At 72.8% G+C, this 57671-nt stretch carries 39 protein-coding genes and 1 pseudogene (1 of these 40 running past the window's edge); 11 read left to right on the top strand and 29 right to left on the bottom strand.

All coding sequences use genetic code 11. The annotated features are described in order from the left end of the window. Positions 1–334: 334 nt before the first annotated feature. The 5 genes from ACZ67M_RS37260 to ACZ67M_RS37280 form a co-directional block, all read right to left on the bottom strand. Positions 335–457: a hypothetical protein gene (locus tag ACZ67M_RS37260; protein ID WP_392103147.1), complete on the bottom strand. Its 123-nt coding sequence runs from the start codon at positions 455–457 to the stop codon at positions 335–337. A gap of 4 nt (positions 458–461) precedes the next feature. Beyond that, positions 462–887 (bottom strand): sigma factor-like helix-turn-helix DNA-binding protein, encoded by a 426-nt coding sequence (locus ACZ67M_RS37265; RefSeq protein WP_469854341.1) that lies wholly within the window; start codon positions 885–887, stop codon positions 462–464. 83 nt (positions 888–970) lie between these two features. Beyond that, on the bottom strand, positions 971–1111 hold the full coding sequence (locus tag ACZ67M_RS37270) for a hypothetical protein (RefSeq protein WP_469854306.1): 141 nt from the start codon (positions 1109–1111) through the stop codon (positions 971–973). Continuing rightward, positions 1108–1347 carry a hypothetical protein gene (locus tag ACZ67M_RS37275; RefSeq protein ID WP_469854307.1) on the bottom strand — a complete coding sequence of 80 codons (240 nt, stop codon included), beginning with the start codon at positions 1345–1347 and terminating at the stop codon, positions 1108–1110. The genes ACZ67M_RS37270 and ACZ67M_RS37275 overlap by 4 nt, the downstream gene beginning before the upstream one ends. Positions 1348–1469: 122 nt before the next feature. Further along, positions 1470–2321 (bottom strand): helix-turn-helix transcriptional regulator, encoded by an 852-nt coding sequence (locus tag ACZ67M_RS37280; protein ID WP_469854308.1) that lies wholly within the window; start codon positions 2319–2321, stop codon positions 1470–1472. 176 nt (positions 2322–2497) lie between these two features. On the opposite strand from ACZ67M_RS37280, the gene ACZ67M_RS37285 reads away from it, so the two are divergent. Next, positions 2498–3298: an NADPH-dependent F420 reductase gene (locus tag ACZ67M_RS37285; protein WP_469854309.1), complete on the top strand. Its 801-nt coding sequence runs from the start codon at positions 2498–2500 to the stop codon at positions 3296–3298. A 192-nt stretch (positions 3299–3490) separates the two neighbouring features. Here ACZ67M_RS37285 and ACZ67M_RS37290 read toward each other — a convergent pair whose 3' ends face one another. After that, on the bottom strand, positions 3491–4483 hold the full coding sequence (locus ACZ67M_RS37290) for an AraC family transcriptional regulator (protein WP_469854310.1): 993 nt from the start codon (positions 4481–4483) through the stop codon (positions 3491–3493). Between the two features lie 28 nt (positions 4484–4511). Here ACZ67M_RS37290 and ACZ67M_RS37295 point away from each other — a divergent pair, with 28 nt between their 5' ends. Together ACZ67M_RS37295 and ACZ67M_RS37300 are read left to right on the top strand one after the other, a co-directional pair. Beyond that, complete coding sequence (locus ACZ67M_RS37295; protein WP_469854311.1) at positions 4512–5426, top strand: alpha/beta fold hydrolase; 915 nt, start codon at positions 4512–4514, stop codon at positions 5424–5426. A gap of 184 nt (positions 5427–5610) precedes the next feature. Beyond that, positions 5611–6417 carry an SDR family NAD(P)-dependent oxidoreductase gene (locus ACZ67M_RS37300; RefSeq protein WP_469854312.1) on the top strand — a complete coding sequence of 269 codons (807 nt, stop codon included), beginning with the start codon at positions 5611–5613 and terminating at the stop codon, positions 6415–6417. 347 nt (positions 6418–6764) lie between these two features. Here the strand turns inward: ACZ67M_RS37300 and ACZ67M_RS37305 are convergent, their stop codons facing one another. Next, complete coding sequence (locus tag ACZ67M_RS37305) at positions 6765–8309, bottom strand: hypothetical protein (RefSeq protein ID WP_469854313.1); 1545 nt, start codon at positions 8307–8309, stop codon at positions 6765–6767. Positions 8310–8418: 109 nt separating this feature from the next. Beyond that, positions 8419–9393 carry an urea transporter gene (locus tag ACZ67M_RS37310; protein ID WP_469854314.1) on the bottom strand — a complete coding sequence of 325 codons (975 nt, stop codon included), beginning with the start codon at positions 9391–9393 and terminating at the stop codon, positions 8419–8421. Between the two features lie 291 nt (positions 9394–9684). Between ACZ67M_RS37310 and ACZ67M_RS37315 the strand changes: the two genes are divergently transcribed. After that, positions 9685–10155, top strand: a complete 471-nt coding sequence (locus ACZ67M_RS37315) for a hemerythrin domain-containing protein (protein WP_392016143.1) — start codon at positions 9685–9687, stop codon at positions 10153–10155. Then, a complete protein-coding gene (locus ACZ67M_RS37320; RefSeq protein ID WP_469854315.1) occupies positions 10152–10643 on the top strand; it encodes an NUDIX hydrolase in 492 nt (163 codons plus the stop codon). Before ACZ67M_RS37315 ends, ACZ67M_RS37320 begins: the two co-directional genes overlap by 4 nt. Positions 10644–10739: 96 nt before the next feature. Here the strand turns inward: ACZ67M_RS37320 and ACZ67M_RS37325 are convergent, their stop codons facing one another. From ACZ67M_RS37325 to ACZ67M_RS37335, 3 genes are all read right to left on the bottom strand, one after another. Further along, positions 10740–11354, bottom strand: a complete 615-nt coding sequence (locus ACZ67M_RS37325; RefSeq protein WP_392103161.1) for a TetR/AcrR family transcriptional regulator — start codon at positions 11352–11354, stop codon at positions 10740–10742. Beyond that, positions 11354–12202 carry an oxidoreductase gene (locus ACZ67M_RS37330; protein WP_378808284.1) on the bottom strand — a complete coding sequence of 283 codons (849 nt, stop codon included), beginning with the start codon at positions 12200–12202 and terminating at the stop codon, positions 11354–11356. Before ACZ67M_RS37330 ends, ACZ67M_RS37325 begins: the two co-directional genes overlap by 1 nt. Before the next feature lie 353 nt (positions 12203–12555). Then, a complete protein-coding gene (locus tag ACZ67M_RS37335) occupies positions 12556–13122 on the bottom strand; it encodes a TetR family transcriptional regulator (RefSeq protein ID WP_361362440.1) in 567 nt (188 codons plus the stop codon). 115 nt (positions 13123–13237) lie between these two features. Here ACZ67M_RS37335 and ACZ67M_RS37340 point away from each other — a divergent pair, with 115 nt between their 5' ends. Together ACZ67M_RS37340 and ACZ67M_RS37345 are read left to right on the top strand one after the other, a co-directional pair. Next, positions 13238–14170 carry an NADP-dependent oxidoreductase gene (locus ACZ67M_RS37340; protein ID WP_469854316.1) on the top strand — a complete coding sequence of 311 codons (933 nt, stop codon included), beginning with the start codon at positions 13238–13240 and terminating at the stop codon, positions 14168–14170. Positions 14171–14224: 54 nt separating this feature from the next. Next, positions 14225–15325 (top strand): saccharopine dehydrogenase NADP-binding domain-containing protein, encoded by a 1101-nt coding sequence (locus tag ACZ67M_RS37345; protein ID WP_469854317.1) that lies wholly within the window; start codon positions 14225–14227, stop codon positions 15323–15325. 152 nt (positions 15326–15477) lie between these two features. Here ACZ67M_RS37345 and ACZ67M_RS37350 read toward each other — a convergent pair whose 3' ends face one another. From ACZ67M_RS37350 to ACZ67M_RS37365, 4 genes are all read right to left on the bottom strand, one after another. Then, complete coding sequence (locus ACZ67M_RS37350) at positions 15478–16050, bottom strand: GNAT family N-acetyltransferase (RefSeq protein WP_469854318.1); 573 nt, start codon at positions 16048–16050, stop codon at positions 15478–15480. A gap of 830 nt (positions 16051–16880) precedes the next feature. After that, the gene (locus tag ACZ67M_RS37355) at positions 16881–17891 is read right to left on the bottom strand and encodes an aldo/keto reductase (RefSeq protein ID WP_469854319.1); all 1011 of its coding nucleotides are present in this window, start codon (positions 17889–17891) and stop codon (positions 16881–16883) included. 194 nt (positions 17892–18085) lie between these two features. Further along, positions 18086–18550, bottom strand: coding sequence for a phospholipase (locus ACZ67M_RS37360; RefSeq protein WP_385797482.1), 465 nt, complete (start codon positions 18548–18550; stop codon positions 18086–18088). Positions 18551–18780: 230 nt separating this feature from the next. Continuing rightward, on the bottom strand, positions 18781–19800 hold the full coding sequence (locus tag ACZ67M_RS37365; protein WP_469854320.1) for a YihY/virulence factor BrkB family protein: 1020 nt from the start codon (positions 19798–19800) through the stop codon (positions 18781–18783). Positions 19801–19942: 142 nt separating this feature from the next. On the opposite strand from ACZ67M_RS37365, the gene ACZ67M_RS37370 reads away from it, so the two are divergent. Continuing rightward, positions 19943–22582, top strand: coding sequence for a helicase associated domain-containing protein (locus ACZ67M_RS37370; protein ID WP_469854321.1), 2640 nt, complete (start codon positions 19943–19945; stop codon positions 22580–22582). Between the two features lie 11 nt (positions 22583–22593). On the opposite strand, the gene ACZ67M_RS37375 is transcribed toward ACZ67M_RS37370, so the two are convergent. Genes ACZ67M_RS37375 through tap form a run of 3 tightly spaced genes read right to left on the bottom strand, consistent with a single transcriptional unit; the run spans position 22594 to position 25612 of the window. Then, the gene (locus ACZ67M_RS37375) at positions 22594–22767 is read right to left on the bottom strand and encodes a hypothetical protein (RefSeq protein WP_467322875.1); all 174 of its coding nucleotides are present in this window, start codon (positions 22765–22767) and stop codon (positions 22594–22596) included. A gap of 22 nt (positions 22768–22789) precedes the next feature. Further along, a complete protein-coding gene (gene tpg / locus ACZ67M_RS37380; RefSeq protein WP_385797488.1) occupies positions 22790–23347 on the bottom strand; it encodes a telomere-protecting terminal protein Tpg in 558 nt (185 codons plus the stop codon). Positions 23348–23353: 6 nt separating this feature from the next. Continuing rightward, positions 23354–25612 (bottom strand): telomere-associated protein Tap, encoded by a 2259-nt coding sequence (gene tap / locus ACZ67M_RS37385; RefSeq protein ID WP_469854322.1) that lies wholly within the window; start codon positions 25610–25612, stop codon positions 23354–23356. A 282-nt stretch (positions 25613–25894) separates the two neighbouring features. Between tap and ACZ67M_RS37390 the strand changes: the two genes are divergently transcribed. Next, complete coding sequence (locus ACZ67M_RS37390) at positions 25895–28159, top strand: MMPL family transporter (protein WP_392103174.1); 2265 nt, start codon at positions 25895–25897, stop codon at positions 28157–28159. 223 nt (positions 28160–28382) lie between these two features. Beyond that, complete coding sequence (locus ACZ67M_RS37395) at positions 28383–29141, top strand: thioesterase II family protein (RefSeq protein ID WP_385797495.1); 759 nt, start codon at positions 28383–28385, stop codon at positions 29139–29141. Between the two features lie 73 nt (positions 29142–29214). Here the strand turns inward: ACZ67M_RS37395 and ACZ67M_RS37400 are convergent, their stop codons facing one another. The 8 genes and pseudogenes from ACZ67M_RS37400 to ACZ67M_RS37435 all read right to left on the bottom strand — a co-directional run bounded on the left by ACZ67M_RS37400 (position 29215) and on the right by ACZ67M_RS37435 (position 53161). Next, positions 29215–32439, bottom strand: a complete 3225-nt coding sequence (locus tag ACZ67M_RS37400) for an AMP-binding protein (protein WP_469854323.1) — start codon at positions 32437–32439, stop codon at positions 29215–29217. A gap of 150 nt (positions 32440–32589) precedes the next feature. Then, positions 32590–35700 carry a type I polyketide synthase gene (locus ACZ67M_RS37405; RefSeq protein WP_469854324.1) on the bottom strand — a complete coding sequence of 1037 codons (3111 nt, stop codon included), beginning with the start codon at positions 35698–35700 and terminating at the stop codon, positions 32590–32592. 5 nt (positions 35701–35705) lie between these two features. Further along, complete coding sequence (locus ACZ67M_RS37410) at positions 35706–42152, bottom strand: type I polyketide synthase (protein WP_469854342.1); 6447 nt, start codon at positions 42150–42152, stop codon at positions 35706–35708. 44 nt (positions 42153–42196) lie between these two features. Further along, positions 42197–47716: pseudogene (locus ACZ67M_RS37415) on the bottom strand (type I polyketide synthase); the annotation flags it as partial. A 67-nt stretch (positions 47717–47783) separates the two neighbouring features. Beyond that, the gene (locus tag ACZ67M_RS37420; protein ID WP_469854325.1) at positions 47784–50858 is read right to left on the bottom strand and encodes a type I polyketide synthase; all 3075 of its coding nucleotides are present in this window, start codon (positions 50856–50858) and stop codon (positions 47784–47786) included. A 55-nt stretch (positions 50859–50913) separates the two neighbouring features. Continuing rightward, positions 50914–51654, bottom strand: a complete 741-nt coding sequence (locus ACZ67M_RS37425) for a thioesterase II family protein (RefSeq protein ID WP_392239632.1) — start codon at positions 51652–51654, stop codon at positions 50914–50916. Beyond that, complete coding sequence (locus ACZ67M_RS37430) at positions 51651–52901, bottom strand: cytochrome P450 (RefSeq protein ID WP_361362332.1); 1251 nt, start codon at positions 52899–52901, stop codon at positions 51651–51653. The genes ACZ67M_RS37425 and ACZ67M_RS37430 overlap by 4 nt, the downstream gene beginning before the upstream one ends. Beyond that, the gene (locus ACZ67M_RS37435) at positions 52898–53161 is read right to left on the bottom strand and encodes a phosphopantetheine-binding protein (protein ID WP_361362335.1); all 264 of its coding nucleotides are present in this window, start codon (positions 53159–53161) and stop codon (positions 52898–52900) included. Before ACZ67M_RS37435 ends, ACZ67M_RS37430 begins: the two co-directional genes overlap by 4 nt. Before the next feature lie 352 nt (positions 53162–53513). On the opposite strand from ACZ67M_RS37435, the gene ACZ67M_RS37440 reads away from it, so the two are divergent. Further along, a complete protein-coding gene (locus ACZ67M_RS37440) occupies positions 53514–55046 on the top strand; it encodes an FAD-dependent monooxygenase (RefSeq protein WP_469854326.1) in 1533 nt (510 codons plus the stop codon). Positions 55047–55104: 58 nt separating this feature from the next. On the opposite strand, the gene ACZ67M_RS37445 is transcribed toward ACZ67M_RS37440, so the two are convergent. From ACZ67M_RS37445 to ACZ67M_RS37455, 3 genes are all read right to left on the bottom strand, one after another. Continuing rightward, entirely contained in the window at positions 55105–56331 is a 1227-nt protein-coding gene (locus ACZ67M_RS37445; protein ID WP_392103187.1) for a cytochrome P450, read from the bottom strand. 263 nt (positions 56332–56594) lie between these two features. Beyond that, positions 56595–57314, bottom strand: coding sequence for a thioesterase II family protein (locus ACZ67M_RS37450; protein WP_385797516.1), 720 nt, complete (start codon positions 57312–57314; stop codon positions 56595–56597). 50 nt (positions 57315–57364) lie between these two features. Then, a protein-coding gene (locus ACZ67M_RS37455) for a non-ribosomal peptide synthetase (RefSeq protein ID WP_469854327.1) crosses the window boundary here: on the bottom strand, positions 57365–57671 show its end. 3572 nt of this gene lie beyond the right edge of the window; 307 of the gene's 3879 nt are visible here — the last part of the coding sequence; its start codon lies off the right edge, out of view; it ends in the stop codon at positions 57365–57367.

The following is a 57671-nucleotide window of genomic DNA, read 5'->3' on the forward strand; positions in this document are numbered from 1 at the left end:
GCCCGGGGTGATCGAGGAAGAGGAGAGCAGGCGAGGTCGGACAGGACGTGGGGGCCAGCCTCATCAGGCGTCTGCGGAGGGCGGGGGCGGCCTGCTGGGTGCGGGTGACCGGGGGGGGCAGCGCCGCAACCGAGTGCCGGCCTTCCGTTGCTTCGCGCGGCGGTCGTTGTCCAGGGGGCGGTCGTCCGGGCCGGCCGGCTCTCCGGCTCACGGTCGAGGTCCCGCTCCTGGGTTGCCGTGGGGCTTAGCCGAGCGGTGGCGTGAGGTATGTGGTCGCGGACGAGGTGAGTATCAAGGTGGGCGTGGTGGTGTGGGAGCGGCTGGGCGGCGTGCGTCACGGCCTGTAGATGGCGGTGACGTCGCGGACGATTTCGCGGTGCAGGGCGTCGAGGTCGGCGTCAGTGACGGTGTCTGCGAGTGCGGCCTGGTCGAGGTAGTCGTCGATGCTGCGCGGCACGGTGTTACTCCTTCTCCTCGTCGTCACCAAGGTCTATGCCGAGTTTGATGGCGATGCGCTTGCGGGCCAAGCGGCGGTGGGTGCGGGCGGTGGCCGCGGTGATGCCCATGATGTCGGCGGCCTGTCTGCAGGGGTAGCCCAGGACGTACTGGAGGATGATGACGTCGAACTGGCGCTCCGGCAGGGTGGCGATGGCCGGGTAGAGGCCGAGGGGGGGGAGTCTATGGCCGCCAGCTGCGTGCGCATGTGTTCCAACGTGGCGCGCACGGCGTCGTGGATGGCGGTGGTGCGCGCAGTTCCTGCCGGGGTGGTGCTGCGTCCGTCGTCGGAGGGGCCGACGTTCATGCGCAGGCGCATCTCGACGCGCATCTTCAGCACGCGCCAGGCGTAGGCCTCGGGTCCGCCGTCCTGGAGCAGGACGACGGACCAGTTGAGGGCGAGGTGGCTGTACAGGCGGCGCACGACCTGCCGGGCGGCCCTCATGTCACCCAGCACGGTGGCGGCGTAGCGCAGCTAGGGGCGGGCGTACAGGCGGTAGAAGGCGTCCAGATCGGACGGCATCGCATAGTGGACGCCCCGCAAGGCGTTCAGTTCCCTGGACAGGGTGGGAAACGTGTAAGGGGTGTTGCTGTCCTCGGGGAGAGTCATCGTCATGCACCCTCGTCCCGGGCAGGCACCACAGCGAGACCCGCAGCGCCCGCAAGGCGGGCCGCGGGGCGGGCGGGGGCCGCGAGGCGGGCGAGGCGGGCCGGCTGCGTGCTGAGCAGCTCGGCAACGCCGACCCGGGCGCCCGCGCGCAGCACCCGGCGCAGTCCCACGACGATGTCCGGGAGGAACACGCGCACGGCGGTAGCGGCCGCCAGCAGCACAAACAGATCATTCACAGTCATCGGAACTCTGGTCCTCTCCTGCCAACACTCGTGACCACCCCACCACACAGAGGCATAGACCACCGCATTGAGTCACCACCCAGACACCAGACGCGACCACTGCAACCCCGTGGTGCCGAAGTTCAGTGTGCTGATGTGGCTACGCGGTCGCGGAGCAGGGCGAGCTTTTCGGTCGCGCCGGTGTCTGGTGCGGCCCAGTTCAAGACGATGTGCAGGTCGGCGCGTTCGATGGTCATGATGTCGCAGTCGAGGACGATCTCGCCGAGTTCGGGGTGGACAACTGTCTTGTGTGAACGCCCGATCGGCAGTGTTTCGTAGCGGGTCCAGAGGTCGGCGAAGCGCCGGTTGGTCTCTCGCAGGCCGTTGATCAGCTCGGTGACGGCGCGGTCGTCGGGGTACCGGTCGGCGGCCCGGCGCAGGTCGGACACCATCATGCGCTCGAAGGCGTCGGCATGTGCGGCACCGCGCTCGATGCGGGAAGCGCCAGGTGCGGGCAGGGCGGCGAAGTGCCCCCAGATCAGGTTGCTCGACCGGGCATCGGCGTCGGCCGGGCCGCCGAACAGTTCGGTCCAGAGCGGGTTGCTCTGCACGATGTCCCAGGAGGCGGTGAAGACGGCCAGCGGGGTGTCGCTCATCCGGTCGATCATGCGCTGCACGCCGGGCGGCACCTCGCGTGGCACCGTCCCGGACGGCGGGATGACCGCGCCTGCCAGGCGGTAGAGCAGTTCGCGCTCCACGGCGTTGAGCCGCAGTGTCTGCGCGAAGGCCGCGAGGACCTGGGGGGAGGGATTCCTCGCGCGGCCCTGTTCGAGCTGTACGAGGTAGTCGACGGAGATGCCGGCCAGGACCGCCAGCTCTTCACGGCGCAGTCCCGGAACCCGTCGGTTGCCCGCAATCGGCAGACCGACCGCGGCCGGGCCGATGCGCTCTCTCCACGCTCGCAGTGCCGGGCCGAGCTCGGTGTGGGTGGTCATGGATCCAGTATGAGTCCGCTGCTGAGGGGCTGGGTGGTACCGGCGCTACCAGGGACGACAGCGCCTGGTGCACCCCCGCGGCCAGGCCGAGTATCGGCGTGTCAGTCCAAGCGCGTCACAGGCCGGCGGAGCGTGCCGCCGGCTCGCGGCGCTTTTTGTCCAAGGAGATACCCAAGATGGCACCCACCATCGGGATCATCGGCTCCGGTCTGGTCGGCGGCTCCGTCGCCCGCCTGGCTGTCGACGCCGGCTACAGCGTCGTGCTCAGCAATTCACGGGGCCCGGAATCGATCGCGGCACTCGTTCAAGAGCTCGGTCCGCTGGCGCGCGCCGCAACGGTCGGTGAGGCGATCGACGCCGGCGACATCATTGCCCTTCCCGTCCCGCTCCCGAGTTTCGACGCCCTGCCCGCCGACAAGCTGGCCGGGAAGGTCGTCCTGGACCAGACGAACTACTACCCGGAGTTCTGGCGGAGCGCCGAGCTCGATGCCGGGAAGCTCACCTCGAGTGAACTCGTGCAGCGGCACCTCAAGGACTCCCTGGTCGTGAAGGGCCTGCACAATCTGGACTGGAACCACATGTACTCCAACGCCCGCCCGGAGGGCGACGCAGAGCGGACGACCCTGCCGATCGCGGGCGACGATCCTGCCGCCAAGGAGGCGGTGACGCGGTTCTTGGAAGCGGTCGGCTACGACGTCGTCGATGCCGGCTCGCTCGCGGAGAGCTGGCGCATCGAGCCCGAGACGCCCATCTACTTCTGGCCGTACGCCCCCGCCATCCCGGACGGCATCACCGGGGATGAGGAGAAGCGCTTCTACCTTGAGCACCCGGTCCCGCCCGTCTCGCCCGAAGCCGCCCGCACGATGATCGACAGCGCTCGGCGGCCGTCACCCGTCGGTGGCACGCTGGCTGGGATGCCTCCCGCCCATGTCGCCATCTTCATGGACCAGGCGAGTGCCGGCACGGTGAACAAGTAACATCCGGGCGCGCCGGGGGCCGTCCTGCGGTGCTCCTGCGCCGAATCCTCAGCCCCTGGCATGAACGCTGGGCGGCATGCGGTGGGGCCCTGCCCTCGGGCAGGGCCCCACCGCATGGGACACCTTCTCTCCCGCCGGCCGGACTGCGCCGCACCTCGACGTGACAGGGCCGGGGTATGGCCCGAGTGCCGGCTATCCGGCCCCTGCCTGTTGGCGTGCCTCGTCGCGGAAGTACCGGGGAGAAGATCCGACTACGCGCCGGAATGCCGTACTGAAGGCGCTCTCGGATTCGTAGCCCGTCGCCGCGGCCAGCTCGGAGATGGAGCGGGTGTCGCTGCGCAGCGCGTCCCGGGCCAGGCTCATCCGCCATTCGATGAGGTAGGTCAGCGGGGCTGTGCCGATCCTGGCCTTGAATGCCGCCGCGAACGCGGACCGTGACATGTGGCTGATCGCTGCGAGGTCGTCGAGCGTCCAGCGCCGGCCCACGTCCGCGTGCATCGCGCGCAGGGCCGCGCCGATGCCGTCCTCGACCAGGGCGCCGAGCCAGCCGACGGGCCGGTCGGTCTCATCGGCGTGGACGCGCAGCACGTGGACGAGGATGAGCTGTGCGAGGTGCTCCAGGACCAGGGTCCGTCCGACGCCGGCGGATTCCATCTCCGCGACCGTGAGGGCGGAGAGGTTCGACAGGAGGGCTCCGCGCGGGTCGGCGGCCCGGACGAGGACGATGGGCGGCAGCATCTCGAAGAGCACCGAGGCGTTCGCCTCCTCGAAGACGAAGTCGATGCAGCACACGTAGGTGTCCTCATCGGCCTCGGCGCCGATACGCACCTCGCCGTCGTGCTCGCTCTCGTGAAAAGCAGTGGCCTGGCCCGGCGCAGGATCGAGGGAGCCGGCCAGGGTGTAGGAGGGCGGGTTGTTCAGCAGGAAGAAGTCGCCCTTGTGCAGCAGCACCGGCTCGCAGCCGTCGAGGGACATCCAGCACTCGCCCTCGAGGACGACGCCCAGCTTCACGTGCGTGTACGGATCAAAGCGCACGGCCCAGGGAGAGGCCGCGTGCACCCGGGCGGGGACGACCGCCTGCGTACGCAGAAGCCGCAGCACATCGACGATCGGGTCGCCCGATCCGACAGACCCACCCCTCCTGGACGATGCGTAATGTTTCTTGGAATCCACGTTATTCATCATACGCATGTGCGCTCCTACGGTTGAGCCCATGAGCAACGCACAGCCGGTGCCCGCAACCGGCACCCACACCACAGACGCACTCCCCGCCAAGAACTACAAGAGGATCGACGCCCTCGGTCACCAGCTGCGGGTGTACGACGAGGGACCGGCCGGCGCGCCGACCCTGGTCATGTTTCACGGCGCCCCGCACAACTCGCTCGAATTCCGCTTCAACGTTCCGGCGCTCGTCCGGGCCGGATACCGCGTGGTCATCCCCGAGCACTTGGGCGCAGGCGGATCCGACCGCCCCGAAGACGTCGAGCTGTACTCGGGCCACCACGACTACGAGCGGGCCCTGGCGGTCGTCGACGCCCTGGGCATCGACACGTTCTACGTCGAGGGCGGCGACCGCGGAAGCCTCCCCCTGTGGATGCTCGCGGCCCTGAACCCGGAGCGGGTCCTCGGTCTCATCTCGGAGAACGTCAGCCACCTCAACGGCTTCTTCATCGATCCCGCCCTCGATCAGCGCAAGCGGTCCTGGTACATGTCCTACTTCCAGTTCGAGGCCGCGGAAGAGGCGCTGCGCGCAAACGACTGGGCTCTGGCCAGGGAGTTCTTCGACTGGCACCCGGACATGGAGCACATCATCGCCGACTGGGAACGGCCCAACGGCCTCAAAGCCAGCTGGCTCAACTGGTACCACGCGACGGTCAACCCCGACAGCGCCCCCAAGGCGGAGCCGCTGCCAGACGTGACGGTGCCCGTCCTGCAGCTCTACTCCATGAACGACCCCTACATCGGCCCGGAGCAACTGATCACCGGCCGCGAGTTCATCAAGGGCCCCTTCACCCTCAAGCGCATCGCAGGAGCAGGCCACTTCATCGCCCGCAACGCCCCCGACGTGTTCAACCGCGAGGTCATCGCGTGGCTCGGCGACCGCGAGAACGAGCGTCGCGGCAGCTGACTCCAGCCGAGATGTCCCGAGCCCGTGCGCCGGAACCGACTCCGGACGACCCGCCGACGCGGGACGCCGCCCGCCCGCGCATCGCTTGCCCGTCCGCGTCGCATCGCTTGCCTGTCCGTGCATCGCTTGCACGCAGGGCAGATCCCGCACAGTGAAGAAACGGCCGCCTGGACGGAATGACGGAATGAACCGGCCACATCCTCTTCTCAGTAAGGAATTACCCGTGTCACCAAAGCTCGCCGGAAAGACCGCCCTCGTCACCGGAGGCTCGCGCGGCATCGGCCGCTCGATCGCCGAGCGCCTCGCGGAGGAAGGCGCGCTCGTCGCGCTCACCTACAACACCGGCAAAGACGGCGCCGAAGAGACGGTCGCAACGATCCAGAAGACCGGCGGGAACGCTCTCGCGCTCCACGCGGACCTTGCCGACGCGGAGTCCATCCCTCACCTGTTCACGCGGCTCGACGCCGAATTCACGCAGCGCAAGGGAGCCCGGACTCTCGACCTGCTCGTCAACAACGCAGGGAACTCGGGCTGGGGCGGCCTCGCGGACACCACACCGGACAGCTGGGACACGATGTTCGCGGTCCACGCCCGCGCGCCCTTCTTCATCGTCCAGTCGGCACTGAGCCGCCTCGCGGACGGTGGACGGATCATCAACGTCTCCTCCGGCGCCGCCTCGCGACCGATGCAGGCGGTGCCCGTCTACTCCATGGCCAAGGCCGGCATCAACAACCTGACACACGCCCTCGCGATGGAGCTGGGACCCCGAGGCATCACGGTGAACGCCGTCGCTCCCGGCTGGGTGCGAACCGACATGAACGCGGCCGTCCGCGAGAACGCGGAGATGGCGGCGGCGATCGAGGCGGACACTGCCCTGGGACGCTTCGGTGAAGTCTCCGACATCGCTTCGGTCGTGGCCTTCCTGGCGTCCGACGAGGGCCGCTGGGTGACCGCCCAGGTCATCGAGGCGAGTGGCGGCTACAAGCTCTGACTCATGCAGAGACACGGCGGTGAACCGGCGGGCGGACCGACCCTCGCTGGACCCGGCCGAAGGTGACGCCCCACAGCCGGGTCAGCAGGCCAGACTCGCATTCGCCAGCCGGCCCGCCTGACCCGGCGTTCACGGAATCCGGTCAGGTGGCGGCTGTGCGGGCAGCGCCCTGATCGCAGGTCGGGCTGCGATCAGGGCGCCGCGCAGTTGCCGGTTCTCCGCGGCCAGTTGGAGGACGGCCCTGCCATCGGACACGGAGGGACCTCGCGGACGCCACGGGCTTCCGGGGCCGGGCCTCTCACCTCGGGGCGGACCGTCGGAAGCGAGGAGCCGATGGCGCCGCGTGACTACCGAGGACCGCCGCGGGTCACCGGGCTCGGCGCCTCGACCGTGTCCACCACGAGCCAGTACTCCGAGAGGTAGTGCACCTCGTCACCCGCGTAGCCGAGCACGTACTGGACGTTGCCCGCCTCGCCCGGCAGAACGTCCTCCAGTACGAACGTCCCGTCCTCGGCGACCGGCAGCGGCGGCAGGTCAGTGACCTCCGCACCGTTCAGCCGCTGCACCGTGATCCGCGGCGTCCCGGTGGCGGCCAGGCCGTCCAGGTCGAGTCGACCGGCCGCCCTGAACGGCGCACCGGCAACGGCCGGCCCGTGCGTCACGTCCACGATGCGCGAGATGGCCAGGGCCTCCCGCGTCTGGATCGTGTGCAGCCAGAACCTGGTGCCCTCGTGATCGGAGGTCACGACGAAAAGCTGCTCCCCGTCCCCGGAGAACTCCATGCCGCGCGGGACCACGCGGTGGCCGGCGGCCTCGTCCTCGAAACTGATGCGCAGCGGCTGCCGCTCGATCGACGCATCGGCGAACGCCAACGTCAGGTCGGCCTCCTCGCCCGACGCCGCGCCGCCCTGGGCGAACCACTTGCCGTCGGGGCTGAAGGCGACCGCCGTGGGCGCCACGCCCTGGGACAGCGGCGTGTACGGGTTGCCGAGGAAGCGGGCGTCCTGGCCGCTGAGCAGTACGGTGCCCCGGTCCCCGTCGGCCACCGCGAGGACGGAGCCGTCCGCGGAGAAGTCGGCGTCCCGGAAGTCCATGCCCGTGCCCGTACCGTCCTCGGCGAACCGGCGTTCGCCCAAGAACTCCAGCAGGTGGCCGTCCGCCCCGTCCGTCACCCGGTAGATGCCCAGGTCCGGGTCGTCGAACGGAGAGGGACGCTCAGGAGCGATCACCAGCAGGCCACCGGGTCCTCCCTCGAGATGGAGCGGGGCACCCGAGTAGAAGACCTCCCCCGCGCCGCCGCCGTCCACCTGCCCGGCGACACCGACACTGCCCAGCCCGTCCGCGCAGCCCCCGGGCGACACCGAAGGCCGACTGGTGAAGAACAGCCGACCACCGGTATGCACCACCTCCCGCCCACAGTCGTCGGCCGACGCCGCGATCGGGTCGAGCGGGTCCAGTGACCCCCGGTCGTGCCGGAAGGTCGCGATGTGGTCCGACTGCCCGGCGTAGACCTTCGAGCCGTCCGGTTCCACCGCGACGCCGGACAGCGGGGCCTCAAGGTGGGCGCTCGCGGTGGCCGGGCCAGTGCCTCCGTAGAGGATGCCAACCAGCTCCCCGTCCCGGGATCCGTCCGGGTAGACCCGGTCACCGGCCAGCCACACTCGCCGGCTTGCCTCGTCCACCGCCATCTGTGTGAACGACGCGGCCGGCAGCTCCATGCCCGGCCCCGAGGGCACCACGGCCGTCGCGACGCCGCCCGGGTCGGCGGCTCCCGGGGCCGCGAACGCGGTACCGGGGGCCGCCGTCAGCACCGTCCCGGCCAGCGCACCCGCGAGCAGTACTGCCGTCAGCCTGCTGCTTCTTCCTAACGTGTTGCCCAACGCTGATCCCACCCCTGATCCCACTCCTGATCCCACCCCTGATGTCGGCGCGCCATCGTTCACGCATGGCGCGTGTTCAGACACGAAACGTCGCCAATGATCCAAGACAAATCATCAATTGTCACCGCTGTCTCACAGATGACGCGCGACCCGGCCGCACCGTACGCGTGTCCGGCCCTGTCGCGGTCAGCCGCGGGAAGGCGTGTGAGGCGGCCAGGAAACCGAGCGCCGTCAGGACGAACGGCCACGTGAAGACATGCCCGCCGGATGGTGCGAGCAGCGCGTCGACGGCCGGGGTCAGAGCCGTCGCGGTGGCGGCGCCGAGGAGGGCGTACAGCAGCGTGACCGGTGTTGCCGGCAGGAACACCCCGCACAGCGCGAGCGCGACCAGTACCGCGTTGTACCCCATGGTGCCGTCCGCGATCCGCTCGGCCGGAGTCCCGAGCGCCCACGCCGTCACGATGCCCGTGAGGCTGCCCGCGCAGGCGACCAGCCCGGCCGCCCTGCTCGCCAGGAAGACGCCTGCGAGCAACAGGGCTCCTACGTGCCACAGTTCCAGGAAGAGGATCTGGGAGACGTTGTGGAGGAACGCCCGCACCACGTCGCCCGGGTGCAGGGCGCTGCGCCCCGAGGCCGCGCCGGGGAGCGCGGCGAGGCTGGTGCCGTTCGGCCAGACCCGCCGGAAGGCCGGTGCGGCGACGGTCACGGAAACCGCCACGAGGCAGTACGGCAGGGTCAGCGGCGGCAGGTTCCAGACACTCAGTACACGCACCGCCGCAGCCGTGCCGACGGTGACCACGAGGCAGCCCGCGGCGGCGAGCAGTACGGTCGCCGGGCGGCCCGGGTCGAGGAGGACGGCGAGGCAGAGGGCGAGCAGGGCGGAGTTGAAGCTCTCGGGGCCCGCCTCCTGCCGCTCGCGCGGCACACCGAGGCCGCGGGCGGCGCCGGCACCCAGGGCGGCGCCGCCGACCGCGTACGCGGCGTAGCGCCAGTCGGCCGTGCACAGGGCGACGACGAAGACGCCGCCCGTCCAGGGATTCGCCTGGAACACCACCTGCCCCAGAGCGCTCAGTTCGCGCGTGAGGAAGTCCGGCATGCGTGCCGGACGCCACCGCCACCGGACCCGTACCGACCGTCCCATGACCCGCCCCCGATATTTCCATGAAACGATATTTGATTTCCGCAATACGATATCCGATGTCGGGCGGCCGGTCATGAGAGAGAGCACGCGGCGGCCCTGACGGGCCCCTCGTGAAACCGGTGTTGACGAGGCGGCGGGTGCGCTACGGTATGACAAGCGTCGCGTGCCGGTGACAGACCGTGTCAGGCATGGAGGCGCCGTACCGAAGGAGACCGACGATGCCTTCGTCGCACCCTTCGTCCTCGCGTGACTGAGCGCGAGACGACCAGGCTGGTTGCCTGGAGCCAAGAACTCCGCCGGGTCCACCACCGGCTGCGCGACGCCATGGCCGTGACCCGCGCCGCTCTTGCCGACGGCACGCCCGGTGAGGCGGCCACCCGGGAACTGCTGCTGTACTGCCACGGCTTCTGCGCCGCTCTCGACGGCCACCACCGAGGCGAGGACCGCACCCTCTTCCCGGCCATCGCGGCCGCCCACCCCGAACTGCGCCCGGTACTGCGCGCGCTGGAGCAGGACCACTCGATGATCGCCCACCTGCTGGGCGGACTCCAGGCCGCGGTCGACCGCACCGCCCCGCCGGAAGAACTCGACCAGCACCTCGAAGGCATCGCCGCGATCATGGAGAGCCACTTCCGCTACGAGGAGCGGCAGTTGCTCACCGTGCTCGACACCCTGGAGCTGGCAGCCGTACCCGGTGAGGTACTGGGACCGATATGACCAATCCTTCGTCCAAGCCCCTCGCCGCCGATCAGCGCGGCAACCTGCTGGTTTCATTCACGTTCGGCGCCGAAGATGTCCCGCCTGGTGGGGCTCCCACGCCCATGGCTCTGACTGCCCTGTGGCACCGCGACGAGGTCGTTGTGGTCTACGACCGGTTCCGGGGGCAATGGGAACTACCCGGTGGCCTGCTCGACCCCGGGGAGAGCCCTCGCCAGGCGGCCGTTCGTGAACTTGCCGAGGAGAGCGGTCAGGTGTCCGGCGCTCCTTTGCAGTTCGTCGGCTATGCCGGATTCCTGTTGGGTGCTCCACAGCGCGCCGAATACGGCGCCCTGTTCACCGGCAGCGCCTTACGGCGCCGCGTTTTCGAGGCCGATCGCGAGATCGAGGCGATGCGCTGGTGGGATCTGAGCGCACCCCTGCCTGGTCGTGTATCCGGCATCGACGTCTACCTCGCCCGGCTCACTCTGCCCGCCGGTTCGCACTGAGCCTGCTGTGCTGCCAGGCGAGCCGAGGCCGCCCAGCACTCCCGCAATGCAAGCCCCGCCTCCGATGGCTGTACTGCGTGCCGCAGGCGAGCTGCCTCAGGTGATCAGGCCGGCGCTGATCAGCCAGATGTGTTCGCATGTCGCCGATGCCTCCTGAAGCTTCTCGCGGGATTCCTGTGAGGCGTGGTAGAAGGTCCGCTCGATCATCCAGCACAGGGCACGTGCCATCGCTGAGGCTTGGTCCGGTCGGGTGCCGGCCTGAATGCCGGCCCGCTCCAGGACAGCGGTGATGGCCGCGATGAACAGGTCAGCAGTGTGCTTCCACAACTCGCCGATCTCCGGCACGGTCAACGACAGGTCGATCGCGGTGCGCATGACCAGGCCGTGCTCGTTCCACAGCTCGACCGTGCGCTGCATGGCCGCCGCGATGGCCTGGCGTGGCTCGTCCGTCTGCGCGGTGGCCCGGGACCGTTCCCACAGGTGCTCCACGGTCCGGGCGACGAGTGCCGTGACCACTTCCTGCTTGGAGCCGAAGTAGAAGTACAGGGCACCACGTGTGATACCGGCGCCCTGGGCCACGTCGCCGACGGTCATGGCGTCGTATCCCTTGTGCGCCAGCAGGGCCTCGCAGGTGTCGAGGATGGCCCGCTCCCGGACATCCCCCTTGCGCTCGGTGGTGCGACGGCCGCGCGCGGAAGGCTGGCCGGGCATCAGAGCTGAGCGCCCTCGGCGAAGTCGGTCGTACGCGAGAGCGCCTCCCACGCGCGAAGGTCCTCGTCCACGGCCGTGCGCGCGGCGGTGACCAGTCGCAGCGCGTCCGAGCCCAGGACGAGGTGGGCCGGCGGCTGGTCGACCGAGGTGATGTGTACGACCGCTTCCCCGGCCTTGGCCGGATTGCCCAGCTGGTTCCCGCTGGCCTTCTGCCGCGCTTCACGGATGGGGGCGAACAACTCGTCGTAGTCGTCGATGGTCCGCGCGGCGCGGGTCATGGACCGTCCGGCCCAGTCGGTGCGGAAGGAGCCGGGTTCGATCGCCGTGACGTGGATTCCGAACTGCGCGACCTCCTTGCCCAGCGCCTCCAGGATGCCTTCAAGGGCGAACTTGCTGCCGCAGTAGGCGGACATGCCGGGCACGGCCATGAGGCCGCCCATGGAAGTGACGGCCATCAGGTGTCCGCGGCGGCGTGCGCGCATGTGGGGCAGCGCCGCTTGCAGCGTGGCCACGGCCCCGAACACGTTGACCTCGAACTGCCGCCGCACCTCGGCCAGCGGGGTTTCCTCGAAGGTTCCCTCCAGGCCGTAGCCGGCGTTGGCGACGACGACGTCCAGAGGACCGACGCTCCGCTCGACCTCCGCGACCACGCCGGAGACGGCATCACCGTCCGTCACGTCCAGGATGCGGCCGTGAGCATGGCCGGGCCCGAGTTCCTCGTAGGCCCGCAGGTCCTTCTCGGAGCGGACGGTGCCGACCACGGTGTGCCCGGCAGCGAGGGCGGCCTGCGCGAAAGCGCGCCCCAGGCCCGTGCTCACGCCGGTGATGAGCCAGTTCTGCTTCTGCACTGTTCCTCCAGCAAGGTCTTGCGAGGGGGCCGAACCGCGCCCTCCAGCAATAAGTCTACACAGCGTCGATTTTTATCGTTACTGCGTCGATTCTGTTGGGGGCTCATGGGATGGGATGGATCCTCAGCGTCGTCCACGTGCCACGCATCGCCCGGATCGGCGCCGTCAAGGTCCAGCGGTCGGGCTGTCGATCGACCGGGTTTGGCGACGGACAGGGTCCGGCCTTGCGCGAGGAGCCGGTCGAGACTGGCCCGGATCCATGCCGGGGCCACGTCGTTGTCGATCTCGACGGCCCCGGTGCCGGGGGCCGGAGTGAACCTTGATCTGGTCGAAGATCCTGCGGCCCCGCGGGGCTACTGGGCGGCGGCGAGGAGCCGAAGACGGGTCAGGGTGTCGCGTACGACGTCCCGCAGGTCGCGGTTCTCGGTGGCGTCACACCACTGGCTGAAGGCGACGCGGAACACTGCCGTGCCGGTCTCGGCGGCCAGGCCGGCCTCGGTTTCGTCGACACCTCGCCGGTGCAGGGCGTCGGTCAGTGCGGCTGTCAGGGCCGCCTGCTTGATCAGCTCGCGTTCACGAAGTTCGGTGTTGGCCGTGATCACCGCCTGGCGCGCCCTCGCGCGATCACGGTCGTCGCCCGCAAGCTCGGCTACCGCGTCGAGCACGGCCGCGACGACGTCCAGCGCCGATGCCGTGGGCGGCATCGTTTCCACGACGTCCTGCACCTGCTTGGCCAGGTCGGCCGAGCCGTCGAAAAGCACCTCGCGCTTGTCGGCGAAGTACCGGAAGAAGGTGCGGGCGGTGACGCCGGCGCGCTCAGCGATGTCGGCCACCATCGTCTGCTCGAAACCGCGCTCCATGAACAGTTCCAGCGCGGCTTCGCGAAGTCGCCCCCTGGCCCCGGGTTCCCACCGTCCCATGCCGCGAGTGTAGGTGAAGTCATCCGGTGACATGCCTCCGCCCACGGGATGTCACCTCGTGACATCAGAAGTGTTAGAGTGATGTCACGCGATGACATCACCTGAGGAGGCGGTCATGGAGCGGATCCAGTACCACCAGTACGGCGGTCCCGAAGTCATGCGACTGGAAGAGTTCGAGCCCGCCCGGCCCGGCGGTGGCCAGATCCTGGTCCGCGTGCGGGCCGCGGCAGCCAATCCGATGGACTGGGGGCTCCGCGGCGGCGCCTTGAAGATGGCGACCGGGCGGACCTTCCCCCGCGGGCTGGGCCATGACTTCGCAGGCGTCGTCGAGACGGTCGGACCGGGCGTCACCCGACTCGTCGTCGGTGACGAAGTGCTCGGCGGAGCATCGATCAAGGCGTCGGGGGCCTTCGGCGACATGGTCGTCGCCGACGAGAAGGCGGTCGTGAAGAAGCCTGCGAATCTCTCCTTCGAGGAGGCCGCCGCCCTTCCGACCGTCGGGCTCACCGCCTTCCAGGCCCTGACCAGGAAGGGCAAGCTACAGCCTGGGCAAACCGCGTTCATCAACGGCTGCCTCGGCGGAGTCGGCCGAGCCGCCGCTCAGATCGCCCTGGCGCACGGCGCCTCGGTGGGAGGCAGTTGCCGCGCCACCGCCGCGCAGGACGCCCGCGACCTCGGCATCGACCCGGTCGTCGATTTCGACTTCGACCCGGAGGCGCTCGGCGGGCGATTCGACATCGTCCTCGACACCGCCCACACGCTGTCCGGCAAGGAAGCGAAGCGGCTGCTCAAGCCAGGCGGGCGCATCGTCGGCCTCCACCCCACGCCGGCAACGTTCGTGAAGGCCGCTCTGCCGGGCCCCTTCCGCGTCCTGGTCGCCCAGGCCTCGCCAGAGGACCTCGAGGAGGTCGCGCGCGCCGCCGGACAGGGCCTCCTGCGGGTGCCGATCGCCCGCACGGTGCCGCTCGCACAGGCCATCAAAGCGCTCACCGAACTCGAGCGCGACGGCACGCCCAAAGGCGGCAAGCTCATCATCACGACCGCCTGACGGTCACCGCCGGCCGACCATCGGCTTCACCCCCCCCCCGCAGGAGTTCTTCGAATGAAGACACAGATCTGGATACTCGGCGGCACCGGGCGCAGCGGCCGCACCATCGCGGCGCACCTCGCTCAGCGCGGCCTGACGGCCGTCCTCGTCGGCCGGGACGCACGCCGCCTGCACGCCGCAGCGGAGCGGACCGACAGCGAGACGCTTCAGGTTCCCTCCCTGGCCACCGCCGCCTCGGAAATCCGGCGGCAGCGACCCGCCGTGGTCATCAACACGATCGGGCCGTTCACCACCGCGGCCCCTGAGGTCGTCCACGCCTGCCGTGCCGTCGGCAGCCATTACCTCGACCTGGCGAACGATGTCGCGGCGCTCTCCGCCGCGTTCGAGATGCACGACGCGGCCACCCGGGCGGGTCACACGCTGGTCACCGGCGCCGGGTTCGGCGTGACCGCCACCGAGAGTGTCGTGGTGAAGCTGTGCGAGGGCCGTCCCGCGCCGCTCCGGGTCCGGGTCGACATGGTGCCCTCGATGGCGATGGAGGAAGGCACTGCCGGTGAAGCTTTGATCGGCACCCTCTTGGGCGGCCTCGTAGGCCGTCGGATCACCGATGGCCATCTGGCGCCGGCCCGGATTCTCAGCGATGCGGTACGTCTCACCCTGCCGGACGGATCGCGGGTGACCACGGCCAGCATGCCGTTGGGCGAACTTCTCGCGGCTCACCGGGCGAGTGGCGCCCACCATGTCCTTTCGGCGTCCAGCGAGACACCGTCCTCGCCCGTGATCCGGGCGATGATGCCGGCCGTGAGCACGCTCATGCGGTGGGAGCGGCTGCGGCTGTTCACCACACGCCGCCTCGCACGGGTACGCGTCAAGGCGAAGGAACGGCCGCGTGAGCACTCCTGGGGGCACGCGGTCGTAACCTGGGCGGACGGCGAGACCCGGGAGGGCTGGCTGCGCCTGGGCGACGCACAGGCGTACACCGGAGCCGTGGCCGCGGAGATCACCCGTCGGCTACTGGCCGGTCAGGGCCGACCTGGCGCATACACCCCGGCTGCCCTCTTCGGCCCTGCCCTCGCCGAATCGTGCGGCGCCGAATACCTGCTGCCCCGGCCCGGCGGACGACGGCACGCGTCCGACTCCGACCCGACGCGCTGACCTGCCGATGGCGGCACGGGTCTCGCCGCAGGGGTCACCGTTGGCGCCCTGCGCGCCCAGGACGCGCTCGCTCCACCAGTCTCGCCGGACTGCCCAGCGTGGCTTGGTTCACCAGGTTCGACAGCGGTTGTAAAGGCGGGCAGGTCTCGGTCCTAGTGGCCGGCCGTGGGCGTGGCCGTCGGGTGATATTCGCGGCGGAGGAGGCCGAAGATCCAGGAGTCGGAGACGTCGCCGTTGACGACGCAGTCTTCGCGGAGGGTGCCTTCGCGGACGAAGCCGAGCTTCTCCAAGACCCGGGCGGACGCTACGTTGCGTGTGTCGGTCTCGGCTTGGACGCGGTTCAGGTCCAGGGTGTCGAACGCCCACCGCAGGACGGCGTGCGCGGTCTCCGTGGCGTAGCCGTGGCCCCACGCGCCGGCGTCGAAGACGTAGCCCAGGGACGCGCTGCGGAAGTCCGGGTTCCAGCTGGTCAGGCCGCACCAGCCGATGAACGCGCAGTCGGAGACGCGGTCGACGGCCACCCGCGCCCCCGTGCCTTCCTCCTCGATCGTCCGGCAGGTCGCGATGAAGCGCTGGGCGCGGGCCGGTTCCGTCCACGGCGGGGAGTCCCAGTAGCGCAGCACGTTGGCGCTGCTGTGCAGCGCGTACAGCGACGCCGCGTCCGCGTCGGTGAACGGCCGCAGTCGCAGGCGGGCGGTGTGCAGTTCGGGGGTGGGCAAGGGCATGCGGAGCATCCTGCCGCGTCACGCTCGCCCCCGGCCATCCGTTTATCCGGACGGTTGGGGGCGCGTACGTCCGCGGTGACCCCGGACGCGACGGATGGGCGGTGAGTCCGCAGTACCCTGCCGGCCGTCGCACTCAGCAGCGCCCTGTTTCACCGCCGGATCCGTCGTCGCCGCCGTCGCCGTCTGACGCGTTTCCCAGGACCGCGGCTGCCGTTACGGCCTCGCCACCGGCGCCTGCTTGAATGCTCCGGTGATCGAACTGGTGGTATTCGCGGCAGCGGCAGGACTGACGGTGTGGCTGCTCCGACGCAGGGTGAAGCAGCGGGCGCTCAGTGCCGCTCAGGGAAATGAGATCAGGATTCCCTGCCTGCTCCGACACCCTTCGCTTGAAGGACAATGGCTGCGGGGACGGCTGTTGGTAGGCCCCTCCGGAATGGGCTGGGAGCCACGAACCAAAGCCGGGGCGGCAGTGTCTCTCCCGGCGGGGCTGCGTCAGGTCAGCGTGCGGTCACCGTCATGGCGCGAGGCGGTGAAGATCAACGGTGGGTCCAGAATCGTAGAGTGCAGCTCTCCCGAGGGTGCTCTTCTCATTGCTGTGATGCCCAATGAGTTGGACCACCTGCTCACGGCCTTGAACAGCAGCTGAGCAAGGCAGTAGGCATCCCTTCATGCCTGGGCGGTGCTCGCGCCTGTACGCCGACGTTGGACGCCTCCGTCCAGGTCGCGCAAGCCCAGTCCACCAGTTGGGCGCGGCCGCCCGCGAGCATCGCTGGGCCGGCGCTGCGAAGGACGGGGGCGGGGACTCGTCGGGTGGCCGGCGGTAGGGCGGGCTACCGGGAGTCCGCCACAGGCTGCCGCTTGTAGAAGGACTCCTCCAGGTAGGCGGCCTCGTGCGGCTGGTAGGGCTCCTCCAGGTAGGCGGCCTCGTCCCCGTCGAGTTCGACGTCCACCGCGGCTACCGCATCGGCCAGTTGGGCCGGCTTGGTGACCCCGACGATGGGCGAGGTCACCGCCGGGTTGCGCATGACCCAGGCCAGGGCGACCTGGGCGGGGGACAGACCCCGCTTGCCCGCGATCTCGTGGACGCGCTCGGCCACCGCCTGGTCCCCGTCGTGGTAGAGGATCTTGCCGCCCGGGTCTGTCGCGGCACGCGCCGTGGCAGTGTCCCGGACCCGCGTCAGCCTGCCCCGCGCCAGCGGGCTCCACGGGATCACGCCGATGCCCTGGTCGGCGCAGAGCGGGAGCATCTCCCGCTCTGCTTCTCGGTGGATCAGGTTGTAGTGGTCCTGCATCGACACGAACCGGGTCCAGCCGTTCAGGTCAGCCAGGTACAGGGCCTTGGCGAACTGCCAGGCGTACATGGAAGAGGCGCCGATGTAGCGGACCTTCCCGGACTTGACCGCGTCATGCAGCGCCTCGAGGGTTTCCTCGATCGGGGTGTCGTAGTCCCAGCGGTGGATCTGGTACAGGTCGATGTAGTCGGTTCCCAGTCGCTTCAGGGAGGCGTCCAGCTCGGAGAGGATCGCCTTGCGGGACAGCCCGGCGCCGTTCGGGCCGGGGCGCATCCGCATCCACACCTTGGTGGAGAGAACGACCTCCTCGCGCCGGGTGAAGTCCTTGACCGCCCGGCCGACGATCTCCTCGCTGCTTCCGGCGCTGTACCCGTTGGCCGTGTCGAGGAAGTTGACGCCTGCCTCAAGGGCCTGCTTGATGATGTCCCTGCCGGCGTCTTCGCCCAGTGACCAGGGCTCGCCGCCCCGGTCCGGCTCGCCGAAGCTCATGCAGCCGAGGGTGAGGGCGGAGACTTCCAGTCCGGTCGTTCCGAGTCTTGTGTATCGCATGCTTCGGAACCTAGGAGTTGGAGTGCGCTCCGACGCAAGTGTCGGAGGCATCCGCAGCACCCTGGACAGTGCACCGGAGACCGACGGGGTGAGCTGGGTTCGCAGGCGGACCTTGGCCGGTTGTCAGGTGCGGTTGGCCGGCGGTTCGGAGGGGCCCCGGCGGTGTTGCCAGCCGTAGCCCCTCCGGGAGTGCGTCAGCCCGCTGCCGGGGAGCCCAGCTTGTCGACCGCCTGGTAGTACGTCCAGGCCGTCGCGTCGCAGGAGGTGCGCTGCGCGCCGCTGTAGGCGGCGCAGACTCTCTTCAGGTCGGCGTAGAAGGCGCTGTCCACGCGGGACTTGTTGGCGGCGAAGGTGCCGGCCTCCTTGTAGTTGCGGTAGCCGAAGTCGTGGCGGGCGCAGGAGGTCTTGAAGGGGAAGCCGAAGGGGTTGTCGGGGGACGTCGAACAGTAGTCGGTGCTCCAGTTGAAGCCGTAGGCGCTCCACGCTCCCTGGTTGGCGCGCGCCGCGGTCCAGGCGTTGTAGCTGCTCGCGCTGGTCTGCGTCCAGCTCGCGAGTACCTGGGCCTTGTCGGCCGGGGCGGCCGACGCAGGGGCGGAGACCGTGGCGCACAGGGCGAGGGCTGCGGACGCAAGGGCCGCGGCGGTGATTCGACGGCGCACGTGTTCCTCCTGAGGGACGGTTCCGAGGTCGTCCTCAGCTTCGACCGGGGCGGGGTGGCCCGGAAGTCTCCGGCGCCGGGTCTGGGGTCGTGCGGACCGTGGACAGGGGTTGTAGGGGGCCGCCGGCCGGAAGTCGGTGCTTTCGGTCCCCCGTCCCCACCCCGCAGGGTGATTTGACCGTTCACCATCGGCCCGCGCTGCCGGACCTCGCGGACGTACCGGCCGATGTCCTAGTGCCGCGACTCCTCCGCGTCGGCCCGCTGCCGGGGCGGTCGGCCGGTGGGCCAGGGCCCGGAACCGGGGTCCGGATGCACGGGCCTGGTGATCCCGGCTCGGGTGGCCTCCAGTTGGGCCGCGAAGGCCACGCCCAGGAAGAGTGCGATGCCGGCCAGGTTGGCCCAGAGGAACAGGGCCATCAGGGCGGTCAGCGGCCCGTACAGCGAACCGAAGGACCCGCTGTGCCCCACGTAGAGGGCCAGCAGCCAGGTCGCCGTGATCCACAGGACGAGCTGGACCGCGGACCCGAACACGAGCCAGGTGTAACCCGGTTGGTCGCGCCGGGGGGCCCAGCGCAGGATGACGGCCGATGCCATGCAGGCGAGCGCCACGCCCACCGGGACCTTCCACCAGTTCCACCAGGCGAGCCACTCCCCGGGCCAGCCGAACACCTCGGTCACCGCGCTGCCCACCGGCCCGCCGGCCACCGTCACGAGGAAGCCGAGCACCAGCGGCCCGCCCGCACCGACCGCCAGCAGCAGGCTGCGGGCGTACTTCGCCCAGAACGGCCGGTCGCGTTCGATGCCGTAGATGCGGTTGCACCCCCGCTCGATCTGGCCCATGGCCGACGCGAGGTTCAGCAGGGCGAAACCGAGGCCGGTCCACATGGCCACGGTGCCCGCCGTGTCGGCACCGGCGTGCGCGCGGGTGGCCATCAGTCCGTCGCGCACGAGCTCGGCGCTGGCCGGCGGAACGACCTCGCTCAAGGTCAGTTCGATCAGTCGGCCGACGCTCTCCGTGTGGGTGGCCGCGGAGACCCCGACCAGGGCGATGGCGAGCGGGACCATCCCGATGACCAACTGGAAGGCGAGGGCCCGCGCGAAGCTGAATCCGTCGGCGTACCGGAAGCGCAGGAACGCGTCGGTCACCAGCCGGCGGCCCCCGTAGCGGCGCAGCGCGGTCCACGCTTCGTCTCCGGACAGCTCTTCGCCGATCATGTCCCTCGTCTGCGGTACGTGCACCACGGTTCCCATGCAGGAGGTGTGCTCCGCCGGACCGTTTCCATGCGGTCGGCGTGCCCGTGGACGAAGTGGGTCGGCGCGCGGCTCGTACCACCCGTCCGGTAGGTATCATGCCCCTCATGGCGGCCTACGTTGACCAGCGGTTTCGTGCCTCGTGATCAGTCTTCGGGAGCACCAGGCCGAGGCCGTCTCGCGGATCCGCGCGTGGGCGGGGTTTCCCGTGCGGGCGTCCGCATCAGCACAGGGGCTGCGGGCGACGGTGGTCTCCGCGACCGGGTCCGGAAAGACGATCACGGCCGCGCGGGCGGCGCTGGAGTGCTTCAGGGGCGGGCGGATCCTCGTCATGGTCCCCACCCTCGACCTGCTCGTGCAGACCGCCCAGGCGTGGCGGACGGTCGGCCACACGGGGCCGATGATCGCGGTGTGCTCGCTGGAGAAGGACGACGTCCTGGAGCGGCTGGGCGTACGGGCGACCACCCACCCGATCCAGCTGGCCCTGTGGGCTGCCGAGGGGCCGGTGGTGATGTTCGCGACGTACGCCTCGCTCGTGGACCGGGACGACCCCGAGGACGTCACCGGCCGGGCGAAGGTGCGCGGGCCGCTGGAGGCCGCTCTGGCGGGCGGGGAGCGGCTGTACGGACAGTCCATGGCGCCGTTCGACCTCGCCGTCGTCGACGAAGCGCATTCGACCGCCGGTGATCTCGGGCGGCCGTGGGCGGCCGTCCACGACAACACCCGCATCCCGGCGGACTTCCGGCTCTACCTCACCGCCACCCCCCGCATCCTCGCCCCGCCGCGCCCGCAGCGGGGCCTGGAGGGGCGGGAGCCGGCGATCGCCACCATGGCGTCCGACCCGGACGGCCCGTACGGCGAGTGGATCTACGAACTCGCACTGTCAGAGGCCGTCGAACGCGGCATCCTCGCCGGGTTCGAGATCGACGTGCTGGAGATCCACGATCCCTCCCCCGTTCCCGGGGAGCCGGAGGAGGCACAGCGGGGCCGGCGCCTCGCCCTGCTGCAAACGGCGCTCCTTGAGCACGCCGCCGCGCGGAACCTGCGCACGGTCATGACCTTCCACCAGCGGGTGGACGAGGCGATGGCGTTCGCGGAGAAGATGCCGCGGACGGCCGCCGAGCTGTACGCGGCCGAGGTCTCCGACGCTGTCCTGGCCGAGGCGGACCTGCTGCCGGAGTCGTCGATCGGCGCGGAGTTCTACGAGCTGGAGACCGGCCGCCATGTGCCCCCGGACCGTGTCTGGTCGGCATGGCTGTGCGGTGATCACCTCGTCGCCGAACGCCGGGAGGTCCTGCGCCAGTTCGCCAACGGCGTCGATGCCGGCGACAGGCGCGTGCACCGGGCCTTCCTGGCCAGCGTGCGGGTCCTGGGCGAGGGCGTCGACATCGTCGGCGAACGCGGCGTGGAGGCGATCTGCTTCGCCGACACCCGCGGCTCCCAGGTCGAGATCGTCCAGAACATCGGCCGGGCCCTGCGCCCGAACCCCGACGGCACGGCCAAGACCGCCAGGATCATCGTCCCCGTCTTCCTCCAGCCCGGTGAGGACCCGACCGACATGGTCGCCTCCGCCTCGTACGCACCCCTGGTGGCCGTGCTCCAAGGTCTGCGCTCGCACTCGGAGCACCTCGTCGAGCAGCTCGCCAACCGGGCGCTGAGCAGCGGGCAGCGGCAGGTGCACGTGCGGCGGGACGAGCACGGGCGGATCGTCGGCACCGAAGGCGGAGCGGACGAGGGGCGGGAGCACGACGACTCCGCCGGCGCCGCGCGGTCCGCGCTGCTGCACTTCTCCTCGCCCCGGGACGCCGCCACCATCGCCGCGTTCCTGCGCACACGGGTCTACCGGCCCGAGTCCCTGGTCTGGCTGGAGGGCTACCAGGCCCTGCTGCACTGGCGGAGGAACCATCACGTCACCGGCCTGTACGCGGTGCCCTACGACACCGAGACCGAGGCCGGCGCCACCAAGGCGTTCCCGCTGGGGCGGTGGGTCCACCAGCAGCGGCGCGCCCGGCGCGCCGGTGAACTCGACGACCACCGCAGGGAACTCCTCGACGAGGCCGGGATGGTGTGGGAACCCGGCGACGAGGCGTGGGAGACCAAACTCGCGGTGCTGCGCTCGTACCGGAGGGCGCACGGCCATCTGGCCCCCCGGCGCGACGCGCTTTGGGGCAACGCCGACAGTGAACTGGTCCCGGTCGGGGAGCACATGGCCAACCTCCGCCGCGAGAACGGCCTGGGGAAGAACCCGGATCGCGCCGCGGCCCGCGCCGCGCAACTCGACCGGATCGACCCCGACTGGAACTGCCCCTGGCCCCTGGACTGGCAACGCCACTACCGCGTCCTCGCCGACCTCGCCGCCGACGAACCCGACGCCGTCCTGCCCGACATCGCTCCCGGCGTCCTCCACGAGGGCGACGACCTCGGCAAGTGGCTTCGCAGGCAGCGCCACGGCTGGGCGGAACTCTCCGAGGAGCAGCGGCAACGGCTGGCCGCGCTGGGCGTCACGCCCGCCGAGCGGCCCACACCGCCGGCCACGCGCGGCGGACGGGCGTCCGGGCGGAATCCCGCCTTCCAGCGCGGCCTGACGGCCCTCGCACAGTGGATCCAGCGCGAGGGCGTCCAGAAGGCGGTGCCGAGGGGACACGTCGAACACGTCGTCATCGACGGCGAGGAGCACCACCTCAGGCTCGGCGTGTGGATCTCCAACACCAGGACCCGGCGCGACGGACTCACCCACGACCAGCGCACCGCACTGCGGGAGCTGGGCATCGCCTGGCCGTAGCGGGGAGCGGGTCAGGCGGAGGTCCGGGTCACGTTGGCGTGGACCCAGTCGGTGACCGCCCGGGTGGTGGTGCCGGGGGTGAACAGGGCGGCCACGCCCAGGTCGAGCAGGGACTGGACGTCCTCGTGCGGGATGATGCCGCCGCCGAACAGCACCCGCATGTCGTCCACCGAGCCGATCGCCACACCGGTCTTCCGGAGGGGCCTTTCAGAGGCCGATGTCGACCCGGTCGATGTCGGTGAACTCCACGCCCAGGCCGTGGGCGCGGGTGTTGTTGTCGCGGAAGTACATCTCGGCGAGGCCCTCGGCCGCGATGTTCTGGAGTTGTTGTTCGCTGGCGCCCTGGTCGCGGGCGGTGAACAAGCGGTCCGCCCAGTGCGGGGTGAGGGCCTGGGTGATGTCGCGGACTCGGGCGTCGTCCGTGGTGCCGGGGGCGGCGGTGAAGCCGAAGCGGGCGCGGGTGGAGAGGATCAGACCGTCGGTGGTGGACGCCTTCTTCCTGGCGCGCTCCCTCACCTTGGGCTGCCAGCGCTTCCTGACCTCGCGCTCCATGCGGTCGCGCAGTTCCGGGCGGGGCCGTTTGAGCTGTCCCTTGACGTAGCGCTCCACGGTGCGCTGGGAGATGCCGAGGAGCCGGGCGACGGCGCCGGTGCCCTTGAGCTGCTTGACCAGGTACCTCATCCGGGCTTGGGCGCTCTGGGGAACGGGGCGGGTGAAGGCTTCTTCCAGTGAGCGGTCCAGGCCCTCTCCGACGGGGTCCACCATCGTCGGTCACTCCCCTTCGCCGGCGGCCGGGTCGGTCTTGATGTGGTTGGCGATGTTGAAGACGCCGCCCTGTTCCTCGAACCGCTCCTCGGCCCACAGGACCGTCCGGGTGCCCTGGTGTTTGACCATGCCCGGGGAGATGCCGAGCCGGAAGGTGCCGGGTACGGGCTTGCCCTCGGGCGTGTGGGGCAGGACGTCGAGCGGGGACGGGCCGGGTGAGGGGTAGACGACGGCGTCGGTGCCGATCGCCACGGGGTAGAGGCCGGCCGCGGCCGCGGTCTTCATCAGCTTGCGGTGCAGGCCGACGCGCTGGTTGGCCAGGACGGCGGCGCGGATGTCGGGGCGCCACGTCTCCCGTTCGAGGGCCGGCCACGGTTCGTAGTACGGCACCTGGCCGCGGTTGCGCTGGCGGAGCTTGCCGATGCCGCCCTTCGCGGTCGCCTTGATGGCGCCGGCCAGCAGTGCCATCGTCGGGTCGGTCCCCCGGGAGCGGGCCATCGCCTCGAGGAACTCGCTGCCGCCCATGGCGGCGGTGACGCCGAGGTCGGCCATCGTGGCGACGTACGCGTCGCGCAGGCGCTTGTACCAGGCGTCGAGGTAGCGGCCGTTGCGGGTGCGTACGTGGGCCTCGACGGGGGCGACCTCGTAGCCCAGCTCCACCGCGTAGGCGACCGTGGGGGTGGCGTACCAGGCGGGGCCGGTGGGGCGGTCGCCCTTGGGGGTGAACGGGGAGGGGAGCCGGTCGCCGTCGACCGTGCGGCCGTTGATCTCCACGCGGGAGAGGTCGACGTGGCTGAGGTCGACCAGCCAGGAGCCCGGCAGCGCGGGGTCGAAGCCCGGGTTGCCGGTGAGGTGGGTCGGGCCGCCCAGGCCGACGGTCAGGCCGTTGGCGGCCGCGGCGAAGGACATGTTGACGTCGACCGCGACCAGGTAGTGCCGCATGCACTCCTCGTCGGTGAGGGGGCGGCACCAGTCGTAGGGCTCCTCCATCAGCATCTCGGCCGGCGTACGCAGGTGGTGGCGGGCGAACCTGCCCTTGAGCACGGGGTGTTCGTCGGGGACCTCGCACTCCACGACGTCGTACACGGCGGTGAGCGCGTCGTCGTTGAGGGCCCGGGTGAACTCGCCGGTGGCCGGGTTCTTCTCCGCGCGGGTGGGCGGGCGCAGCGCGGTCATCAGTTCCAGGCCGGTGACCGCCGCGGTGCCGCGCGGTGTCATCACCCGCTGGGCGTAGGCGCCGAGGTAGCGGGCGAGGTCGGCCGGGTGCATCGAGGGCAGCCGCGGGGCGTTCCTGTCGTCCCATTCGCGGGCGTCCAGGGCGTTCCAGGCGGGGACGCAGAGCTGGACGCAGTGGCGCTTGGCGCCTTCGGCGGGGCGGTAGATCCGCGCCCAGGGGCCCAGTCCGCGCCGGGTCAGTTTCCAGTTGGCCCGGGCGAGTTGCCGGACCGACTTGTGGCCGTCGGGGAGGCGTCCGGCGCGGCGTTCCTCGTCGGTGAGGGCGGTGGGCAGCCCGTAGCGTTCCAGGGCGGCCGGGGTGAGGACGAGGAGGGGGTCGCCGTCGCGGCCGTTGCGGTGGAGGCGGGGCTGGCCGAGAGCGGCTTCGGTGAGGGTCCAGTCGACCAGTGAGGGGAGGGACTTGGCGGGTACGTCCAGGACCAGGCCGCCGGCGCAGTAGGCGTGGGTCTCGCCGTTCTCCACGTCGATGACGGCGAGCGGGCCGTTCTCGAAGCGCCGGTCCGCGGTGCGCGTGGCGGCGGTGGGGGCGGCGGTGGGGGCGGCGGGGCGCTCGGCCGGCTTCCCGGCCTCCGGGGCGCGGGGCGGCGAGATGGCCGGTGGGGTGCCGGTCCGTGCCGGGGGCGCGGGTGCGGTGGGTGGCGGAGGCGCCGACGGAGCCGGTGCGGTGGGTGGCGGAGGTGCCGCCGGAGCCGGTGCGGTGGGTGGCGGAGGTGCCGCCGGAGCCGGTGCGGGGTCGGTGGTGGCCGGTGTGCCGGGGGCGGCGCCGTCCGGGGCGGTGGCGGGCGCGAACTGCTGCGACCAGCCGTCGAGGAGGCGCTGGTATGCCTGCCGGCGCGGGGGGCGGGGCTCGGCTCTGCCGGACTCCCAGTTCTTCACCGTCTGCGTGGTGGTCTGGAGTACCTGTGCGAGCCTGGCCTGGGTGATCCCGGCCGCTTCGCGCAGCCGGGCCCGTTCGGCGGGGTCGGGCATGTGCGGCTCGCCCGCGAGCAGGGTGTCAACGGCTGCGAACAGCTCTTCTTCCGTCGGCATGGGGCCGGTTCACCTCCGGCGGCCACCGTACCACTCGTTAACCTCCGATTACGGGATCCTTTTAGCCTTGGATTTAACCCGTGGCGTGGCTGCCCTTGGCGGGAAGTGGCCGGTCCGCTCGGCGTCCGCTAGAGGATCGCTGGGCTCCGGCCGCAGGATCCTGTGCCGTGGCGGCGCGCTGGGTCAACGTGTGGGCGTGTCGGAGCCACCGTCCCGTGTTCAGCCGGGGCGGTCGGACACATCGGTCCCTCTGCCCCCCACCCGACGGAAGTGCGGTTACCCGTGGCTACCTTCCTGTACAAGCTCGGCCGCTTCGCCTTCCGGCGGCGCGGCCTCGTGACCCTGTTGTGGGTGCTGATCGTCGTCGGCGTCGGTGCCGCCGCATCCTCCGCCCCCACACCGCCGAACGAGCAGTTCTCGATGCCGGGCACCGAGTCGCAGAAGGCGTTCGACCTGCTCGAGGAGAAGTTCCCCGACGCGGGCGCCGACGGGGCCACCGCCCGTGTGGTGATCCGCGCGCCCGAGGGCAAGAAGATCGACGGCGAGAAGCCGGCGATCGAGAAGCTCCTGGGCGAACTCGGCAAGGCACCCCAGGTGGCGGGCGTCGCCGACCCGTTCACCGCCGGCACCGTCAGCAAGGACGGCCGGACCGCGTACGCGGTGGTGACGTACGAGGTCACCGCGCCCGACCTCACCGACGAGGCGCACGACGCGCTCGCCGCGGCCACCGACCGGGCCCGCGACGGCGGACTGACCGTCGAGGCCGGCGGTGACGCCGTCCCGATCGAGCAGACCGTGTCCGGCACCGGCGAGCAGATCGGCGTGCTGATCTCGGCCATCGTCCTGCTGCTCACCTTCGGCTCGGTGATCGCGGCCGGCATGCCACTGCTCACCGCCCTGATCGGCGTGGGAGTCGGCGTGTCCGGCATCACCGCGCTGGGCGCCACCCTCGGGCTGTCCGCCACGACGTCGACGCTGGCGATGATGATCGGCCTCGCGGTCGGCATCGACTACGCGCTGTTCATCGTCTCCCGCTACCGTTCCGAGGTCGCCGAGGGCCGCACCGCGGAGGAGGCGGCGGGCATCGCCGCCGGCACCGCCGGGTCGGCCGTCGTCTTCGCCGGGCTCACCGTCATCATCGCGCTGGGCGGCCTCGCGGTCGTCAACATCCCGATCCTGACCAAGATGGCGCTCGCCGCGGCCGGCACGGTCGCCGTCGCCGTGCTGATCGCGGTCACCTTCGTGCCCGCCCTGCTCGGCTTCGCGCCGCGCCGGGTGCTGCGGGTCGCCGACCGGCGCCTGGTGCGGACCAAAAAGCCGCTGTCCGCGCGCAAGCTGCGCAAGTCCGAGAAGAAGGCCGCGAAGCTGGCCGCGCGGACCAAGCCGATCCTGTCCACGCGCTGGGCTTCCTTCGTGGTGCGCCGCCCGCTCGGTGTGCTGCTGCTCGCGGTGGTCGGCCTCGGCGCGATCGCCCTGCCCGCCACCAAGCTGGAACTCGGCCTGCCCGGCGAGGGCACGATGGCGACCGACACCACCCAGCGCAAGGCGTACGACCTGCTGTCCGACTCCTTCGGCGCCGGCTTCAACGGCCCGCTCACGGTGACCGTCGAGGGCGACGACGCGGCCGCCGCCGGCGACCGGATCGGCAAGGTGCTGAGCAAGGACGAAAACGTCGCCTCGGTGTCCCCGGCGACCGCCAACAAGGCGGGCGACACCGCCATCTTCAGCATCGTGCCGAAGAGCGGGCCGACCGAGACCGAGACCGAGGACCTGGTCAAGGACATCCGCGCGCGGGCGTCCGCACTGGCGGGCTCCGCGGGCGCCACGGAGATCCTGGTGACCGGCCAGAGCGCGATGTTCATCGACTTCTCCGAGACGCTGTCGGACGCGCTGCTGCCGTACCTGGGCCTCGTGGTCGGCCTCGCCTTCCTGCTGCTGCTCCTGGTGTTCCGCTCGGTCCTCGTGCCGCTGAAGGCGGCGCTCGGCTTCCTGCTCTCGGTGAGCGCGGCGCTCGGCGCGCTGGTGGCGGTGTTCCAGCTGGGCTGGGCCTCCGGTTTCTTCGGGGTCGAGCAGACCGGCCCGATCATGACGACGCTGCCGATCTTCATGATCGGCGTGGTCTTCGGCCTCGCCATGGACTACGAGGTCTTCCTGGTGACCCGGATGCGGGAGGCGTACGTCCACGGCGCCTCGGCGAAGGACGCCGTCGTCTCGGGCTTCCGGCACAGCGGCCGGGTGGTCGCGGCCGCCGCGATCATCATGATCAGCGTCTTCTCGGGCTTCGTCTTCGAGACCGACGACCTGGTCGCGATGATGGGCTTCGGTCTCGCCGCGGCCGTCCTGTTCGACGCGTTCGTGGTCCGGATGGTGATCGTGCCCGCCGTGCACTCGCTGCTCGGTGACGCCGCCTGGTGGCTGCCGCGATGGCTGGACCGGCTGCTGCCGAACGTGGACGTCGAGGGCGAGCGGCTCCAGCGGCGGCTGCGGTCCACCGGGCCGCGTACGCCGCGCGGTTCGGCGGAGCCCGAGCGCGACCTCGTGCACTGACACCGCGCACGCCGGCGAGGGCTCGTCCCACCGTGCCGCTCCAGCCTCACGCGACCCCGCGTCGAGGCCGGAGCGGCACTGTCGTCGGTGTGAGCTCCGGTGACGGACGGGCGTGAGCCCCCGCGGGGCGATGGACCGCCCGTCGGTGCCCCACGTCCCCCGAGGGCACCGGCGGGCCGTTCCCCTGCGCGCCGGCCGGTACGGACGAAGGGATACACCGACTGTGAACAGCACGTGGTTCCGGCGCTACACCACCCCGGGGAACGGGCCTAGGCTCGTGTGCTTCCCGCACGCGGGGGGTTCGGCGACGGCGTACCGGCCCCTGGCCCTGGCGTTGTCCCCCGGCCTCGACACGGTGTGCGTGCAGTACCCGGGACGTCAGGACCGGTACTCGGAGGCGCCCTTCACGGATCTGACCCGGCTCGCCGGGGCGGTGGCCGAGGAGCTGGCGCCGGTGCTGGCCGAGGAACCCGGGCGGCCGTACGCCCTGTTCGGCCACAGCATGGGCTCGCTCGTCGCGTTCGAGACGGCCCGGCTGCTCGCCCGCGGGCCGCTGCCCGCACCGCGGCGGCTGTTCCTGTCCGGGCGGGGCGCGCCCGACGCGCACAGCACGGCGGGCTTCGCGCGGTACGACGACGACGCCGTGCTCGCCGAGGTGCGCCGACTGGGCGGCACCGACCAGTCCATGCTCGACGACCCGGACATCATGGAGATGGCGCTGCCGGCGCTGCGGGCCGACTACCGGGCGCTCGGCTCGTACGGCTGGCGCGGGGGCGAACCGCTCGCCGCTCCGGTGACCGTGCTGGTCGGGGACGGCGACCCGATGGTGACCGTCGAGCAGGCCGGGACCTGGGCGTCGCACACCCGCGGGGACTTCGCCGTGAAGGTGTTTCCCGGCGGTCACTTCTACCTCTTCGACCAGGTCGACGAGACCGCCGCGGTGCTCACCGAGGGGCTTCTCACCGAAAGCGCCGCCGCCTGAACCGGCGACGCCCGGCGACCGCCAGGGGCGGTACGGACCTGGTCCGTACCGCCCCTGTGTCATGCCGCGGTGCTCACAGCACCGCGCCCTCCCTGGTCCGCCTGCGCAGCGTCGGCCTGCGGGAGCGGCCGGCGTCCTTCAGCATGTCCGACAGGCCGAGGACGGTGCGGGTCGCGAACAGCTTGCGGATGGACACCTCCTGGTCCAGTTCGGCGCGGATCAGGCCGACCAGTCTGATCGCCCGGAGCGAGTTGCCGCCGAGGTCGAAGAAGTCCTCGTCGATGCCGACCCGGTCGAGTTCCAGCACCTCGGCGAAGGCCTTGGCCAGGGTCCTTTCGGTCTCGTTGCGCGGCGCCCGGTACGTGTCCTGCTCGGACACCGGCCTCGGCAGCGCGGCCCGGTCGACGCGGCCCGCGGCCGTCACCGGCAGGCGGTCCAGCACGGTGAAAACCGACGGTACCGCCGACTCCGGCAGCCGGCCCGAGGCGAAGCCGCGCAGTTCGTCGGCGGAGACGGTCCGGCCGGTGACCGGGACGACGTAGGCGAGCAGGCGCCGGGTTCCGGAGTCGTCCTCGTCGACGGTCACGACGGCGTGCGCCAGCGCGGTGTGCTCGGACAGCGCCTCCTCGGCCTCGGCCGGTTCGACGCGGACGCCCCGGAGGTCGGCCTGCTGGCCGGCGCCCCCGATGTGGGCGAGGACGCCGTCGGCGGTCCACCGTACGCGGTCCCCGGTCCGGTACATCACGGCGCCGGGCGGGCCGAACGGGCAGGGCACGAAGCGTTCCGCGGTCGCCGCCGGCCGCCCGGGGTAGCCGCGGGCCACCCCCGGTCCCGCCACGTAGAGTTCGCCGGCGACGTCGACGGGGACCGGTGCCAGGCCGGGGCCGAGGACGTAGAGGGCGGTGTGGCCGGCGGCGTGCCCGGCGGTGGCCGTCCGGGGGCCGGGCCCGCCAGCGGGCAGATGGTGGCGGGCGGCGAGGGCGGTCGTCTCCGCCGGGCCGTACCCGGTGACGACCGTCAGCCCGGGGCAGGCCTCGCGGACCCGGCGCAGGACGGCCGGGGGCACCGGGTCGCCGCCGGTCCACACCTCGCGCAGTCCGGCGAGCCGCTCCGGGTCCGCGCCCGCGATCGCCGCCAACCGGGCCGTGGGGAGCCGGAGCGTGGTGATGCCGTGGGCCGCCCGCAGTCCAGCAAGCGCGTCGGGGTCCAACTCGCCTTCGGGGGCGACGACGACCCGGCCGCCGCCCAGCAGGGGCGTCCACAGTTCCAGGGCGAGCGCGTCGGAGGTGAGCGGCGCGTGCCAGAGCACGGTGCCGCGGCCGGCCTCCCGGCACCGGCGGTCCAGGACGAACCGTTCCGCGTTCCGGTGCGTCACGGCCACCGGTCTGGCGGCACCGTCCGGTCCGGTGCCGTGGAGCACGGCCAGCAGGCTGTCCGGGTGCGGCGGTACGGCGGTTCCGGGCCCGGTGGCGCCGTCGTCGGCGGGGTCCGCGCGCAGGTCGTCGAGGAGCAGGACGGGCAGGGCGGGGCCGTCCGGGCGCGGGCCCGCAGCGCCGCTGCCGTCGCCGGTGCCGCTGCTGGTGAGCAGGACGTGCGCCGGGAAGCCGTCGGGCGGTACGGGGGACGCCGGGTCCAGGGGCAGGACGGCGCCACCGGCCCTGGCCACCGCGAGCAGTGCCAAGGCCAGGTCCACCGACCGGGGCAGCGCCACGGCGACGACCGTCTCGGGGCCGATGTCCCGCAGGCGGAGCGCGGTGGCCAGCCGGGCGGACCGTTCGTCCAGCTCGCGGTAGGAGACCGAGGTGTCGCCGGCGCTCAATGCGACGGCGTCGGGGGTGCGTTCGGCCTGGCGGGCGAACAGCTCCGGGACCGTCAGTCCCGGCAGCGGCGGGTCGGCGGGGTCCGGCGCGAGGGGGATCAGGTCCCGTTCGGCGCCGCTCAGCACGTCCAGCGTTCCGACCGGCCGGTCGCCCGCGGCGAGCACGGCACGGATGTGGGAGATCAGCTCCTCGCCGATGAAGCGCAGCTCCGCCCGGTCGTACAGGCCGGCGGGGGCGTCGAGGCGGATGTACAGGTCGCTGTCGGGGCTGCCGTCGGTGTAGACGCCGATGGACAGTTCCTCGAACGTGCCGGTGGTGGCGCCGAAGTAGCGGGCCGGGCTGTCGCCGAAGTGGAGCTGCTCCGCGAACTCGACGACGTTGACGACCGCGCCGAAGCTGCCGCGGTCGCTCAGGGCGGTGCCGCTCGCCCGCTGGATGTCGGAGTAGTGGCAGGCGCTGTGGTCGAAGATCTCGTACGTCTCGTCGACGAGTGAGTCGGCGATCTCGGCGAAGCCGGCGCCCAGCGGGACCCTGGCCCGTACCGGCACCACGTTCACGGCCAGGCCGGGGGTTCTGCTCGCCACCCCGACGCGGTTGCCGACGGCCAGGGACAGGAGGAACTCCGGACGGTCGCAGCGGTGGCGGAAGTACACCGCCGCCGCCGCGGTCAGCATCTGCGACATCCACACGCCCAGGGAGCGCGCGGTCTCGGTCCAGGCGTCGGCCTCGGCGCGCGGGACGGTCAGGGTCCGGCTCACCATGCCGATGCTCCCGGCCACCTCCGCCCAGCGGTCGACGCCGCTCAGCGGCTGCGAGAGCGCGGCGCGCCGCGCCTCGGAGAGGGCGACGCGCGGGACCCGGGCGGGCGGGGGCGCGTCCTTGAGGTAGTCGCGCCAGAACTCCGTGTCCTCGGCGAACCGCTGGGAGGCGAGGTAGTCGACGGCCTCGCCCGCGAAGGACGCGACGTCCCAGGGGTGCGGCAGCTCGGGCACCGGCTCGCCCCGCAGCAGGGCCGTGTAGACCTCGGCGAGGCGCCGCGAGAGCAGGCCGCCCGCGCCGAACCCGTCGGAGACCAGGTGGTGGTAGGCGATGACGAGCAGGGAGCGGTTCTGGGCGAGCCTGACCACGCCCAGCCGCAGCAGCAGGTCGTGCGCCAGGTCGAACGGCTGCCGCACCAGGTCGGCGAGGGCTTCGCGGGCCGCCGCTTCGGGGTCGGCCTCGGCGCTGAGATCCAGCAGGAAGGGCCGCCAGTCGCCCGGTTCCCGGGGTACGAGGCGCAGTCCGGCGCCGTCGTCGACGAAGTTGACGCGCAGTACCTCCGCCTCGCCCATCACGTGCAGGAAGGCGGATTCCATGACGGCGGCGTCGAGTTCGCCGTCCACGTCCCACATGGTCAGCGCGTGGTTCGGCGTGTCGGGCGCCATCTCCTGCGCTCGCCACATGCCTGTATGCGCGGATGACGCTCCGAACGAAGGCACACTGATCAACCCCTCAGAGAACAGACCCGGTTGCCGGGCATTCGCGGATCACCTCCACCTTCCGGGAAACGGACCGGGCGTTGGAGACCTCTCGGTGCCGGCGGGACAGGGGGCGCGGGGCCCTTGCGGTGTCCCGCCGGCGGGACGGTCCTACGCCGCGAGCGAGGACACGATGTGTCCGGCGATCCGCCGCGGTGACGGGTGGCGCAGCACCAGGTTCGCCCTCAGCTTCAGTCCGGTCGACGCGGTCAGGCGTTTGCTCAGCTCCGCCGACAGCAGCGAGTCGAAGCCCAGCTCCTTGAACTCCTGGTCGGGGTCGACGGCTTCGGCGGTGGGGTGTCCGAGCACGACGGCGACCTTCTGCCGCACGTGTTCCAGGACGAGTTCGCGCGCGTCGTCGCCGGTGAGGGCCGCGAGCCGCTCCGGCAGGGGGACGGCCCGGTCGTCGTCCGCGTCGGGCGCGGGCGCGGGCAGTTCGGCCGTGGCCGCCGCGGTGGGCGAGGAGCTGAGCCAGTAGCGCTGCCGCTGGAACGCGTACGTCGGCAGGTCCACGCGCCGGCGCGTGGCGAACACGGCGCCCCAGTCCACCGGCCCGCCCCGGACGTGGAGCTGGGCCAGCGAGCCGAGCAGGGACCGCACCTCGTCGCCGTCCCGCCGCGAGGACGACAGCACCAGCGTGTCGTCCAGGTCCTCGACGGTCTCCTGCACCGGGACGGTCAGCACCGGGTGCGGGCTCATCTCGACGAACACCCGGAAGCCGTCGTCGGCCAGCCGCCGCACGGAGGTCTCGAAGAGGACCTTCTCGCGGAGGTTGTCGTACCAGTACTCGGCGTCGAGTCCCGCGGTGTCGACGACCGCGCCGTGGAGGGTCGAGTAGAAGGGCAGTCGCGAGGTGCGCGGGCTCACGCCGGCCAGGGCGCCGGTCACCCGTTCGCGGACCCGGGCGACCTGCGGCGAGTGGGAGGCGTAGTCGACGGGTATGCGGCGGGCCTGGATGCCGTCGGCTCTCATCTTCTCGACGAACTCGTCCAGCGCGTCCGGTTCGCCGGACACCACGACGGAGCGGGGTCCGTTGACGACGGCGACGCCCGCCCGGTCCGCCCACGGGACCAGCCGCTCGGCGACGACGTCCGCGGACTCCGCGACGGAGGCCATCCCGCCGTGGCCCTTGAGGTCCACCAGGGCCTTGCTGCGCAGCGCCACCACCCGGGCCGCGTCGCGCAGCGACAGGGCGCCGCCGACGCAGGCGGCGGCGATCTCGCCCTGGCTGTGGCCGATCACCGCGCCCGGTTCGACGCCCCAGGACCGCCACAGGGCGGCGGTGGAGACCATCACCGCGAACAGCGCCGGCTGGACGACGTCCACCCGGTCCAGGCCGGGCGCCCCTGGTGTCTGGCGGATGACGTCGAGGAGCGGCCAGTCGACCCATTCGGCGAGGGCGTCCGCGCAGGCGTCGAGGGTCCGCGCGAAGACGGGGAAGGTGTCGTAGAGCTGCCGGCCCATGCCGGCCCACTGGGCGCCCTGGCCGGGGAAGACGAAGGCGACGCCGCCGAGTCTGCCCGCGCCGCCGCGCACCACCGCCGGGGACTCGGTGTCGTCGCGCAGCGCGGTCAGGGCGTCCATCAGCTCGTCGCGGCCGCGCCCCAGCACCACCGCGCGGTGCTCGAAGCGGGTGCGGGACGACGCCAGGGACCAGCCGACGGCGGCGTCGTCCGCGTCGGTGCCCGCGGCGAGGAGGTCGCGCAGTCGGCCCGCCTGTCCGCGCAGGGCCTTGGCGCTCCTGCCGGACAGCACCCAGGGCACCAGGCCGCCGGTGGCACTGGCCTCCGGGGCGTGTTCGTCGGCCTGCTCCTCGGGAGGGGCTTCCTCCAGGATCACGTGCGCGTTGGTGCCGCTGACGCCGAAGGACGAGACGCCGGCCCGGCGCGGCCGGTCCCCGCGGGCCCATTCGCGGCCCTCGGCCAGCAGTTCGACGGTGCCGGAGGACCAGTCGACGTGCCGGGTGGGGGCGTCGACGTGGAGGGTCGGGGGCATGTACCCGTGCCGCATGGCCATCACGGTCTTGATGACCCCGCCGACGCCCGCGGCGGCCTGGGCGTGCCCCATGTTCGACTTCAGGGAGCCCAGCCACAGTGGCCGGCCGGCGGGCCGGTGCCGGCCGTAGGCCGCCAGCAGCGCCTCCGCCTCGATGGGGTCGCCCAGGGTCGTGCCGGTGCCGTGGGCCTCGACCAGGTCCACCTCGCCCGGTTCGACCGAGGCGTTCTCCAGGGCGCGCCGGATCACCTTCTCCTGGGCGCGGCCGTTGGGGGCGGTCAGCCCGTTGCTGGCGCCGTCCTGGTTGACGGCGCTGCCGCGCACGACGGCGAGCACCGGGTGCCCGTTGCGCCGGGCGTCGGAGAGGCGCTCCAGCAGCAGTACGCCCACGCCCTCGGCCCAGCCCGTCCCGTCGGCGCCGTCCGCGAACGCCTTGCAGCGGCCGCCGGGTGACAGGGCGCCCTGCCGGGAGAACTCCACGAACATCGCGGGTGTCGCCATCACGAGCGCCCCGCCGGCCAGTGCGAGCGAGCACTCCCCCGAGCGCAGCGACTGGACCGCCATGTGCAGGGCCACCAGGGACGAGGAGCAGGCGGTGTCCACGGACACGGCCGGTCCGGTCAGCCCCAGTTCGTAGGCCACCCGGCCGGAGGCGACGCTCAGGGCGCTGCCGTAGAGCAGGTGGCCCTCCAACTCCTTCTGGCCGCCCTCCAGGAAGCGCCATCCGTACTCGGAGGAGCTGACCCCGGAGAAGACGCCGACGTCGCTGCCGCGTACGTCGGCGGGGACGATGCCGGCCCGTTCGAAGACCTCCCACGACGTCTCCAGGAGCAGCCGGTGGTGCGGGTCGACGGCGAGCGCCTCGCGCGGGCTGATGTTGAAGAAGTCGGCGTCGAAGTCGGCGACGTCCCGCAGGAATCCGCCCTGGCGGGTGTACGAGCCGCCGACCGCGTCGGGGTCCGGGTCGTACACGTCGCGCCAGCCGCGGTCGGCGGGGAAGTCGCCCACGACGTCCAGGCCGTCGCGCACGACGTCCCACAGGTCCTCCGGCGAGGACACGCCGCCCGGGTAGCGGCAGGCCATGGCCACGACGGCGACGGGCTCCGTGCGGCCGGCCTTCAGGGCGTCGTTCTCCCGCCTCAGGCGGTCGCGTTCCTCCAGCAGGGTGCGCAGTGCCCGCTGGACCCGGTCCGCGCCGTCCGCCGTGCCTTCCGCGGCGTTGGTCATGTCACTTACCTCTTCTCGTCCAAGGCCAGGTCGACCAGTGCTTCCAGGTCCAGGTCGGACAGTTGGTCCGCCTCGGTCAGTACGTCCGCCGCGAGGTCCGTGCCGGTGTACGGGCCGGGGTCGGAGTCGGGCGCCGGGGCGGGGTCGGGGGCGGGGCGGAGCAGGCCGACGAGGTGTTCGCTCAGCTCGCGGGGGGTCGGGTAGCTGAAGACGAGGGTGGTCGGCAGGCGCAGTCCGGTCCGGGCCGCGAGGCGGTTGCACAGCTCGACGGAGGTGAGCGAGTCGAAGCCGAGCTGGGTGAACGCCTGTTCCGCGTCGACGGATTCGCCGGAGGAGTGCCCGATCACGAGGGCCACCTGGTCGCGGAGCCAGTCCAGGGCGGCCGTCTCCACCTCGTCGTCCGGCACACCGGCCAGCAGGGCGGACAGGCCGCGCGTGCCGTGGTCGCCGGTGTTCCCGGGCCGCTCCCGGCCGGGGCGGCGGACGTCGGCGAGGTCACGCAGGAGGGGCGACAGTCCGGCGCCCTTGCCGCCGCGCGGCGCGGTGATGTCCAGCCGGGCCGGGACGAGGACCGCCTTGCCGCTCGCGCACGCCGCGTCGAAGAGGGCCAGGGCCTCGGGGGTCGGCATCGCGGCGATGCCCATCCGCCGCAGCCGGGCGAGGTCGGCCTCGTCCAGGTCCCCGGTCATGCCGCTGCTCTGCTCCCACCAGCCCCAGCACAGCGAGGTACCTGGCAGGCCGGACGCCCGGCGCCGTACGGCCAGTGCGTCCAGGAGGGCGTTGGCGGCGGCGTAGTTCGCCTGCCCGGCGGTGCCGAGCGTGCCCGCGAGGGCGGAGAACTGCACGAACGCCGTCAGCGGGCGGTCCTGCGTCAGTGCGTGCAGGGTGAGCGCGCCGCCCGCCTTGGCGTGGAGCACGTGCTCGACGCCTTCGGCGGTCAGCGACTCGACGGTGCCGTCCGCCAGCGTGCCCGCCGCGTGCACGACCGCCGTCAGCGGGTGGCGCGGAGGCAGGCCGGCGAGCAGGTCGGCGACGGCAGCGGGGTCGGTGACGTCGCAGGCCACGGCGCGGACCTCGGCGCCGGCCTCCCGCAGCTCCGCGACCAGATCCGCGGCGCCGTCGGCGGCCGCTCCCCGGCGGCTCGCCAGCACCAGGGAGCGCACCCCGTGCGCGGTCACCAGGTGGCGTGCGACGAGGGAACCCACTCCCCCGGTGCCGCCGGTGACCAGGACGGTGCCGCCGCCGAAGCGGCCGCCGACGTCGAGGACGAGTTTGCCGACGTGGCGGCCCTGGCTCATCTCGCGGAAGGTGGCGCGCGCGTCGCGGACGTCGCGGACGGACACCGGCGTCAAGCGCACCCGGCCGTCGGCGAACAGTGCCATGACGTCGCGGAACATGGCGTGGATGGCGTCGGGGCCGGCCGCGTACAGGTCGAAGGCGTCGTACGCCACGCCGGGGTGGTCGGCGGCCACCCGCCGGGCGTCGCGGATGTCGGTCTTGCCCATCTCGATGAAGTGGCCGCCCTCGGGGAGCAGGGTCAGCGAGGCGTCGACATGCGCGTGTGCGAGGGAGTTCAGGACGACGTCCACGCCCCGCCCGTCCGTGGCCGCCAGGAACTTCTCGGCGAACTCCAGGTCGCGGGAGGACGCCAGGTGCGCGTCGTCGATTCCGAGGCCGCGCAGGACGGGCCACTTGGCGGGGCTCGCGGTCGCGTAGATCTCGGCGCCGACGTGCCGGGCGAGCTGTACGGCGGCCATGCCGACGCCGCCGGCCGCGGCGTGGATGAGGATGCGCTGTCCCTCGCGGAGCCTGGTGACGTGGAAGAGGGCGTAGTAGGCGGTGAGGAAGGTGCTCGGCATGGACGCCGCCTCGGCGTGGCTCCAGCCGTCGGGGACGGCCGTGAGCAGGCGGTGGTCGGCGACGGCCACGCGGCCGAAGGCACCGGTGAAGATGCCGGTCACCCGGTCGCCCGGCGCGAAGCCGGTGACGTCGTCCGCCACTTCGAGGACGACGCCGGAGCCCTCGCTGCCGATGCCGGAGTCGATGGCGGTGCGGTCCACCAGGCCGAGGGCGATGGTGACGTCGCGGAAGTTGAGGCCGGCCGCCTGGACGGCGATGCGGACCTGCCCGCTCACGAGGGGCGCCTCGGCCTCGGGGCACGGCACCCAGGTCAGGTTCTCCAGTGTGCCCTTGTCGGGGATGCCCAGCCGGTACGCGCCGTCCGGCACCGCCGGCAGCCGCCGGTCGTCGGCCGTGGCCGGGGCGAGCCGGGGGACCAGGGCCGTGCCGCCGCGCAGCGCCAGTTGCTCCTCGCCGAGGGCGAGCGCGTCCGGGAGGGCGGCCCAGGAGGTGTCGGCGTCGTCGACGTCCACCAGCCGGAACCTGCCGGGGTGTTCGGTCTGGGCGGAGCGGACCAGGCCCCACACGGACGCGCCGGGGAGGCTCTCGACGTGCTCCCCCGCACCGGTGTCCACGGCCAGGCGGGTGAGCACCACCAGCGTGGACCCGGCCGTCGCCTCCTCGGCGAGGAAGCCCTGGACCTGCTGGAGGACGTGCTGGTCGGCGGTGCGCACGGCGGTGAGCGGATCGGTGCCGTCGCCGGGCGAGTCGCCGTCCGGGCACAGGAAGAGGAGAGCGGGGGCGCTGCCCGGACGGATGTCGTCGAGGGAGGCGTAGCCGACGGCCCGTTCGCCGCCCGTGCGCAGCAGCCCGGCGGCCAGGCCGGTGCGGGTGCCGAGGACGCCCCACGTCGCGGTGGCGTCGGTGGCGGCCCCGTCCCGTGCGGCCGGTTGCCACCGGACCTCGTACAGCGGCGGCTCCTGGCCGCGGAGCGCCGCGCGGACCTGTCCGGCGTCGGCCGGCCGGAACGTCAGGGAGGCCACGGAGGCGATCTCGCGGCCTTCCTCGTCGGCGACCGTCAGGGACACCGCGTCGTGGCCGGCGGGGGCGAGCCGGACCCGTACGGTCGGGCCGCACGCGCCGGTCAGGCATGCGCCGGCCCACGCGAAGGGCATCCGGCCCTGGTCGCCCGTCACCTCGATGACGCCGCCGGCCACCGAAGCGTGCAGCACGGTGTCCATCAGCGCCGGATGCAGGGTGAAGGCGCCCGTCCCGGCGCCGTCCGGCAGGGTGGCGAGGGCGTAGAGGTCGTCGCCGTCCCGCCACACCTCCCGCAGTCCGCGGAAGGCGGGGCCGTAGTCGAACCCGGCGTCGGCGAAGGAGTCGTACAGGCCGTCGAGGGGGAGCCTGGTCGCGCCGGCCGGTGGCCAGACGGCGAGCGGCCGGGCGGCGGCGCCGTTCTGCGGGGACGCGGCCGGGGTGCCCGGTGCCAGGTCGCCGTGGGCGTGGCGGGTCCAGCCGCCGACGGTCCGGGCGTCCTCTGCGGGGCGCGAGTAGACCTCCAGGGAGCGGCGTCCCGTCTCGTCCGCCGCGCCGACGACGACCCGTACCCGCACGTCGCCCGTCTCGGGGACGATCAGCGGGACCTCCAGGGTGAGTTCCTCCAGCGCGGCGCACCCGACGTGGGCGCCCGCCGACAGGGCCAGGTCCAGGTAGGCGGTCGCCGGTACGACGACCGCGCCGAACACGGTGTGGCCGGCCAGCCAGTCGTGGGCCGCGAGGGACCACAGCCCGGTGAGGACGACCTCGTCGGTGCCGGGGTGGTCCACCACGGCACCCAGCAGCGGGTGGTCCGGCGCGGAGAGGCCGGCCGCGGCCACGTCCGCCGTGCGCAGGCCGGCCTGGAGGTCCAGCCAGTACCGCTGCCGCTGGAAGGCGTACGTCGGCAGGTCCACCGGCCGCCGGGTGCCGAAGAGCGCGGCCCAGTCCACCGGGACGCCCCGCACGTGCAGGGCGGCCAGTGCGCCGGCCAGCGTCCGGGCGGCGTCGCGTCCGGGCCGGTGCACCGGGACGACGAGGGCGTCGTCGACGCCCGCGCCGGCGAAGGCGTCCTTGGTGAGGCCGGCGAGGGTCGCTCCGGGGCCCACCTCGACGAGGACGTCGGCGCCCGCCGCGCGGGCGTGCTCCACCGCGGCGTGGAAGCGGACGGGTTCGCGGACGTGGCGGGTCCAGTGCCCGGCCGAGGACAGCTCGGCGGGGGTGGCCTCGCGGCCCAGCAGGGTGGAGACGACGGGGATCGTCTGCTCGCCCGCCGGGAGGTCGCCGAGGGCGGCCGCGAAGTCGGCCAGGACCGGCTCCATCAGCGGGGAGTGGAAGGCGTGGCCGACCGGCAGCAGCTTCGCCGAACCGCCGTCGGCCAGGATCCGGTCGCGCAGGGCGTGGACCTGCTCCCGCAGGCCCGAGAACACCACCGACTCGGGGCCGTTGACGGCGGCGACGCCCACGCGGTCGTAGGCACCGAGCAGGGTGGCCGCCTCGGTCTCGGTGACGCGGGCGGCCAGCATGGCGCCTTGCTCGGTGACGGTCTGCATGGTCCGGCCGCGGGCGGCGACGAGGCGGGTCGCGGTGGCCAGGTCGAGCGCCCCGCAGACGTGCGCGGCGGCGATCTCGCCCACCGAGTGGCCGATCAGGTGGTCCGGCGGGGACACGTACCGGGTGAGCAGCCGGTAGAGGGCGGTCTGGAGGGCGAACAGCGCGGGCTGGGCGATGTCCGTCCGCTCGGGGTCGGCGGGTTCGTCGGCGAGCAGCAGGGGCTTGAGGGCGAAGGGGAGGTGGGCGTCGAAGTGCGCGCACACCTCGTCGAGGGCCTCGGCGAAGACGGGGAAGGCCGCGTACAGCGGTCCCGCCGCGCCGGCCCATCGCGCGCCCTGGCCGGGGAACATGAAGACGGTTCCGCCGTGTTCGGCGGCGACGCCGCGCACCACCGCCGGGGACTCGGCGTCCTCGGCCAGTGCGGCGAGGCCGCCGAGCAGTTCGTCCCGGTCGTGCCCGATGACCACGGCGCGGTGTTCCAGCCGGGCCCGGCCGGTCACCAGGGACCAGCCGGCGTCGGCGAGGTCGAGGCCGGGGTCGGCGGCGGCGAGGTCGCGCAGCCGCTCCGCCTGGGCCCGCAGGGCTTGTGCCGAACGGGCGGAGAGCGCCCACGGCACCAGGGCGCCGGGCAGCTGCCCGGTGGCCGTGCCGGGCTCCGCCTCCTGCTGGGGGGCCTCTTCGAGCAGGACGTGCGCGTTGGTGCCGCTGACGCCGAACGCGGACACGCCGGCGCGGCGGGGCCGGTCCGGGGCGCTCGGCCAGTCCCGGGCCTCGGTGAGCAGTTCGACGGCTCCGGCCGACCAGTCGACGTGCGTGGAGGGGCGGTCGACGTGCAGGGTGCGGGGCATGGTGCCGTGCCGCATCGCCATGATCATCTTGATGACGCCGCCGACGCCGGCCGCCGCCTGCGCGTGGCCGATGTTCGACTTCAGCGATCCCAGCCACAGGGGGTTGCCGGGGTCCCGCTCCTGCCCGTAGGTGGCCAGCAGCGCCTGCGCCTCGATCGGGTCGCCCAGTGTGGTGCCGGTCCCGTGCGCCTCGACGACGTCCACGTCGGACGCCTGGAGGCGGGCGTTGGCGAGGGCCGCCCGGATCACCCGCTGCTGCGCGGGGCCGTTGGGGGCGGTGAGCCCGTTGGACGCGCCGTCCTGGTTGATCGCCGAGCCCCGGATCACCGCCCAGACGCGGCGCCCGCCTCGCCGGGCGTCGGAGAGCCGCTCCAGGACCAGCATGCCGACACCCTCGGAGAAGCCGGCGCCGTCCGCCGCGTCCGCGAAGGCCTTGCACCGGCCGTCGGCCGCCAGGCCCCGCTGCCGGGTCATCTCGCGCAGCACCTGCGTGGTCCCCATGACGGTGACCCCGCCGGCCAGGGCGAGGCCGCACTCGCCCAGCCGCAGCGACTGCACCGCCTGGTGCACCGCCACCAGCGACGACGAGCACGCGGTCTCGGTCGACACCGCCGGGCCCTGGAGGCCGAGGGCGTACGACACGCGCCCGGACGCCACGCTCAGCAGGGAACCGGTCTGCGCGTAGCCCGCGATGGCCTCCGGGGTGGCGAAGTGGTTGCCGTACCCGAAGTAGGCCAGGCCCGCGAAGACGCCGGTGTCGCTGCCGTGCAGGGAGTGCGGGTCGATGCCGGCGCGTTCGAGGGACTCCCAGGAGGTCTCCAGGAGCAGCCGGTGCTGCGGGTCGGCGGCCAGCGCCTCGCGCGGGCTGATCCCGAAGAACTCGGCGTCGAAGTCGCCCGCGTCGTACAGGAATCCGCCCGCGCGGGCGGAGCAGCTGTTGGGGCGGGAGGGGTCGGGGTCGTACAGGTTCTCGACGTCCCAGTGGCGGTCCCGCGGGAAGTCCGACACGGCGTCGGTGCCCGAGCGCACCAGCTCCCACAGTTCCTCGGGGGACGCGGCCCCGCCGGGGAAGCGGCAGGCGACGCCCACTACCGCGATGGGCTCGGCGGCGGCGTCGGTCAGCTCCTGGAGGCGCCTGCGGGTCTCGATCAGTTCGATCGACGTCCGCTTCAGGTAGTCGAGAACGTCGGCGTTGTTGTCGTTCGTCATGGCTCTCCCTAGCCGAGTTCCTTGTCCAGCAGCGCGAGAAGCTCTCCCGCCGAGGCCGAGGTGATCTGGTCGGCGATGCCGGCCGCCGCTCCGGCGCCCGCCATCGAACGGACGCGCCCCTGAAGGTCGCCGAGGAGCGTGGAGATGGTGGTGCGCTCCTGGGCCGCGAGGCCGAGGAAGGCGTCCTGGAGCCGGGTGCCGAGCTGCTCGATCTCGTCGGCGAGTTGTTCGGCCGGGGAGCGCTGGCCGGCGGCGGCAGGCGCGATCCGCTCGGTGAGGAACCGGGCGAGGACGTGGGGGCTGGGGTGGTCGAACACGAGCGTGGCGGGCAGCTTCAGGCCGGTCACCGCGGCCAGTCGGTTGCGCAGTTCCAGGGCCGTGAGCGAGTCGATGCCCAGCTCCCTGAAGGCCACGGCGGGGGCGATCCGCGCGGCGTCGGCGTGGCCGAGGACCGTCGCGGTCTGGTCCCGCACGGCGTCCAGCAGCGCCGCCTCGGCATCGGCCGGCTCCAGCGACGCCAGCTGCTCGGCGAGCGGTCCGTCGGTGTTGCCCGGGCCCGTCGGTGCGCCCGGGGTGGCGGACGTGCCGGTCAGGCCGCGCAGCAGCGGGGAGCCCGGCCGGCCGCGCGGGGCGGTGAGGTTCAGTCGCGCGGGCACCAGCACGGACTCGCCGTCCACGGAGAGCGCCGCGTCGAACAGCGCGAGTCCCTCCGGTGAGGACATCGGCAGCACGCCCTGCCGTTGCAGGCGGCCGAGGTCGGTCGCGTCGAGGCCGGCGCTCATCTCGCTGCGCTCGGCCCACAGGCCCCAGCACAGGGCGGTGGCGGGCAGCCCCTCGGCCCGGCGGGCGTCCGCGAGGCCGTTGAGGAAGGCGTTGGCCGCCGCGTAGTTGGCCTGCCCGGCGGTGCCGAGGACGCTCGCGACCGAGGAGAACAGCACGAACGCGGACAGGTCCAGGTGCCGGGTCAGCTCGTGCAGGTGCCAGGCGCCGCGCACCTTCGGGGCCAGTACGGCGTCCAGGCGGTCCTCCGTCAGCGCCTCGACGACGCCGTCGTCCAGCACACCCGCGCAGTGGACCACCGCCGTCAGCGGGTGCTCGTCGGGTACGGCGGCGAGCAGCGCGGCGACGGAGTCCCGGTTCGTGACGTCGCAGGCGGCGATGTCGACGTGTGCGCCCGCCGCGGTCAGCGCCGCGGTGAGTCCGGCCGCCTCCGGGGCCGCCGGGCCCCTCCTGCCGGCCAGCAGCAGGCGGCGCACGCCGTGCCGGTCCACGAGGTGCCGGGCGAGCATCGCGCCCAGGCCGCTGGTGCCGCCCGTGATGAGCACCGTTCCGGAGCCGAGGGCGGGGACGGCGGATGCGCCGGTGTCGGCGCGGGCCAGCCGGGGGGCGGCAAGGGTGCCCGACCGGAGCCTGAGCTGGTCCTCCCCGGTCGCGGCCACCGCCGGGAGGAGGTCCCACGAGGCGGGCTCGTCGTCGATGTCGACGAGCGTGACGCGGCCCGGGTTCTCCGTCTGCGCGCTGCGCACGAACCCCCAGACGGCGGCCGCCGCCGGATCGGGGCGGGGCACGCGGTCGTCGGGGAAGGCACCCCGGGTGACGACGACCAGCCGCGACTCGGCGAAGCGGTCGTCGGACAGCCAGGACCGGGTCCGGCCCAGCACCCGGTGCAGGGCGCGCTCGACGGCGGCGGGCGTGTCCCCGCCGTCCGGGCCGGCGCGGTCCACGGCGGCGATCACGAGCGGGGGTACCGGCGCGTGGGCGGCGAGTGCGTCGAGGTCGGTGAAGACCGCCGCGTCCGCCGCGGGGGACGCGTCCGTGCCCAGCACCGCGTACGCGGGGGCCGCCGCGGCCGGAACGGGCAGCGGCTCCCAGTCGAGCCGGAACAGCGCGTCCTGGTGGTCGAAGCCCAGTGCGGTGAGCTGCTCGACGTCCGCGGGGCGCAGGGTCAGCGACGCGATGCCGCCGACCGGGGTGCCGTGCTGGTCGGCGAGGGTCACCGACACCGTGTCCTCGCCGGCCGGTTCGAGCCGGACGCGCAGGGTGCCCGGCCGGACGGAGCCGAGCCGGATGCCGGTGGCGCGGTGCGGCAGCCGGCCGCCGGGCCGGCCGGGGCCGCCGACAAGGCCCAGGACGGCGGGGAGCAGCGCCGTGTGCAGCAGCGCGGGGTGGATCCGGAACCCGTCCTGTCCGGTGCCACCGGCCGCGGGGGGTTCCACCTCCGCGAACAGGGTGTCGCCCCGGCTCCACAGCGTCTTCAGGCCGCGGAAGTGGGGGCCGTGGTCGAAGCCGAGGCCGGCCAGCCGGGCGTACTCCTCCTCGAACGGCACGCGCGTCGCGCCGGGCGGGGGCCAGGCGCCGAGGCCGTCCTGGGCGGGTGCGCCGCCCGCTCTGCCGACGGCGTTGCGCGTCCAGCGGGTCTCGCCGTCGCCGCGCGAGTGCACGCCGACGGTGCCCGTGCCGTCGAGCACGACGCGGATCTCCCGCTCGGCCGTGCGGGAGAGCACCAGCGGTGTCTCCAGGGTGAGTTCGTCGACGGCGTCGAAGCCGGCCCGGTGCGCCGCCCACGCCGCCAGCTCGGCCGGCACCGTGGCGGGCACCAGGTGGGTGCCGTGGACCACGTGCTCGGCGAGCCAGGGGTGGCGCTCCAGCGACAGCCGTCCGCCGCCCACCACTCCCCCGTGCCCGGCGTCGCCGGGCAGGTCGACCACGGCGTCCAGCAGCGGGTGGTCGGAGGTGGCGCCGTGGGTGGTCTCCTGCGGGGTGTTCAGCCAGTAGCGCTGCCGCTGGAAGGCGTACGTGGGGAGTTCGGCCCACCGGCCCTGCCCGCCGCCGGGGGACGCCGTCCGCCAGTCCACCGCGGTGCCCGCGACGAAGGCCTCCGCCACCGACCGGTACAGGCGTGCCAGGCCGCCCTCGTCGCGGCGCAGGGAGCCCACCACGAGACCGGTGGCGCCGGGAGTGGTGTCGAAGATCTCCTGGATGTTCATCACGAGCAGCGGGTGGGGGCTGAGTTCGACGACGGTGCTGTCGGGCTCGCGCTCGACCAGGCGCTGCATCGCCGCGCCGAACTGGACCGGCTCGCGCAGGTTGCGGAACCAGTAGGCCGCGTCCAGGGTTTGGGGGTCGACCGGGCCGCCGGTCACCGTGGAGTAGATCTCGACCGGTGTGGGGGTGGGGGCGATCACGCCCAGCTCGCGCGGCAGCCGCTCCGCGAAGCGGTCCATCAGCGGCGAGTGGCCGGGCACGCTCGACTTGATCAGCCGGGCGCGGGCGCCCTCGGCCCGGCAGGCCTCGACCAGTTCCTCGACCGCACCGGTCTCGCCGGAGACCGTGGTGGAGCCGGGCCCGTTCACCGCGGCGATCCCGATGCGGGCCTCCTGACCCGCCATCAGCTCGCGCACGCGCTCTTCGGGCAGCAGGATCCCGGCCATGCTGCCCTGTCCGGCGAGGGTGGCCAGCAGCCGCGACCGCAGGGCCACGATCTTTGCCGCGTCGTCGAGGGACAGGGCGCCCGCGACGTGGGCCGCGGCGATCTCGCCCTGGGAGTGGCCGATCACCACGTCCGGGGTGACACCCAGCGACTGCCACACCCGCGCCAGCGCCACCATCACGGCGAACAGCACCGGCTGGACGACGTCGATGTCCTCCAGGTCGGCGGAGTCCGGCCCCGCGCACACGGTGTCCACGAGTGACCAGGAGACCCACGGCTCCAGCGCCTCGGCGCAGGCGCGAAGCTGCTCGGCGAAGACGGGGGAGGTCTCCCACAGCTCCCGGCCCATCGCGATCCACTGCGCTCCCTGCCCGGGGAAGACGAACACGGTCTTGCCCACGGGCCGCGCGAGGCCGCGTACGCCCGCGGCGGTGCCGGGCTCCTCGCCCGCGGCCACGGCGGTCAGGGCGGCGAGCAGGGCGTCGCGGTCGGCGCCGACGACCACCTGCCGGTGCTCGAACAGCGGGCGCGTCGTCACCAGCGCGTTCCCCACCTCCGCGAGCGGGAGGGCGGGGTGGGCGGTGACGTGGTCGTGCAGCCGGCGGGCCTGCTCGCGCAGCGCCTGCTCCGACCGCGCGGACAGCACCCACGGGACCGTGCCGGGGGCACGGGTGGCGGCCGGGTCCTGCTCAAGGGTGTCGAGGGAGTCGGGGGACGCGAGGGCTTCGGGGGACGCGGGGGCCTGCTCCAGGATCAGGTGCGCGTTGGTGCCGCTGATACCGAAGGAGGACACCCCCGCGCGCCGGGGCCGGCCCGCGTCCGTGGTCCACTCCCGGGCCTCGGTGAGCAGCTCCACCGCCCCGGCCGACCAGTCCACATGCGTCGAAGGACGCTCGACGTGCAGGGTCCGGGGCAGCACCCCGTTCCGCATCGCCATGATCATCTTGATGACGCCGCCGACGCCGGCCGCAGCCTGCGTATGGCCGATGTTGGACTTCAGCGATCCCAGCCACAGCGGCCGGTCCTGGTCCCGCTCTTGCCCATAGGTGGCCAGCAGCGCCTCCGCCTCCAGCGGGTCGCCCAGCCGGGTCCCGGTGCCGTGGGCCTCCACGGCGTCCACCTCGCGGCCGGTCAGTCCGGCGTCCGTCAGCGCGGCCCGGACGACCCGCTGCTGCGCCAGGCCGTTGGGCGCGGTGAGCCCGTTGGACGCGCCGTCCTGGTTGATCGCCGAGCCCCGGATCACCGCCCAGACGCGGCGCCCGTTGCGCCGGGCGTCGGAGAGCCGCTCCAGGACGAGTACGCCCGCACCCTCGGAGAAGCCGGTGCCGTCGGCGGCGTCCGCGAACGCCTTGCACCGCCCGTCGGCCGACAGGCCCCGCTGCCGGGACAGTTCCACGAACATCCCCGGCGTCGGCAGCGTGGACACCCCGCCGGCCAGGGCCAGCGTGCACTCCCCGGACCGCAGGGACCGCACGGCCTGGTGGACGGCGACGAGCGACGCCGAGCACGCGGTGTCGGTCGAGACCGCCGGACCGTGCAGGCCCAGCACGTACGCCACCCGGCCCGAGGCCACGCTGAGGTAGGTCCCGGTGAGGGTGAAGCCCTCGACCTCGCCGGCCGCGCCGCCGCCCATCCGGGGGCCGTAGTCGACGCCGTAGATGCCGGTGAACACCCCGGTGGCCGAGCCCCGCAGGCCCGTGGGGTCGATGCCCGCCCGCTCCAGTGCCTCCCACGACGTCTCCAGCATGAGCCGCTGCTGCGGGTCCATGGCCAGCGCCTCGCGCGGGCTGATGCCGAAGAAGTCGGCGTCGAAATCGGGGAGGTCGCTCAGGAAGCCGCCGGAGCGCGTGTACGTCTTCCCGTGCGCCTCGGGGTCCGGGTCGTACAGGTCCTCCACGTCCCAGCCGCGGTCCGACGGGAAGTCGCCCACCGCGTCCACGCCGTCGGACACCAGGTCCCACAGGCCCTCGGGGGACGCCACCCCACCGGGGAAGCGGCACCCCACCCCCACCACCGCGATGGGCTCGCGCGCGGCCTCCTCCAGCTCGCGCACGCGCTCACGCAGGTGCTGCGCGTCGCCGACGGCGCGACGCAGATAGGACCGGAGCTTGTCGACATCCTCCACCAGGGCCTCCCCCTAACGGTTGCTGGGACGAACGGTGTTGCTACACGTATCCGCGGTCGATCAGGGCGTACAGATCGTCGTCGTCGCGGCCTTCCAGACGACCCTCGTCCGGTGCGTCCGGTGCGTCCGGTGCCGTGTCCGGCGGTTGTGGCTCCGTCGGTGTCAGCAGGGAGAAGAGGCGCAGGGCGAGCTGCCGGGGCGTGGGGTAGGTGAACGCGACGGTGGCCGGGAGGCGGACTCCGGTCACCGCGGTGAGGCGGTTGCGCAGCGCCACGACCATCGAGGAGTCGAACCCCAGGGCCTTGAAGGTCTCGTCCGAGCGCGCTCCGAGGCCGGCCACCGCGAGGTCCGGGTCCTTCGCCGTCAGCAGCGTCGCGGTCTCGGCGCACACGAGCGCGCGGGCCGCCGCCTCCGAGGCCAGGTCCGGCCGGTCGGCGGCCGGCTGCGGGTCGGGGACGTGGTCCGGCGCGGTCAGCCAGTACCGCTGCCGCTGGAACGGATAGGTGGGCAGGCCGATCCGGTGCGGGCGGGCCGGGGCGAACACCGTCCGCCAGTCCACCGGCACGCCGCGCACGTGCAGTTCGGCCGCCGACGCGAGGATCTTGGCCGCGCCGCCGTCGTGCTTGTTCAGGGTGTTCACCACCAGGGGCGGGCTCGCCAGCGTGTCCGCGGTCTCCTCCATCGCCACCTGAAGTACGGGGTGCGGGCTGACCTCCACGTACACTCCGCCGCGCTCCCGCATCAGCGCGGCGACGACCTCGCCGAACCGCACCGTGGAGCGCAGGTTGTCGTACCAGTACGCGCTGCCCAGCTCTCGGGTGTCGAGCCGCCCGCCGGTGACCGTGGAGTGGAACTCCACCGGTGTCGGCCGGGGCGTCACGTCCGCGGCGGCGGCGAGCACCTGCTCCCGGATGCGCTCGACCTGGTGGGAGTGGGAGGCGTACTCGATCCTGACCCGGCGCACCCGGACCCCGTCGGCCCGGGCCGCGGCCGCGAACTCGTCGAGGGCCTCCAGGTCACCGGAGACCACGGTGGACGCCGGTCCGTTGACCGCGGCGACCGACAGCCGTCCTGGCCACCGGGCCAGCCGCTCCTCGACCTCGGCGAGGGGCGCGGCGACCGCGTTCATCCCGCCGAGTCCGGCCAGCGCCGTCAGGGCCCGGCTGCGCAGGGCGACCACGCGGGCGGCGTCCTCCAGGGAGAGCGCGCCCGCCGCGCAGGCGGCGGCGATCTCGCCCTGCGAATGCCCCACGACCGCGTCGGGCACGACGCCGAGCGAGCGCCACACCTGAGCCAGGGAAACCATCATGGCGAACAGCGCCGGCTGCACCACCGCGTCCCCGCGCTCCAGCGACGGCGCCGACTCGGCGCCGGTCACCAGGTCGAGCAGGGACCAGTCCAGCCAGGGCTCCAGGGCCCGCGCGCAGTCGTCGATCGAGCGGGCGAAGACCTCCGACTCCGCGTACAGCCGCTGCCCCATGCCGAGCCACTGGGAGCCCTGGCCGGGGAAGACGAGGACGACCGGTCCGGCCGGCCCGCCCGCCGTTCCGCGCACGACGGGTGCCGCGTCGGTGCCCGCCGCCACCAGGCCCAGACCGCGGAGCGCGTCCTCGCGGTCGGCGCCGGGCACCACGGCCCGGTGCGCGAACGCCGTCCGCGTCGTCACCAGCGAGTGGCCGACGTCGGCCGCGGTCAGCGAGGGATCGGCGGCCACGCGGTCGCGCAGCCGGGCCGCCTGCTCGCGCAGCGCCGGTTCGGAGCGCGCGGACAGCACCCAGGGCACCGCCCCGGGTACGCCGGGCGACGGATCCGCCGCCTCGGCCGGCGTGCCGGGGGCCTGTTCGAGGATCAGGTGGGCGGTGGTGCCGCCCATGCCGACCGATGTGACGCCGGCCCGCCGCGGCCGCTGCGGGGTTCCCGGCCAGGGCCGGGAGGCGCGCAGGATCTCGAAGTCGGCCGGGAAGTCGGGGATCTCGGGGTTGGGGGATCGGAAGCCGGGGTGCGGGACCAGGTGGCCGCGGTCGAGGCAGAGGGCCGCCTTCACGAAGCCGACGATGCCGGCGGCGGGTTCCAGGTGCCCGACGTTCGCCTTCGCCGAGCCGATCACCAGGGGGGCGCCGCGCCCGGTGTGCCGGAGGACCTCGCGCAGGCCGGCGATCTCGGCCGGGTCGCCGCGCCGGGTGCCGGTGCCGTGCGCCTCGACGTACTGGACGCCGTCGAAGGGGACGTCCGCGGCCTTCAGGGCGGCCAGCACGGCCGCCGCCTGCCCGGTGGGGCTGGGGTCCGGCATCCGCGAGGTGGCGCCGCCGCTGCCGACGCCCCAGCCGCGCACCACGGCGTAGACGTGGTCGCCGTCGGCGACGGCCCGGTCCAGCCGCTTGAGCAGGACGAACGCCCCGCCCTCGCCCCGCACGAAGCCGTCCGCGCGGGCGTCGAAGGGGTAGCAGCGGCCGTCCGGCGACAGGGCGCCCAGGTTCGCGAGCCCGAGGCCCGCCTCCGGGTCGGCGATGAGGTGCACACCGCCCGCGAGCGCCATGTCGACGGCGCCGCCGCGGATGCGTTCACAGGTCAGCGCCAGCGACACGAGGGACGAGGACTGGCCGGAGTCCGCGGCCAGGCTCATGCCCCGTACGTCGAACAGGTGTGAGATCCGGTTGGCGATCAGCGCGCCGCTCGACCCGAGGACGGCGTAGTGGTCGTCCTGGTCGCTGCCGGACAGCCTGCGCAGGAGTTCGTACCCGGAGGGGCCGGCCCCGACCACGACGTCGACCTCGCGGCCGGCGAGCGCCTCCGCCGGGACGCGGGCGTCCTCGACCGCCTCCCAGGCCAGCTCAAGGCCCAGCCGCTGCACGGGATCCATGGCGGCCGCCTCCGCCGCGGGCGTGCCGAAGAACTCGGCGTCGAAGCCGTCGATGGCGTCGAGGAACGAGCCGGAGTTCACGGTGGCGGCGTCCGGGTGGGGCGTGCGGTCGGGCAGGGGCGCGCGGTGCGCGGGGAACGTGCCGAAGGTCGACCCGCCGTCGAGCAGCAGGCGCCAGAAGCCGTCCAGGTCGTCGACACCGGGGAAGCGGCAGGACATCCCGATGACGGCGATGTCGGTGGCTGCGCCACTCATACGAAGTCCTTCCGGTTGCCTCGGTGCAGGGCTCTTGCGGACGGCCGCGGCGCGTTCATCGCCAACTGGTCAGTGCGTTCAGCAGTTCGTCGGGCGCGTCCATGAAGTCGTAGTGGCCGCCGTCGACGGCCAGGAACTCGACCGAGTCGGCGTACCGGCGCCAGCCCTGGAGCTGGTCGAGGCCGACGTCGGGGTCGTCGCGCCAGTGCAGGACGACGACGGGGCAGGGCACGGGGACGGGCTCGGTCCGCCGGTAGCGGGCCGCGGCGGCGTGGTCGCGCAGCAGCACCGTCAGACCGAGGTCGATCATGTCGGGCCGCGGTTCGATGCCCCGGCCGCGCAGGAACGTCTCGAGTTCGGTGCGCAGTTCGGCCTCGGTGAGGGCGAGCATCCGGTCCTGTGCGGCGTCGTGGGGTGCCGGCTGGCCGGACACGATCAGGCGGGCGGGGGTGGGCAGGCCGAGTGCGGCGAGCCGGAGCACGGTCTCGTAGGCGGGCAGCGCGCCCGCGCAGTGCCCGAAGAAGGCGTAGGGCACCTCGCCGAGCAGTGGGCGCAGCGCTTCCGCCAGGTCCTCGGCGAGTCTCTCGTAGGTGCCGTGGTGGGGGTGGGCGAGCCGGTTCTCGCGGCCGGGGAACTGCACGGGGCAGATCTCGGTGTCGCCGATCGCGGCCGGCCAGGCGCTGAAGGCCGAGGCCCCGGAGCCGGCGAAGGGGAAGCCGAAGACGCGGGCGGCGGGGCCGGCGGCCGGCGGCCGGACGAACCACGGCGACGCGAGGGTGGTGGGGCCGGAGGTCATGGCGTCCGCCGTTTCTGCGCGGTGATGGGCAGGTGGGTCATCCCGGCGATGAAGTACGACCGCAGGTGCTGCGGTTCGCCGGCCGGCTCGATCGAGCCGAAGTGCTGGAGCAGCTCTTCGAAGAAGACCCGCAGGGTCAGCCGGGCCAGGGGTGCCCCGATGCAGAAGTGCGGCCCGAAGCCGAAGGCGACCTGGCGCTTGGCGTTGGCGCGCGTGATGTCGAAGGTGTGCGGGTCGGGGAAGCGGGACGCGTCCCGGTTGGCCGAGCCGATCCACGCGACGACCGCGCCCCGCGCGGGGATCGTGCCTCCGGCGATCTCGACGTCGTCCACCGCGTACCGCATGAAGTTGCACGCCGCCGAGGTCCAGCGCAGCCCCTCCTCGACCAGGTTCGGGATCAGCGTCGGGTCGGCCTGGGCCTTGTCGAACTGCTCGGGCCGCTCCATGAGCGCGTGCACCGTGCCCGAGACGGTGTGCGGGGTGGTGACGTTGGCGCCGAGCAGGATGCTGTAGCCGTCGAGGGCGATCTCCTCGTCGGTCAGCGGTGCGCCGCCGGGCCGGACGTTCATCAGGTGGTGCAGGAGGCTGTCGTCCTCGAAGCCGGACTTGCGCCGGGAGAGGACCCACTCCCTGACGTAGGTGACCAGTTCGTGGTGGGCGATGGCCAGGGTGGCGGCCTCGCTGCCGGTCCGGAAGTGCGGGTCGGAGGGGGCGGTCACCATCGCGGTGAGCTGGACGAGTTCGGCCCAGTCCTTCTCGGGGATGCCCAGCAGCGGTCCGGTGACCAGCGCGGGGAGCAGCAGCGCCTGTTCGGCCAGGTCGAAGGGCTCGCCGTCGAGGGCCGGCGCCAGGAAGCGGACGATCGTCCGCCGGATGGAGTCCTCCCAGGACTTCACGGCCCGCGCGGTGAGCTTGGCACCCAGCGGCCGGCGGACCTCGGTGTGCCGGGGCGGGTCGGTGGAGGTCAGCAGTACGCCGGCCGCGACGTCGTCCGTCCCGAGGTGGGTGGGGACGGTGCCGCGCTCGGAGGTGAACTCGCGGTGGTCGCCGAGCACGCGGCAGACGTCCTCGAAGCGGGTCACCGACCAGAACTCCCGGCCGTCGGGCAGGACCTGGTGGTGCAGGGGCGCCTTCTCGCGCATCGCGTCCCAGACGGGGTGCGGATCGCCCTCGGCGTACAGGTCCAGGTCGAACAGGTCGACGCCGTCGAGGTCGATCTCGCGCGCAGGGCCCGGCGTCAGCCTCACGTCCCCGCCCTCCCCTGTTGGATCAACTCGGCGATCCGGGCCGGGGTCCCGGCCAGGTAGAAGTCGCGCACGGAGAGCTGGACGCCGTGGTCCTCGAAGATCCGCTCGATGATTTTGATTCCGGTCAGTGAGTTGCCGCCCAGGGCGAAGAAGTCGTCCTCGGCCCCGACCTCGCGGCCGCCCAGGCACTGACCCCACAGCGCGGCTATCTCCTGCACCAGGGACACCGGCGCACTCGAAGGCGCGGCTTGCTGCTCCATTGCCATTTCCCTTCCTCCGCCGAGCTCTTTTCCGCCGTCCCGCCGGCGGGACGGAATTCTCGAAGGGCCGAGTGCCCGGCCGAATCGAGTGTCGTCCGGACACGGGGCCGCTCCCACCGGGTCGGTGGCCTGCCGGCTCGCATCGGCAGGTGGGGTTGAGGATGGACCGGAGCCCTCGCATGCTGACACCCCCGCACCGTCCGCCCGCCGAATCCGTCCCGCCGGCGGGACAGTCGGGGTGAGAAACGACGCACGGCGCTCGAGGCGCACTCGAATGCCGCTGGAGCGGCACGGGACGAGCACGGGAAAGCCGGAAATCCGGAAAGCCGGAGAAGGCGGAATCAGAGAAGAAATGGGGGCGGACGACGTGGGAGACACCGGCATGGACGCGGACGTGGTCATCGCTGGCGCCGGGCCGACCGGTTTGATGCTCGCCTGCGAACTGCGGCTGGGCGGCGCCGACGTGGTGGTCGTCGAGCGGCTCGCGGAGCGGACCGGCGAGTCGCGGGCCGGCGGCATCCACTCCCGCACCCTGGAGGTGCTGGACCAGCGCGGCGTCCTGGACCGCTTCCTGGCGGAGGGCGAACTACAGCCGGTGGGCCACTTCTCGGGGCTCTACCTGGACTTCGACGAGTCCGAGTCCCGGCACCCGTATCCGCTGATGATCCTCCAGTCCGCCATCGAGCGGCTGCTGGAGGAGTGGGCGAGCGAACTCGGCGTGCGCTTCCGCTGGTCCTCCCCGGTCGGCGGCGTCCACCAGGACGAATCGGGCGTGACGGTGGAGCTGGACACCGGCGACGCCGCGCCCGCCGCGCTGCGCGCCCGCTACCTGGTGGGCTGCGACGGCGGGCGCAGCTCCGTGCGCAGGCTGGCGGGGATCGACTTCCCCGGTACCGAGCCGACGATGACGGCGCTGATCGGCGACGTCGAACTGCCCGACCTGCCCGAGGAGTACGTGTGGGTGCGGCGCCGCCCGGCCGGCGACTACTCGGCGATCGCGTTCGAGCCCGGCTGGTACCGGGTGATCACGTCGGAGTACGACCGCGTCCCCGGGCGCGACGAGCCGGTGACGTTCGAGCAGCTCCGCCAGTCCCTGATCAGGGTCGCGGGCACCGACTTCGGCATGCGCGAACCGCGGTGGGTCTCCCGGTTCACCGACGCCGCCCGGCAGGCGGCCCGGTACCGGGCGGGCCGGGTGCTCCTCGCGGGCGACGCGGCGCACATCCACTTCCCGGCCGGCGGCCAGGGGTTGAACATGGGCGTGCAGGACGCGGTGAACCTCGGCTGGAAGCTCGCAGCGGTGGTGCGCGGCCAGGCCCCGCAGAGCCTGCTGGACAGCTACCACGCCGAGCGCCACCCCGTCGGTGAGCGGGTGCTTCAGAACACCCGCGCCCAGTCCGCCCTGGTGCGTCCCGGCGCCCAGACGGACGCGCTGCGCGAGGTGTTCGGCTCACTGATGGTGTTCGACGACGTCAACCGGCACCTGCGTCACATGCTGAACGCGCTGGACATCCGTTACGCGGTGGACGGCGACCATCCGCTGGAGGGCCGCCGGGTCCCCGACGCCGACCTCGACACGTCCGACGGCGCCGCGTACGTCTCCGAGTTGCTGCACTCCGCCCGGCCCGTCCTGCTGGACCTGGGCGGCAGCGCGGAGCTGGCGGCCGCGGTCAAGGGCTGGGCCGACCGTGTCGACCTGGTCGAGGCGCGCAGCGCGGACGAACTGTGGACGGTGCCGGCCGTCGGCGAGATCCCCGCCCCCGCCGCGCTGCTGGTCCGCCCCGACGGCCATGTCGCGTGGGCGGCCTCCACCGGGGAGGCCCTCGACCTGGCCTCGCTGCGGACGGCCCTGGCCACCTGGTTCGGCCCGCCGCTGCGAGGGTGAGGGACGGCCTCCTGAACGGCGGGTCGCGCCACGCCGGCACCAGACCGCGGCCTGCGGTTCAGGGGGCCGTCCGCGTCCAGGTGACCGGCAGTTCGTGGACGCCGTAGATGTTCATGTCGGTGCGCAGTGGCACCTGGTCGGCGGGGATCGCCAGCCGCAGGGTCGGGAACCGGCGCAGCAGTCCGGCGAAGCCGGCCCGCATCTCGATGCGGCCGAGCTGCTGGCCGAGGCACTGGTGGACGCCGTGGCCGAAGGCCAGGTGCCCCCGGGCCGCGCGGCGGACGTCCAGGGTGTCGGGGTTCTCGAAGCGCCGCGGGTCGCGGTTGGCGGCCAGCAGGGAGACGACCACGGTCGATCCCGCACCGATCGTCTCGCCGCCCAGCTCGATGTCCTCGGTGGCGTACCGGTAGAAGATGTCGGCGACGGACAGGTAGCGCATCAGCTCCTCGACGGCGCCCGGGAGCAGTTCCGGGTCCGCGCGCAGGGCGGCGGTCTGCTCGGGGTGCTCCAGGAGCGCGAAGGTGCCGAGGGCCAGCATGTTGACGGTGGTCTCGTGGCCGGCGAGGAGCAGCAGGAAGGCGCAGCCGGTCAGTTCCTCGACCGTGAGGTCCTCCTGGCGGGCCAGGTCGGACAGGATGTCGTCGCCCGGGTCGGCGCGTTTGCGGGTGACCAGTTCGGCGAGGTACGCGGTCATGGCCCCGTAGGCGGCCATCTTCTCGTCGAACGCCTGGTCCCGGACGAGGAAGGTGGCGGTGTTGGTCTGGAAGGTCGCCCGGTCCTCGTAGGGCACGCCGAGCAGTTCGCAGATGACCAGCGAGGGCACCGGCAGCGCGAACCGCTCGACCAGGTCGATCGGCGGGGTCAGCCGGGCCATGGTGTCGAGCTGCCGTTCGGCGACGAGGACGATGTGCTCCTCCAGCTCCTTCATCCGCTTGACGGTGAAGGCGCCGGTGAGCCTGCGCCGCATCCGCGTGTGGTCCGGCGGGTCCATGGCGATGAAGACGCCGGGGATCTGCGGGGAGGGCTCGGTGGGGACGGGCATGCCGGGCACCTCGTAGGGCATGTGCAGTACTCCGAGGTCCTGACGTGAGCTGAAGCGGGTGTCGGCCATGAGCCGGCGGACCTCCTCGTGGCCGGTGACCAGCCAGCCCTCGTGTCCGTCGGGGAAGCGCAGGGGGCTGACCGGACGGACGTCGCGCAGCCGGGAGACCGCGCGGGGCGGGGCGAAGGGGCCCGCGTCCCGCTCCATGGGCAGGCCGTTCGGGACGGGAACCGTCTGGGTCATGGGGTGTCCTTTCGCAGCGCGGCTGGGCAACCGGCAAGACCGGTGACTCCACCATGGCACATCCGTAGCGCCACCCCGCGCCATTTGGCCCCATCACGGCGCCACTCTGGAGCCACTCACGCACCCGGCCGATGTGAAGTCGCAGGCCGGAGGGTTGCGGCAGTGGCGCCAGAACATGACCGGAATTCGCCGTTCGATGACGCCGGACATACGTGTGGCCCCCCGGTCCGTGGACCGGGGGGCCGTCCTGCCGCCACGTTCGCTCAGTTCGCCACGGGCGCCCGCCGGGACTCCGCCTCGATCGCGTCCAGCACCTGCGGGCCGAGGTCGACCAGGTACATGTGGTCGCCGGGGAACTCCCGGTAGCCGAAGCCGGCGGTGGTCGCCGCCTGCCACTGCCGGGCCTCCTCCGCGGTGACCAGTCCGTCGCTCTCGCCCCGCAGCGAGGTGATGGGTACCGACAGCGGGACGTCGGTACCGGGCACGTACGCCTCGTGCATCTCGCAGTCCGCCTGGAGCGTGGGGAGGATCAGCTCCCGCATCTCCGGGTGGTCGAGCGCCTCGTGCCGGAACCCGGCGAACTCCTCGACGCGGGCGAGGAACTCGTCGCCCTCCAGCCCCGCCGCCCGCCGCTCGCGCTGCGTCCACGGTCCCGGCGAGCCGCTGACGACCAGCCGCTCGACGGGCACACCGCGCGCCCCGAGCAGGTGCGCCAGCTCGTAGGCGAGCACCGCGCCCAGGCTGTGCCCGAACAGCACGGTCCGCGTCCCCTCACCGAGGTCCGCGACGACGGCGTCGATCTCGCCCCGCGCCGCCTCTACGACGTTGCGGTACGGCGTCTCCAGCAACCTGCGTTCCCTGCCGGGCAGTTCGACCGAGGTCACCCGCCACCGGCCGGCGGCGGCCTCCCGCCACGGGTGGAAGAACGAGGGGCCCGCCCCCGCGAACGGCACGCACAGCAGCGCGGTCTCCTCCATCACCATTGCCAACCCCCATCATCGTCTCGGTACACATCCAGGTACGGGCACACGCGCTACGCCAGCTTGCGGTGGAAGACCTCGAACATCTCCGCCACGGGGGCGGGCATGTGCATCTCGTGGTGCGTGACCTGCACGTCGTGCACCTCGAGGGTGCCCTCGACGTACGGCCGCCACAGGTGCGCGTACGACGTGTCCTCCAGGCCGGCGTTGAAATACACCACGTCGCCGCGGTAGACCGGCGACTCGAAATCCATCATCATCGCCGTGTTGTTCGCCAGAACCCTCGACATGGTGTCCAGGAACTCCTGCCGGTTGCCGGTGCGGATGTACTGGCTGAAGTCGTCCTCCAGCTCCGCCCGG

The sequence above is a fragment of the Streptomyces sp. NPDC107500 genome, from assembly GCF_055582785.1.

Coding starts and splice junctions, on each gene's coding strand:
- ACZ67M_RS37270 (WP_469854306.1), bottom strand. CDS start 1,111: ATGACGATGACTCTCCCCGAGGACAGCAACACCCCTTACACGTTTCCC.
- ACZ67M_RS37365 (WP_469854320.1), bottom strand. CDS start 19,800: ATGGGAACCGTGGTGCACGTACCGCAGACGAGGGACATGATCGGCGAA.
- tpg (WP_385797488.1), bottom strand. CDS start 23,347: ATGGTGGACCCCGTCGGAGAGGGCCTGGACCGCTCACTGGAAGAAGCC.
- ACZ67M_RS37280 (WP_469854308.1), bottom strand. CDS start 2,321: ATGACCACCCACACCGAGCTCGGCCCGGCACTGCGAGCGTGGAGAGAG.
- ACZ67M_RS37445 (WP_392103187.1), bottom strand. CDS start 56,331: ATGACCCAGACGGTTCCCGTCCCGAACGGCCTGCCCATGGAGCGGGAC.
- tap (WP_469854322.1), bottom strand. CDS start 25,612: ATGCCGACGGAAGAAGAGCTGTTCGCAGCCGTTGACACCCTGCTCGCG.
- ACZ67M_RS37425 (WP_392239632.1), bottom strand. CDS start 51,654: ATGACCTCCGGCCCCACCACCCTCGCGTCGCCGTGGTTCGTCCGGCCG.
- ACZ67M_RS37350 (WP_469854318.1), bottom strand. CDS start 16,050: ATGCCCTTGCCCACCCCCGAACTGCACACCGCCCGCCTGCGACTGCGG.
- ACZ67M_RS37290 (WP_469854310.1), bottom strand. CDS start 4,483: ATGATGAATAACGTGGATTCCAAGAAACATTACGCATCGTCCAGGAGG.
- ACZ67M_RS37345 (WP_469854317.1), top strand. CDS start 14,225: ATGAAGACACAGATCTGGATACTCGGCGGCACCGGGCGCAGCGGCCGC.
- ACZ67M_RS37355 (WP_469854319.1), bottom strand. CDS start 17,891: ATGCGATACACAAGACTCGGAACGACCGGACTGGAAGTCTCCGCCCTC.
- ACZ67M_RS37295 (WP_469854311.1), top strand. CDS start 4,512: ATGAGCAACGCACAGCCGGTGCCCGCAACCGGCACCCACACCACAGAC.
- ACZ67M_RS37335 (WP_361362440.1), bottom strand. CDS start 13,122: ATGGGACGGTGGGAACCCGGGGCCAGGGGGCGACTTCGCGAAGCCGCG.
- ACZ67M_RS37310 (WP_469854314.1), bottom strand. CDS start 9,393: ATGCCGGACTTCCTCACGCGCGAACTGAGCGCTCTGGGGCAGGTGGTG.
- ACZ67M_RS37300 (WP_469854312.1), top strand. CDS start 5,611: ATGAACCGGCCACATCCTCTTCTCAGTAAGGAATTACCCGTGTCACCA.
- ACZ67M_RS37285 (WP_469854309.1), top strand. CDS start 2,498: ATGGCACCCACCATCGGGATCATCGGCTCCGGTCTGGTCGGCGGCTCC.
- ACZ67M_RS37435 (WP_361362335.1), bottom strand. CDS start 53,161: ATGGAGCAGCAAGCCGCGCCTTCGAGTGCGCCGGTGTCCCTGGTGCAG.
- ACZ67M_RS37325 (WP_392103161.1), bottom strand. CDS start 11,354: ATGCCCGGCCAGCCTTCCGCGCGCGGCCGTCGCACCACCGAGCGCAAG.
- ACZ67M_RS37320 (WP_469854315.1), top strand. CDS start 10,152: ATGACCAATCCTTCGTCCAAGCCCCTCGCCGCCGATCAGCGCGGCAAC.
- ACZ67M_RS37405 (WP_469854324.1), bottom strand. CDS start 35,700: ATGACCAACGCCGCGGAAGGCACGGCGGACGGCGCGGACCGGGTCCAG.
- ACZ67M_RS37420 (WP_469854325.1), bottom strand. CDS start 50,858: ATGAGTGGCGCAGCCACCGACATCGCCGTCATCGGGATGTCCTGCCGC.
- ACZ67M_RS37275 (WP_469854307.1), bottom strand. CDS start 1,347: ATGACTGTGAATGATCTGTTTGTGCTGCTGGCGGCCGCTACCGCCGTG.
- ACZ67M_RS37440 (WP_469854326.1), top strand. CDS start 53,514: ATGGGGGCGGACGACGTGGGAGACACCGGCATGGACGCGGACGTGGTC.
- ACZ67M_RS37450 (WP_385797516.1), bottom strand. CDS start 57,314: ATGGTGATGGAGGAGACCGCGCTGCTGTGCGTGCCGTTCGCGGGGGCG.
- ACZ67M_RS37340 (WP_469854316.1), top strand. CDS start 13,238: ATGGAGCGGATCCAGTACCACCAGTACGGCGGTCCCGAAGTCATGCGA.